This window comes from Paenibacillus sp. Aloe-11 (genome assembly GCF_000245715.1).
GTDB classification, from domain to species: domain Bacteria; phylum Bacillota; class Bacilli; order Paenibacillales; family Paenibacillaceae; genus Paenibacillus; species Paenibacillus kribbensis.
On the sequence record NZ_JH601054.1, the window covers coordinates 104,890 to 162,560 of the forward strand.

A 57,671-nucleotide genomic window follows, 5' to 3' on the forward strand; every position below is an offset into this window, starting at 1 on the left:
CTCCCCTCGACCAGAAACGATCGTCCACACTTTCAGCCCACTGCCATGACAATGGCCGTTTAAGCGATGATCTGGGAGTACGGTCAAACGTATGGCAAGAATATCGTTCACACTCCGATGATCAAATTCGTCCAGTACCCGGTAGCTGCCCCAGGAGGTTTCACCATGCATGGGACGTAGCTGAAGTGTCCCCAGCTTCTCCTTGATCGCGTGGGCATGACTTTTGGCGGCAATGAGGATGCCATCAGGGCTGGCAGCAGCAATAATACCCTCCACGCCAATGACATGGAGTGGAAAGGGCAGCTCATTGACAATATGCGTGTCATGAGCGGGACCGCTGATCTGTCCGCGCCCAATCACTCGGTTGGCGAGCTGGTTCGTTAATGTCTGCCAGCTGCCGATGTCGAGCCATTCACCCTCGTAGGGGAGGACGACGGCGTGTTCGGCACGCTCCGCAATCTCCTCGTCGAAGCTGCGAACAGGGAGTCCGTCATACATCGAGCATAATGCCTTGTCGTTCAGGGGCAAATCACTACGCTCCATGCAGGCCAGCATATACCGTAGCTTAAAGGCGTAAATGCCACAGTTCCAGAGTGCACCTTGGCTTATAAGCTGTTGCGCCCCTATGCGATCCGGCTTTTCTGTGAAGCGGGCAACTGACGCATAGGAGGCTTTCCCTTTCCTTCCTGTTTGCTGCCCTGGAACGATATAACCGTATTGGTCAGAGGGATGTGTAGGCCTTGTCCCAAGCATGGCCAGATCAGCTCCACTATCAAGCAACAGATCGGAAAGTGCCGCTACACTATGGAAAAAATCCTCGCCCGCAAACATATCCGCAGGAGCGATACAAACAATTTCGTCCAATCCCACGCCTCTGGCATGGAAATAAGCAGCAGCGAGCGCAGCAGCGGTGAAGGTTCCCCGTTTGGCAGGCTCGCCGAGAACGGGCAGACGACCTTCCGTATGTCGCAAGGCCAGATTCACCTGACTCCGATGAGCCAGCAGCAGGGCAGAGGAATCCAGCCTGGCTGCAGCAAGTTGTCGATACACCCGACTGAGCATGGATTCCATTTGCCCGTCAGGGGCAGGCAACAGTCGAAGAAACAGCTTCGAGCGGATATCGTTGGACAATGGCCACAGCCTTTTTCCAGCCCCACCGCATAACAATACGAGTTGCACAGACGCTTCCTCCTTCGATACAGCTCCATGTCGGAGCGTATCATTTTACGGAATTTTTTTGATTTTAAACGATTTCACCAATGATTTGAGCTTGGATATTGGAGCTCGCTGATACACCTTGCGTTGATGGAAGGATAAAGAACGATGGTTTTTAGCCAAGCTATCCAATTGTTTTTGCGACAGGGATGAAGCCTGGCTATGAAGCGCTTTATTAAGGGACTTGCGTAAAATCATCCGAGCGGGCTGCTTGCTGTACAGATAGTTGGCATATGTTTCATATTCGGAGAAACCAAACTGTTTTTTCCGGTTTATGCTTTGGATAATCGCATTGTACCAGGGTTTTCCATGACGGGTTTCTATGACCTTCTTAAGCCGGGTAAGCTGCGCTTTCTCAAACAGCATATAGTGAGTAACAAAGGACTTGGGTGAGGGAGCTTTCACGCCCATCAGCTTGCGGTAGGTGCGGAAATACTCGGGCTGGCTCCAGCTCCGATAATAAAATATCGTTTTGCCATCCTTTCGAAACATATGGGGACGAATCAAAATTGTATCCGCATCAATGACGAGAAAGAAAGGCGCTTTGCTAATTTTATCACCGTTCATTTTGAGCAATTGCTGATACAGCCAGCCAGAGCGGTCCCAGCGCGCTGTACCGTAACGAATGTGTTTTTTAGTGATAGGCAGCACCGTCTTTTCATCTACAAATGTACAGTTCTTGCTTGCACATAGTCGACGAATGCGATCGCTTTTCGGTGAAACGATGTAAATCGTCCCAATTCGGTGCTGCACGTAACGGCGCAGACTGTCAATCACCAGCGGCAATGTGCCCATATCTTTATCAATTGCAGGAATCAGAACATCCATTGTAAGAGAACCCTTCTGTAACCCATCCGATTGCGCTGACAAAGTTATTCACTCCCTATACATGGAAATGTACGTGCCCGTATCTTACATTATCGTATGCCTGGACAGGCAATTTCGACCGGGCAGGCCAGTTGAATATTTCTAAGCAGGCCGGGCTAATGCAGCTTTCGGACGGGGAACTGGCGCATATGATGGATTGATCTTTATAACAGGAGCGTTCTACCTTGAAAGAGAGAGGAGAAGGGGAAATGAAAACTTCACGAGCACAGGCTATACGCAGCAAGTGGCGTAAAACTCAACTACTGCTCCGTCATCAGGGGATCAGGCCTTTAATACCGGAGACCCGAAAATATAACAAAGTCAGTTTGACGTCCATGCTGGAGAAGTACAAGATGGTCTATGTAAAACCCGATGGAGGTACATTCGGTAAAGGCGTAATGAAAGTAGAGCAGGATGGAAGTCAGCCTTTTGCCTATCAACACGGGGAAAAGCGCTGGGAGTTCAAAAATGTAGAGGCACTTTATAAGAGCATGTCGAAGCGAGTGGGGGATCAAAGCTATCTCATTCAAAAGGGAGTTCATTTGCTGCGTCACCAAAAGCGTTATTTTGATATCCGGGTCATGGTGCAGCGCAATGCCAAAGGGACATGGGAGACTACCGGAATTATTGGCCGACTTGGTCATCCTCGTAAAATCGTAACCAATTATCATAGCGGCGGCAAGCCGATGCCATTGGAGGAGCTGCTAAAATCCCATTTACCCCCAAGCAAGCAGGCCGAACTGATCAAGAATCTGAATGCGCTGGGCCTTACCATAGCTGCACAACTGCAAAAAACATACCCGAATTTCCGGCAAATTGGATTGGATATCGGATTGGACCGGAGCTTTACCCCATGGGTTCTTGAAGTGAATACAAGACCTGATCCCTTTATTTTTAATCAGCTAAAAGATAAATCGATGTATCGCAAAGTATTAAGCTATTGGCGACTGGCCAAAGCAAAAAGGAAAATGACAGTTCAGGATAAAGACAAGGATAAAGTTAAAGAAAAAGTTAAAGTTTCTAAAAAAGCAAAAAGTTCATGAGCCAGGGATCGCAGAAGTTATGGAAGCTCTGAACGAGAGAAATCAAAGGATGAATATTGTCGATTCATCCTTATTACATACTTGATTTTCCTGTTCTATGTCGCTGCTCGAATCTCTGATTGCACAAGTCATACAGGGGAATTACTTTTTAAACACACCAAGTGCCAAGTTGTTTACGTATAAGTACGATTTGCCCGCTATGATATGCATCGTGCAGCATCCACCTCGATAATTCCGCACCTAGCGTTTCGGAGCCAAAGGGCTTATCCAGATCATCATCAGTCAGAGCAGCAATCGTGGTAAGCAGTTGGTTAGCGAGGGCTTCCGTTTTCTTCAGCGTTTCCTGCCAGCCCTCATGGTCCTCAGCATCTCCCGGTTGGCCAAAGGTCTCTTCATTATCCATTTGAGTTGAGCTGACAGGCTGGTGGGTTAATCGGTTTAAAATACGCTCATTGTAATAATTTATATGACGAACCGTTTGCCAAATCGTGTTTCCGCCACCCGTTGGTGTCCAAGCAGCCTCATGCGTTTTTACATCTTGCAGGGCAGCGGCAAGCGGAACAATCCATTCCTCCTTGTTCCAAGAATTTTCCTTTTGTAATAATAGCAAATTCACTCGGTCCCGGTTCATCTTCTACATCTCCTTTAATTGAGTTGTAACTAGCTAAATTCAAAATGAATCATTACAATCATAAATGTAGCATGACAAAAAATGGTTTGCAACCAGCTATTTTAATTTTAGTGGTTACATAACTATCTGGTAGGAGGAACTTTTTTGGATACACTCTGGACTGATTTTGTAAATAGTGAATGGCACGACTGGAAGGGCAGCGGACGATCAGAGGATCGTATGCTGAAGCAGGAATGGCAAAAAGACTTTCTGATGCGATGGCAATTCAACGCTCCGGTTCCGGCTAATGCGCAAGATATCGAAGAAATGCAGTTTTTTCGGCAGCAATTACGCAGCTTCACCGAGCATTTGACTTCTGGCGGACAGATGACATCCGACATGATACATCTGATCAACCGGATGATGACAGAAGGACCTGTCACTCGTGTGTTGAAGGAGCAGGATGGTCATTTCACGCTCGGGCTGAGACCATCAAAAAACAGCTGGAGACAAGTATTAGCCGAGGTAGCTGCTGATTTTGCCCAGGCATTTGTGAATAGCGGAAGCTCCCGAATTCGCATCTGCGAGAATACTGATTGTCGCTGGATATTTTATGATGATACCCGGAACCGTTCGAAGCGGTTTTGTGATGATAAATTGTGCGGTAATTTGATCAAAGTGCGTCGTTTCCGTGAGCGTAAAAAAACAGATTCACATTCCTGAACGAAAGTGGGAGAAACCGAAAGGCAAAGCATTGCCTTCTTTGCAAAGAATGTAATGAAAAAAAATGAAGTTGGAAAAACTACAAGAAAACAATCAGAACTGAGGTCTTGGTATATGGAATTATTGGAAACGATGTTAAGGTCAATATCTGCATTTACCCTTATGATGCTTATAGCACGTATATTGGGCAAATCGACTATTGCGCAAATGACCTACCATGATTTTGTAGCTGTCATTACATTGGGGGCTATTACTGCGAATCTTGCCTTTAATAACACAATAAGTATAGGGATTTTACTAACATCCTTACTTACATTTACTGGGATTGCTTACTTGCTGATGTTTTTTTCCATGAAGAACCGGAAACTGCGAAGCTGGTTTTCGGGAAAACCAACCGTGTTAATTCAGGAAGGAAAAATTATGGAGAGCAATATGAGAAAACTTAAGATTACACTGGATACTCTGAATCAGGAGCTAAGAGGAAAGAATATTTTTAATATTCAAGATGTTCAGTATGCCGTACTTGAACTGAATGGAAGCATTTCCGTATTGCCAAAGCCGGAGAGTCAGCCTGTAACCAGAAAGGATTTACATTTGAAAAATCAATCTGAGCCGGCTTTTCCCATAGAATTGATTATGGATGGAGACATCATTGACGCGAATTTACAACAGAATCACATAACGAGAGAGTGGCTGCATTCACAGATCAAAAAGAAGGGGCTCTCTATTGAAAATGTCAATTATGCCGTAATCAGTTCTAATGGAAATCTATATTTTGATGAGTATAAGGATCAAATTGAGCATCCGATTGATAAAGAATAGGGCATACAGCGAATTTAAAATTGAACAACCTGCAACCCTGTGCTATTCTTATACGAAAGTGAAAATTAACATAGTAAAAATAATAGTTTTACTGCACTTATAAACATCAGATGATATGATCAATGGGGGAACAATTATGAACCGTGTCATTGAGCTTAACAATGTAAGCTGGAAAAGAGACAATCGCACCATACTGGATCAGATCAACTGGCAGGTAGCCGAGGGGGAGCACTGGGCTGTACTTGGATTGAATGGGTCGGGTAAAACAACGATGCTGAATATGATCAATGGTTACATATGGCCAACTACAGGCAGTGTCAGTGTGCTGGGGCATACGTTCGGGGACGTGGATCTGAGGGAGTTGCGCAAATCTATCGGCTGGGTCAGCTCTTCTTTACAGGAAAGAATTAATGGCAGTCAGCGCACTCAGGATGTTGTCATTAGCGGCAAATTTGCCTCTATTGGACTGTATGACCAAACAACAGCTACGGATTATGAGCAGGCTGTACACCTCATGACCCAACTGGGCTGTGCTCACCTCGTAGACCGTTTGTATCAGGGGTGCTCACAGGGTGAAAAGCAAAAAGTGCTTATTGCCCGCGCGCTAATGGCCTCGCCCAAGCTGCTGATTTTGGACGAGGCGTGTAACGGTCTGGATTTCTTTTCCCGGGAATCGTTGCTAACCAGCATTCATCAGCTGTCCGAATCGCCAGGTTCGCCGAATTTATTGTATGTTACACATCATATCGAGGAAATTTTACCGATGTACACGCATACGATTTTGATCCGCCGGGGCACTGTTTTTGCCAAAGGTAAAACGACAGATATTCTAAGCAGTGAAACGCTTAGTGCTTTTTTTGAAACACCTGTGCAAGTAGATTGGAGGCAGGAACGTGCATGGCTCTCTATGGTATAGAGAGTCAATGCGGTTTATTCTTTTCCAATCCTGACTACAATGGCATAATAGAACCATTGTGGAGAGGTGATTGGAATGTCAGAGCATCCATTACAATCTTTTGTAAACACGGCGAAAGATCACTTAAAGGACATGGTGAACGTCAATACGGCCATTGGAGAACCGGTTGCCTTGTCTGATGGAACCATGATCATACCGGTTTGTAAGGTAAGCTATGGCTTTGCGGCAGGTGGAAGCGATTTGGACAGGCACAATCAGGAATCCGCATGGGTGATGCCGTCATTCGGCGGAGGTATGGGCGGAGGTGTGTCCGTAACACCCCTCGCAATTTTAATTATCGGCAAAATGGGCGTTCAAACGATCTACCTCGATAACTCTCCTACTGTATACGACAAAATTTTGGATATGGCCCCACATCTTTTGGATAAATTGCACAATCTTATGAAGCAATACCAAACAGGAGATGATAACAGTCAGTGAATCAGGTCTGGCCCATTTGTGTATGCGGAGGCTGTTAACGGGGTTATGCAGTCGTTTTGAATAGGCAAAGAATTGTTTTTCTTTATTACTAGATTTTTGGCCTCTATCTGGCTACAGCAGGGTGGCTGTTCATTGTGCGCCATGACATATCGTCCATCGGGAAGCAGCTGTCGGGCTTTCATATTATCATTTAGCAGCAGCAATAAATATTGGATGACAACAGATTGATGTTCTTCATTTAATAGCGGACACATCAATTCAATCCGCTTGTCCATATTTCTGGTCATCCAGTCCGCACTGGATAGCCACAATTGGGGCGTGCCGGCATTCTCAAAATAAAAAATCCGGGAATGTTCCAAAAATCGGCCGACAATGCTGCGAACGGTAATATTGTCGCTCAGTCCGGGAATTCCTGGACGCAAACAGCAGATGCCACGAACGATCAGATCAATTCGGACGCCTGCCTGGGATGCAGCGTATAGTTCGTCGACCAACTGTTTATTCGACAGCGAATTCATTTTGGCTATAATCCTTGCAGGTTTACCGATCAAGGCATTTTCCACTTCGCGCTGAATGCAATCCAACAACCGTTGTTTCAAATGCGCCGGAGCTACGCTGAGGTAATGCCACTGGCTCGGGGCGGAAAACCCCGTAATTTTATTGAATAAATTGGAGACATCTTCGCCGATCTCCGGATAGGAAGAGAACAGCCCGATATCTGTAAATATTTGCGCCGACACCTCATTGTAATTTCCGGTGGCGACATGAATGTAACGTCTAAGAGAATCCGCTTCTTTACGTACAACCAAAATCATTTTGGCATGAATTTTCAACCCGGACAGTCCGTAGACGACATGGCATCCTGCTTTTTCCAATTCTTTTGCCCATTCGATATTTCGGGCTTCATCGAACCGTGCTTTCAATTCGACGACTACAGTGACCTGCTTTCCTGCTTCGGCAGCTCGATTCAAAGATCGGATAATCCGTGAATTGCCGTTTACGCGATACAAGGTCATTTTAATAGCCATAACGGATGGATCGGCAGCAGCATGTTCAACAAAATCATTAACAACATCAAACGATTCATACGGATGAAATAAAAGAACATCTCTTTTTCGCAGCACTGAAAAAAAATCGTCCGTCTTCGTAAATTCCCGTGGACAAAGAGGATCAAATCTCGAATGCTTGAGGTGCTCATAACCCTCGACCGAATTGGCGAATGACATGAAGTAGCTCAAGTCAATAGGTCCATCATTCGTAATTAAAAACCGGCTTTCTATTTCCAGTTCTTTTTCTAGCAATTCCAGCGCAAATGGATCAAATCCCTTTTCTATTTCCAAACGAACCGGAGTACCCCATTTTCTTGCGCGTAATACTTTTTCCACTTCATCAAGAATATCTTCGGCTTCTTCTTCGTTTAAATCAAGGTCTGCATTTCGAGTTAAACGGAATGTATGGAAAGTTGCAGGCGTATACGTAGTGAACAAAGTGTGTATATGCTGCTTAATCAAATCCTCGAGCAAAATAAACTGCCAATGATCATGATCGGATAGAGACGGAACTTTAATATAGCGAGGCAGATTGGACGGAATTTCAACCAAGGCAATATAAACCTCTTTGCCCGATTCATCGGAAGGCGGCTTTAAACCGACGGCCAAATATACACTTTTCGAACGAATCAGTGGAAAAGGGCGGCTTTTATCGATAGCTAGAGGAGTTAGCACGGGAAATACCTTTTCAAGATAATAGGTTTCCATTTCTTTCTTCTGTGCAGGACTAAGCTCGCCAAAATCAGTAAAAACAAGGCCTTCTTCCTTTAACAGCCGAAGAATCCGCGCGTGGGTTGCATACTGTTCTGCTACTAATTGCTCAATCATGACGATTACTTTATCTTGTAACTGCTGCGGAGTAAAGCCCGTAAAATCGACCTCTTGATTGCCCGTTCTAATTTTATCCATAAGTCCTGCGACCCTGACGCTGACAAACTCATCCAGATTGGTGGAAACAATCGATAAGAATTTTGTTCGCTCCAACAGAGGAGTACTTTCGTCCTGCGCTTCCTCAAGAACACGTCTGTTAAATTGAAGCCAGCTTATTTCACGATTAATATAGTTCACAGCGCACACCTCCATCTGCCTATTCTTTTTTTCTAAATAATAAATACCGTATTTTTTGGAACAATTGCCATGTGGCGCTGAGGCGAATCGTGATCGTATCGGGAATATTCTCATCGTTTTTAGTCATGGTTGTCAGGTTCCTCTCGTTATTAAAATAGGGAAAACTCGCTAAACGAAGTTAGCGAGTTATATGGATATTTTGTTATTTATTCGTGAGATGCTGTCGTCTTCATTGCATCCACGACCGGGCCCGTTATTGACTCGGTTACTTTCGATGCGGATTGTGTCATGTTGCTGAGCAAACGGTTGTTAAGAAGCACACTGCCTGCTTGCATTCCGACTGTTTGGCCCACACTGTTCCCTAACAACCCACCAACAACAGACCCAAGGACCGTCCCTACTCCTGGCAGCAACGAGGTTCCGAGGATAGCCCCATACTCAATACCGGCCATGACGCCGAGTGCTCCTGTCAAATTCCCCGAAGTATGAACCATATAGTCTTTGTTATCCATTTGTCCTTTCGTCAAGCTAATGGTATCCTGCAATTGGGTTATACCTCCGGAGATAAGACCTCCCCATAATGAACCGCCTTGAAGCATTCTGATCTCTCCTTTGCTTGATTTTTTTACTCCACGATAGTAGTTCCCCAATATGCATTTTTTTAATTATTTTACATTTGCCAATTGTTACGGAAGCAAAACCTTTTCTGTATTTTTTTCTTCAATTGATACTGCTTCTGTGGACCGTAGCTCTCTAGTGCTGTCTTTGACTTGATCCGCGAGCTCAAGCATCATTGCTGCTCCTTTAACGGCAAGTTTGCGTGCGGCTTTTCGGGCTTCGGGGGACACAGCAAGTGCTATGGCCGCAGCAGTGAAAATAATACTAAGCGGTGATTTGACCACAATACCCTCTCCTTAAAAAGTTGTTAATAAAATAATTCCATTAAATGAAATTTTTATACTGGTTTACATACAGAAAACAAAATGCATATTTTGCTAACTATTGTTAATCATAAGTGAAGTTGAATTTTAATTATGGAAAAGGGAGGTTAGATATGGTATCGCTGCGAAACAAAAACAGGTTCCTTCATGTTTTACCAGGAAGGATACGTATGGAAATTCACGGCTTGAAAGGGAGCAAAGCTGCCGCAGAGCTTTTAGCCAAAAGCCTGTCCGCTTGTAGTGGAATTTACAGAGCGGAACCCTGTACAGTGACGGGCAGAGTGCTGCTCCTTTACGATGTAAAGCTTGTGTCTGAGCAGGACATTTTCCATATACTCCGTGAAACAGAAGATCGGATCTGTTCGGCCAATCTAACAGCCCGCCCGGATATCCACAACGAGGTTAGCGGAGCGAAGGAAGCGAAGCGAGAAGCTGCCGCTGCTCAGGCTGAATTGGATATTCCTTGTGATCAGCCGATTATCTCTACGACGCCTAAGACCAATACGGGCGAGCCAAGGGAAAAAGTCCCGATTCCGTTGGCTATTTCCATGGGCGGTTTAGCCGTGCTGGGAATCAAGCAGGTCTTTTTCGGACGTTCAGCCCTGGCAAGAAGTCCGGCGCCGTTCTATTTATCGGCGCTCGTATCTGTCGTAACCGGCTATCCTTTTCTCAAACGAGGAATTCGGACCTATTCGGACAAGAGAAAAATAAACTCGGATCTCATTTTAGGTACAAGCGCTCTCGCTCTTGCGCTTATGCGCGAAAATCTTGTAGTGCTTGCCGGACTCAGCATTTTGCAATATGTCAACTGGAAGCGAAGTCGTTCTGTATTAAATGGACAGCAAGAGGCTCCCTTGTCACCGGAAATTCAAGCATATAGCGATAAAGCAGGTAAATTAGGTCTCATTGCAGCCGGAATGACCTGGGCCGTTACCCGGAATCCGTTTCGTGCAATTGCCGTACTTCTGGCAGCAAATCCGCGGGTAATAACTGTACCTGCCCAGTATGCCTGGAAACAGGCCGAGCTCGTTTCAGGAGAAAGAAAATACGTAGTTCCGGAAAAAGGATCATTATCTCAACTCGCTCGAACGAAAACGATTTTATTCGAAGATTCGTCACTCCTGTTTAATCGTCCAGAGATTGAAGAAATTCAATGCATGGCGGAGAAGGAACAAGATACGGATAAAGTGATATGTTTGGCGGCTTCATTAATGGAGAAAACAGAACATCCATGGAAAGAAGAGGTGTTCAGCCAGGCGAAACGAACTTGCCGGACGATCCGCACTGCTTTTCATGTGGAAGAAGAGGCGGAGGGGATAAAAGGAAAAGTCAATGATAGACAGATTATCATTGGCAGCTACAAATACATGGAGGATCACGGTATTGATTGCAGTGCCTTCGAGCTTAAATCAAAGAGGCTTGCAAGAAATGAATACGATGTTCTTTTGGTTGGAAGCCAGGGGAATGGCAAAGGCGAATGTCTTGGGTTAATTGCCAGACATCGGCAATCAACGTTCAACGAGTACGGCTCTGCTGCATTTTCATTCAGTGAAAAAGGCTGGAGGCTTGGACTGTTGCATAACAGCCTGCATATCAGTACTGACGAGCTTTCGCAATACGGCATGGATACAAGCTGGTCCTCTTTTGAACAAGGCGAAGTGATTGAACGGATCGCTGTGCTGAAGCAGCATGGCGAAGAGGTTTTATTTGTCTCAGGTCTGGAACAAAATCCGCTCAATGAGTTCTATAAAGAAGCCGGAATCCAGACGATTTCCATTCATGAGCTGCGGCCTATTCAGGAAAGCGCTTTGTACGCCGAGAAAACAGAGCAGATCGTAAACGAGCATACTTTAATTGCTAAAAAATGGAACATTCTTGGCTCTGCTTTTGCCACATTAGGCATGATCAGTGCTCCAGTGGTCAATTTGATCGGTGATGCTTTATCGCTTGTGTTTATGTCCAGAACGAAAAACAGGAGTGAAGCTTTGACAGCTCCACCGGAAATGACGTATGAGAACGAGGCCGCGGTCGCTTCCGAAGCTTTTGCCTGGCATCAACTGCCTAACGAACAGATTTTCACGAAGTTTCAAACAAACCTGCAAAACGGGTTGACGTCTGATCAGGTTCTTTCTATGAGAACCCAATATGGCTCAAATCAGCTTGAAAGTAAAAAACCTACTCCTTGGCTCATTGCATATTTGGGCCAATTCAAGGAATTCACAACTCTGATTCTCCTTGGCACAAGTGCACTCGCTTTTCTTACGGGGGGATTATTTGATGGACTTGCAATGGGGGCAATCCTGCTCGCGAATGCCGCAATTGGTACGATTCAGGAATGCAAAGCGGAAAAAGTTGTGGACAAGCTGAATCAATTTCAACCCCCGGCATGTAAAGTCATCAGACAAGGCCAGCACGTAGAGCTAAACGCTGTGGAATTGGTGCCTGGAGATATCGTTTCCCTGGAAGCAGGGGATCGCGTTCCAGCCGATATTCGGTTGATCAACTCATGGAACATCAGCGTCAACGAGTCGGCCCTGACTGGGGAATCTCTTCCCGTCGAAAAGAATGAGTCCTCTCTCTCAGAGGATTGTGCTTTATCTGAGCGAACCAACATGCTCTTCATGGGAACCGACGTGTGCGGAGGCAAGGGAATTGGTATTGTTGTCCAAACCGGGATGAATACTGAGATGGGGCATTTAATGTCGCTTTTAAAGCAGGATGAAAAAGAAGTAACCCCTTTACAGGAAAAAGTAACGTCAATTAGCAAAAAATTTGTGAAAGGCGCTCTCATCGTGGGAGGAATCGTATTTGCAATTGGTATGCTCCGTGGCATCCCTTTTCCACAAATCATTTCGACTTCGATCACGCTGGCGGCTTCTGCCATCCCTGAAGGGCTTCCGGTTACCATCACCATTGCTCTCAGCGCAGGCATATTCCGTATGGCGAAGAAAAACGCGCTGATCCGAAAACTTTCCTCATTGGAAACACTAGGAAGGACCACGGTTATTTGCACAGACAAGACTGGTACATTAACCAAAAATGAAATGACGGTAAAAGCGCTCTCTACTGCGGATCGCGCGTGGACTGTAACAGGCGATGGCTACGAACCGACAGGAGCATTGGAGGAGCTTGCTTCCGAGGCTGCTGCAGCTGCAGAGCTCAATAATGTAGAAAGTTGTGAAGACCCCTCAACCCATCCTGATTTGACTCGCTTGCTGCAAATCTGCTTGCTATGCAATAACAGCAAGCTAGAGCAACAGGAAGGACAGTGGCTGACCAAAGGGGATCCGACTGAGGGCGCGCTTTTGACGCTTGCAGCCAAAAACGGACTGTGGCTTAACGATATGACCCACTGGCATCGTGGGCATGAAATTCCATTTGACTCTAAAACCGCGAAAATGAGCGTGGTTTGCAAGGATGTTCAGGCGGAGCAGGAATGCTATCTCTTTTCCAAAGGAGCCGTTGAGACGATTCTCCGCCATTGCAATCGATATCAAAAAAACGGGGAGATATTGCCTCTATCCGAAGAACAGAAACAGCACATTGTACAGCAAAATGAAAAGTTTTCAGCCGCAGCACTTCGTGTGCTTGCTTTCGCATATCGACCTCTCGATGAGAGCGCCGACGACGAGTCCATTGATGACGAACATGAGTTAATTTATGTCGGTTTGGCTGGCATGATGGACCCGCCCAAGCCTGAAGTAGAACAAAATATTCAGGAGGCATTTGCACTCGGGCTAAAACCTGTGATGATCACAGGCGACCACCCGATTACTGCCATTGCCATCGCGAAGCAGCTCGGAATTAACAGTGATGCGCAGAGTGTTGTAACCGGACATGAGCTTGACCGTTTATCAGACGAAGAGTTGAGCCAAATTGTGGAGCAAGTATCCATTTTTGCCCGGGTCACGCCTGAGCACAAGCTTCGCATTGTAACAGCGCTGCAAAAAAGAGGGCAAATCGTTGCCATGACTGGTGATGGCGTCAACGATACGCCTGCTATCAAGCAAGCCAACGTTGGTATCGCAATGGGAAGAACAGGAACGGAAGTAACGAAGGAAACTGCGGATATGGTGCTAACGGAAGATCATTTCGGCACGATTCTGGAGGGGGTTAAAGAAGGCCGAACAATTATTGGAAATATTCGTAAGGCACTCGGCTGTTTATTAACCGGAAACCTGGCCGAGATCATCGTTACCAGCGTCGCCGTGATGGTCGGATTGCCGATTCCTTTGGTTCCTATTCAAATTCTGCTGATGAATTTGTTGACCGATGCTTTACCGGCAATGGTTCTTGCTGTAAATCCAGGCCAGAAAACAAAGCAGCAGAAACGAACGGATTTCATCGATAAAGACCTGTACCGGAAAGTGATTACAAGAGGGGTTCTGCTGGGATTGGGATCGCTCGGCCTATTTGCCGCAAGCCTTGCAGTTGGTGCTCCGATGCCTGTGGCTCAAAGCGTTGCTTTTGCAACATTGGTCGCGGGGCAATTGATACAAACCTTTTCGTGGCGACAGGAAGGCTCTGAAGAAACAGTGCGCGATTGGACAAAAGATCGCTTTCTGATCGGGGCTCTCTGCATTTCCTGGCTGGCTCTACTAGGAGCCTTGTATATCCCGCCATTGACCGGGTTTTTCCACACCGCCCGTCTGCCGCTGAAATATTGGATTCCTATCCTTGGCGTAGCCGGATCGGTATCTCTTTTGTCCAAACCGATTTTGACTTTGATTACAAAAAATCAGACAAGTGAGGATGACTCTGCAAACCACATCTACGCTGCGGCTTAATCAGCCGCAGTAATACTTAATTACAAGGAGAATCACGATGGTGCAAAATAGCCTTGAAAAAATGATTATCGGTACTGCGCTCGCCTTTGCGGCTTCCGCTTTGCTTCCCATTGCTAAAACTACTTTCCGCCCTCTTGCCGAAGCTGGCATGCAAGGCGGAGCCGACTTGATCAATCGGGGCAAATCTTACATTCAATTAGCGCGGCAAGAAGTGGAAGATATCATTGCCGAAGCCCAATTTGAAAGAATGAAAAAACAGCTCGACCAAGAAATTTCATTGCTTGACGATACCCAAAAGTGAGGAGAACGGATAGATGAACGAACAAAATATAGATAATCATTTACGCGAAGCCTTAACGCATCTGGAATCGGCCTTAAACCAAAGCGTAAGATGCGTGCTTGAAAACGATAGCACGAAAAAAGAAATAGGTTTAAAGTGGGAACAATTTCTCGGGGAATTTATGGGACAAATCCGGGAAAAGGGAAAAAAATCAAGATTAAATCTGCTGGGCTGGATCAGTTTTCCACGAATACGATAATGGATTGTATGCAGCCTGAAGTCCACAGCAGGCTGCATACTGGATTCTCTACACGATAGAGAGTCTTTTTTTTCTAGCTATCCTGTTACGATCATAATGAGAATAGGCAAAATCAGGAATGAGGCAATCGTGCTCCACAGGATGCAGGTGGATACCAGTTTGGGCGATGCATTAAATTTTTCTGCTAAGATGACAGCATTCACGGCAACCGGCATGGAGGCCAGAATAAAGAGCACGGAGAACAAAAGGTCTGATATTCCCAGTATCAGCATGGCAAGATAGGCCGTAAGCGGAGAGAGCAAAAGCCGGATGATGAGTCCTGCGTAGCTGGCTTTTTTAATAGACGGCTCCAGCTTGAATATTTTCACATAAGCCATCTGGGTGCCAAGGATCGCCAGCACGACCGGAGAATAGGCCGTAGCAATCATTGAGACGCCCGATTGAACGCCGGAGGGCAAATGCCAATCCAGCAGACGAAGCCCCAGGGCAAGTATAGCTGCATAGATCGCAGGCAGTGAGAATACCGACTTGACTGCGCTTTGAACGGAAAATTCAGAGCGGGCTGCAAAATAAACTCCAAGGGTATTGACCAAAATCATCTGAATGACCACATACACAGAGGCTTTATCCAATCCAAGCTGCCCAAAGGCAAGTAAAATGAGCGGCAACCCATAATTTGCACTATTGGTCAGTGTGGAAATCAAGGTAAGTCCAGCCGTTTCCGGGGCGCTTAACTTGAACATTTTCCCTGCCAATTGAGCAATCCCCCATAACAGCAGCAGATTCAATATCGAAAAGGCAGCAGTCTGCGCTACATCATGCAGAGAAAGCTGTGCCTTGAGCAGCGTGTCCAGAATCATCGCAGGACTTAAAAAGTATAAGTATAACGTCGACAGCGGTTTGGTTTCCAGCTTCATGAATTTGCCGAGCAAAAACCCGGAAATCACCGGTATGGACAGCGGAACGATAACGGATAATAGCGTTGAAAGTACGATTTGAATCATGAAATCCACCCATCCTTTTTCTGTAATGACATTTTCATTATAAAATACAGCTTTCGAGTCCGTCCAAGATGTAAATTCGATCAAGCTTATAGGTATATACTATGAATCTTGCGTCAGTTATTCTAAGCATGCACAGAGTGAAATATTGACTTCACAATCAAGGAAACGTTATACTCCATTTATTAAATGAGTTATAAAAAGTATTAATTAAAGGGGGTGAGAACATGCAGCCTGTTACACACAATACGATTCAACTCAAAAAAATGAACGTAGAGCTAGTAAAAAATGTGTTAAAAGCGCAGGGGATCGGAACCAAAGCGTCGATTGCAAACCTGACCAGGCTAAGCGTAGCGACATGCGGTACCATATTAAACGAACTTGTCGCTGTTGGCGAAGTTATTGAGATGGAGTCAGATGGACCAAGTGGCGGCAGACCTGCCAAACAGTATAAGTATAACGCCGATTTTGGCTGCGTCGTTTGTTTGCTTGTCAAGACGGAAGGAGGCATTCACTCCATCAGTTACAGTATCGTGAATCTGGTCGGCGAAACCGTCAAAGAGACAACGATAGAACTGCAACATATCGACGTCGATGTGATTGATGGGCTGATCGAAAAACTTGTAGGCGAAAACGGTAATGTACAGGCAATCGGCATTGGAATACCTGGCGTCGTCCATCGCGGAGTAATCGGCGTTTGCGATGTTCCAGACCTTGCAGGCAAACCGGTAGGACCCTATTTTGAGGAAAAATATGAAGTGTCAGTCACCATTGAAAACGACATGAATATGACGGTTTATGGTTTTTATCATTTACAAAATTTCGAAGAAGAAAAGACGTTTGCCGTCGTTACGTTTCCCAAAAACCATTTTCCCGGTGCCGGTTTTATCGTTGACGGGCACATATTATCAGGTAACACGAAATTTGGTGGTGAGGTTTCCTTTTTGCCCTTTGGAATAACACGCGAGGAGCAGCTGCGGCAACTGCATACCGATGAAGGCTTTGTACGATTGGCTGTAAATACGCTAACCTCGATCATTGCCATTATTAACCCGGTGACTATTGCGATTACAGGTGAGCTTCCCCGTGAGGATCAACTAGACGAACTTTATAGGGGCTGTATAAAGGATATTCCGGAAGAGCATATGCCTCAGCTTTTCATTCAAAATGATACGTACCGGGAATACATGAAAGGCATGGTGACGACAACCTTGGAGAGCTTAACCTACCGATTACAAGTCATTGAAAAAAGATAACGAATAAGGAGAAGGCAAAGAGTGCAGAAGCGTCTAAGCAAATTCAACAAGATTTACGCCATGCAATTGGCTACCATATTTTTAGGCTTTGTCATTTTCGGGTTTTCGGAAAACATTAAAGGACCGGCTATTCCGCGCATACAATTTGATTTTATGCTGAATGAATCACAGCTCGGCACCTTATTGTCCCTGAACGCCCTTGGTTATTTGATTGCTTGCTCGTTTACGGCTTATTTAACCAGAAAATGGGGAATTAAGCTGGTAACGATTACAGCACTTGCGGCAATGGCTGTCTCAGGAATATTCATTTTCTTCTCGCGTTACTATCCCATGTTTTCAGCTTCTTACTTCCTGATGTACATCGGAAACGGGATGCTGGAGATCGGATTGGCCATTCTTGGTGCGCGTATCTTTGTGAAAAACACGGGAACGATGATGAATTTGACCCATGGTTTCTACGGCCTTAGCTCGACAGTTGCTCCGCTCATCGCGACAGGTCTGATGGAAGTTACGGTCAATGGTTCTACGCTGGACTGGCGCGGAATGTATCTCGTTATGCTTTTATTGTCCATATTGCCGATCCTTTTTGCATTGTTCAGCACTTTTCCGGGAGATGATATTCAGCATGAGGAACGTGTTCCTTTAAAAGTCTTGCTGGCAGACCCGATTCTATGGTTCATGGTCCTTATTCTTTCATTTGGTGTCGTATCGGAACTGGCGGTCGGTGGCTGGCTTGTTAACTTTTTAGAAAAGGCTTACAACTGGGACACGGTTACGGCTTCAGGGATACTATCTGCCTTTTTCTTATGCTTTGCGCTGGCACGACTTTTGCTAGGCCCGTTAACCGATAAAATCGGGTTTACATTATCACTGATTATATTTTCGGGATTTTCATCCATATGCACGTTTGCCGCAATTTTGGGTGGAGAACGCTTAGCCTTTCTATTTGCTGCCGCTGGTATAGGTATTGCAATGATCTATCCGACAGTTATGGCTTTTATAGCCAGAAGATACCCGAAGGAAAGCGATACGGCTATTACAATTACAGTTACACTTATGGGATTAGGCAGCGTTATCGGTAATTATCTGATCGGGGGAGTAATCGAAGTCGTTAAGAGGCTTTTCGGTGAAGATTCACAGATTGGACTGCTTCGCGGACTTCAGGCTGGATACGGAGTTATAGGTTTATGTGCGGCGCTGTGCGCGGTTACCGGTCTTATATTATATATTTATTTGTCCAAGCGGAAAGAAATCATTTAGACAAGACTTTTTTACGAGAGGAATAATTCATATGCAAACAAAAACGGAAAAAGAAAAGATGCTAAGTGGTGAACTTTATTATGGGTCTGATCCAGAGCTGGTGAAGGAACGCTTGAACGCCCGGAGATTGACACGATTGTTCAATCAGTCAATTGAAACCGATGATGAGCAGAGAATAGAGCTTCTAACGGAGCTGTTCGGATCAACGGGCAAGAATCTTTATATTGAGCCGTCGTTCCACTGTGATTATGGTTATAATATTCATATTGGTGAGAATTTCTATGCGAATTTTGACTGCGTGTTTCTTGACGTGTGTGAAATCCATATAGGCGACAATTGCTTTATGGCTCCGGGCGTACATATCTATACCGCAGCTCACCCCTTGGAGGCTCAGGAAAGAAATACCGGAGCGGAATTTGGCAAGCCGGTTACGATCGGTCATAACGTATGGATCGGTGGGCGGTCAGTTATCAACCCCGGTGTAAAAATAGGCAATAATGTGGTTGTTGCTTCTGGAGCGGTTGTTACCAAGGATGTTCCTGATAATGTGGTTGTAGGCGGCAGCCCAGCTAGGATTATCAAGCAAATTGACAATGGCTAGTTAACAGAGAGATGAGTCAGTACAACCTCTTGTTAAGTTGACAGAACACGATAGCATAGTAAAACAGCGGCGTACCAAGGACATTATTTTTCAAGTCCTGGTACGCCGCTGTTTCATTTTCAGGGCCAGTCTAATCCTTAATTTACAAAGGCTGACGATATTTTTTCCTTAAAGCCCTAGATATCAGGCAGTTGAACCTAATACTTTATTTTTCGAGGAGGCTTTGGTCCGGCACTCGTCAGAGCAATAGTGCTGATGCTGCTCTTCGCAGTCTGGGCATACGATATGCTGGAGATTGCACACTGGGCAGTTGATATAATGATCGTTTGGTGTTTCGCAATGGAAGCACTTGCCGACAACAACGTCTTCATCAGTATGGTTGATTGGAATCGAAATCCGTTCGTCAAACACATAGCATTTGCCGTCAAACAAACGTCCTTGTACTTCCGGGTCCTTGCTGTAAGTCACAATGCCGCCATCCAGTTGGGCTACATCGTTAAAGCCTTCTTTGATCAGAAGACCGGACAGCTTTTCGCAACGAATACCTCCGGTGCAATACGTCAGGATTTTCTTATCCTTAAACTGACTCATATTATCGCGAATCCACTGCGGAAATTCACGGAACGACTCAACTTCCGGGCGAATAGCTCCGCGGAAATGACCGATGTCATATTCATAGTCGTTACGACCATCCAGTACAACTACGTCCTCACCTTGAAGCTGCCCATAAAACTCCTTTGGTGACAAACGCTTGCCGCTAATTTCATTAGGGTCGAGCTCATCCTCATGGCGCAGCGTAACAAGCTCCTGACGATGACGTACAAATATTTTCTTGAACGCATGACCATCAGATTCATCTATTTTAAAAACGATATCGTGGAATTTCGGATTGGCGCGCAAATCACGAATATACTGCTCCGTTTGCTCTACCGTACCAGACAATGTTCCGTTAATACCTTCCCCGGCAATCAAGATTCTTCCCTTGACGCCCAGTTCCTTGCAGTAAGCCAGATGCTCTGCCGTAAAGGTGGCAGGATCCTCAATATTTACATATTTGTAAAACAACAAAATTCGATAAGCATGCTCACACATGTAAAATCACCCTCTGATTCAAGTCAAAGTTTTTTTAACAACCAATTTTAAATGTACCACATTCTTTAACTTAGTCAACATAAATGTATAAAAAGTGGAAATGAAATAAGTAAAGAAGCTGATAAGCGACAAAAGTAAGGGGTTACATTATAATAGAGTCGTAGTGATAGGTGAATATAGGTAGCTGAATGAGTTCAATGAGACAGAGTTTTAAGAGATAGATTCTATGAGAAGAAAGGATGAATGGGAGATGCAACATCATTTGGTAGCGCATACACCGCCTATGGGGTGGAATAGCTGGGATTGCTATGGTGCGGCGGTACGGGAAGAGGAAGTACGTGGGAACGCTCAATATATGGCGGAGCATCTGAAGAAATATGGTTGGGAATATGTCGTGGTGGATATTCAGTGGTATGAGCCGGGAGCTGTATCTTCGCAGTATCGCCCGTTTGTTCCGTTGGAAATGGATTCATATTCACGTCTGATTCCTGCCGTCAATCGTTTTCCTTCAGCAGCAGATGGACGTGGCTTTCAGGCCCTGGCGGAATATGTACACAGTCTCGGCTTGAAGTTTGGCATACATATAATGAGAGGGATTCCCCGACAAGCGGTGCATCAGGATACACCGATCCTGGGAACTACGGCAACGGCCAGACAGATTGCGCATACCAACTCTATTTGTCCCTGGAATACAGATATGTATGGGGTGGATGCATCCAAGGAAGGTGCACAGGAGTACTATAACTCGTTGTTTGACCTGTATGCGGAATGGGGAGTTGATTTTGTCAAAGTTGATGACATTGCTGCGTCCCGTCTCTACGGTATTCATTTGGCAGAGATTGAATTGATCAGACGGGCTATTGCCGGGTGCGGACGTCCGATGGTATTGAGTCTGTCTCCTGGTCCTGCACCGCTGGAGCATGCATCAGAGCTCATTGCAAACGCTAATATGTGGCGCATGACTGACGATTTTTGGGATGTGTGGCCTTTATTGCATGGTATGTTTGAGCGCTGTGAGAAATGGGCAGAACATGTGGGACCGGGTCACTGGCCGGATTGCGACATGCTCCCGTTGGGTCATCTGGGTATTCGTTCCGTAGATTCGGTAGAGTCCGGCAGTCATGATCGCTGGACACGATTTACAAAAGATGAGCAGCTGACCATGATGACCTTGTGGAGCATTTTCCAATCCCCGCTGATGTTTGGGGGGGAAATGCGGGATAATGATACATGGACACTTTCTTTGCTGACTAATGAAGAAGTACTGGATGCTCATCGCAACGGTGTGGATGCGCGGCAGGTTTATAGAAAAGATGATCATATCGTTTGGACTTCGCATAACGAGGAAGGTTATGTATATGCTGCTTTGTTTAATGCTGGAGATGAAGTTTCGAAGGTCCGTGTATCGTTAGAAGACCTTGGTATTGAAGGGCAGGCAAGTGCCAGAGATTTATGGAATCATGTGGATTTAGGCGCGTTGGATCAAGAATTGTCCGCAGATATACCACCTCATGGAGCCGCACTGTTTATTTTAAAATAGTATACCGTAACGAAGGATATAACGAAGGAAATAATCAGTAGTTCACTTAAATCATTCTATCGTAATGGATGGCTTTTACGATAGGGTGATTTTTTGTTGTGGAGAGTAGATGCATTTTCATTTCAGGATATTTTAAGGTATTCGACATAGTTCTTGGGAATTCGACATTTGGAACGTGTTAATTTTAGTAAGTACCTATTTTCTATAAAATCTAATTCATTGCTTTACAAATTAAAAACAACCAGCGCGAGCAGACTCGCGAAAGGGGTCAAATGATGAAATTAAAACTAAGCCGCAAAAATGAACTGGACGAGCCTTGGCCCACTAAACAACAAATACTATGCATCGGGGGAGCCAATTTAGACCGCAAAATTAAGGTTAAAGGTGCATTTCAGCTTCACACCTCCAATCCGAGCAATGCCAGGCGGCAATCCTGTGGTGGAGTGGCTCGCAATGTAGCCGAAAATTTGGGGAGGCTCAGCCAGCAGGTCAGTCTGTTAACCGCAGTTGGCGATGATGCAGAGGGTGAATTTATAGTCGAGCAGTCCAGACTTTACATGAATGTGATTCCTTTGCAGGTCAAGGGAGAACCGTCGACCGGGGTTTACACTGCTGTGCTGGACGAGCATGGTGAGCTGGTTGTAGCGACAGCGGAGATGGAGATTTATGATCAGATTCGTCCTTCAGCCATCCTTGGGAATATCCCCTTAATCACCGCATCCCGACTGGTGTTTTTGGACACTAATTTCCCTATGAGTGTAATTGCTTCCACCATACGAATATGCCATGAACATCGAGTCCCGCTTGTCATTTCTTCGGTATCAGCCTCCAAAATGAGCAGACTTCCCCGAAATTTGCACGGAGTGGATTGGATGGTATGCAATCATATGGAAGCTGAAGCCTATTTGGGGATGCAATTTACGGATGATCAGCAACTAATGGACGCAGCCCGAATTTTTCATCAACTTGGAGTTCAAAATGTAATTCTTTTCCATGGAGTGGACAGTGTTTTATTTGCCTCTCAGGATGGAACTCATGCACAAATTTCCATACAATACATTTCGGAAGTTATTGATGTAACGGGTGGAGAAGATGCCTTTATTGCCGGCATGATATATGGAATTATCCAAGGATACCCTATGGAGCAGGTGTGCCAATTCGGAATCAGTTGTGCCGCCTTAACTATTCAAACGGATCGGACGGTTTCAGAGACTCTATCTCTGAATAAGCTGCATTCCATGTTTAAACAGTTGTACGGCATACATTCGCAAAAGTTTATGTTTTTTAAATGTGTGTATTTTAAGGAGAAAGATACATAAATAAAAAGAGAATCGAACCTACTTTGGGTGCTGAAACTGTAAAAGGAGCAGGTCGCTTGATGAATAATATGAAATATGCCATCGTTTTTTTGCCGCTGTTCCTCCTGTATTTGTTTTTAAAGGGAGGTTCGTTCGCGGCAGGTTTGTTTTATCGAATGATGTACCCAATGCTGCGCCTGCATCGGAGGCTGGATGACGAAATTCTTGCTGTGCGGCACGCCAAACGTATTATCGTGATCGGTTCGCCAGGGAGCGGCAAAACCTTTTTGGCCAAACGTCTTTCCAAACGGACTCATTTGCCGTACATCTCTCTGGATGATTTGTATTGGGGACCAGAGTGGCAGCGGAGCACGGACAAACAATTTCTCAAACAGCTGGAAGAAGTGGTCGAAAAGGAAGAATGGATCATTGAAGGGAATTATCATGATTATTATTTTACCGAGCGGCTTCAGCGCTCTGACACGATCATTGTAATGGATGTTAGTACGATTGAGGCGATAACAGGAGTAATTACACGATCGCTTAATCGCTTTCTTTTCTCCAAGGAGCTGCCCGAAGAAATAGAGCAGGAGGCGGTCCGTATATGGGACATTTCGCCTCGGTTTGTCCGCTTTGTTTTGGGGTTTCGCAGACGTGTAAGACCTAAAATTTGGCCGTCCATTATGCAATATGGCAGCCAACGCAGTTTGATTATTTTGAAATCCAAATATCGTTCATCTCTCTGGGTGCAACAGGGAGACGCTTCACATTAGAGAAGCAAGCAGACGGATTAAGGCTATTCAAGCATCAGTGTCTCGTAAAATATGACCTTCACCAAGTGTAATCTCGTAGAAGCCAGCCATTTGACGTGTCTGAAATCGGATCGGTTTGTGTCGGCCGATGATGATAATATTTTGAATATCAGCAGCACCTTCCGAGGGTAGTGAAAAAGCAGCAACATAAGCGAACTCTTCACGCAATGTCGTATGAATGGCATTTATCATGTGATCGTGTTCACTTTTGCCCATTAAGTTCATGATGATAGAGCCCTCGGTATCCAGCTTTGCTTTGACCAGTTTAAAAAATTCTCTGGATACCAAATGCAGTGGCGTTCCCTGCTCCGTGAAGGCATCCAAAATAATATAGTCATAAGCTTCCGATGCCTCATGCTCCAAAATGCGACGTCCATCCCCAATCGTCACATTGTCTTTATCGTATTCAAAGAAGAGCTGGCTTAACTTCACGACCAGGGCGTCCAGCTCTGCAATGCTAAAGTTTTTTTCTGTAAAATGGCGAGCAATCGTTCCAATTCCATGCCCGATCACAAATACGTCCTCGAACGAAGGATCGTTCAGCTCCATCAGGTGGATGATCGCTTTGGGGTATTCGAACAGAATACGCTGCGGGTCATTCAAATCTAACGCACCTTGAATCGCTGCATTTGAAAATTGCATGACACGGAATGAACCCTTTTCACCGTATAGTTCCGAGGTGTCGTACACCGTGATTTCATGGTTATTACTGCGTTTGCTATACAATACATCCAAGTGATTAATCTCCCTCAAGTCATACTTCACCCTCATATTAGACATTTATGAGCCTGATGTCCATATATTAAGCGGCGGGGCCGTTCTACTCTTGCCGAGCAAATCCAAGTCGTATAATTGTTCAATCATGCGCAGCATGGAAAAATGATTGCTTTTTTCATTATAGGGGCCATTTTTCAAATGAGCGCCTATGATTACAGTCGGAATTTTGTTTTTGCTGCTCATATCATCTTCATCCCATGTTAACACCAAAAGGCTGTTATGCTGCGGTGCCCAACGGGCATAAGAGGATAAGTGGGCCTGTAGCCATTGATCTGCTTCTCGGATCGTGCCGTCGTGCATATCGTGGTTCAGATTGGGAATGACAAAAGAAACCGTCGGCAGCTGATTAAAGTTTTGTGGAAAGCTGGTTAAAGGCATATTGATTGAAGCAGGCAGATTGGTGAAATTCACCCACGGGTTATGTTTACGCGCATACAGGGTTTTCAGATCATATGGACCGGTAAATCCGGTTCGAGACAGCCCCTCCGAGTAACCCCCAAATGTATATCCATGTTGTATAAGCTCCGAAGCCAGATTGCTGGTGTTCATTTTCTTTGGAGTCAAATCATTGTGGACGCCCTGATTAGAACCGGAAAATAGATCCAGGTAGTTTGGTTGACTTGGATGTTCAATCGCATAATGATTCATCAGATGGACACCTTTTTTCATCAAGTCGTTCATAAATGGGGCGGAGGGATTGCCCGAGATTTTTTTCGACGAATGATTTTCTTCTACCACAATGACGATATGGTCAATACGTTGCGGGGATTTGACAGCACTGGCCTGAGATGCTTTAACCTTTACAGAGGAGTCAGCCCAGGCTGTGGATTGAACGGCCTTAGCATCAGAGCGGACAGCATACCAGCCGACGTGAGACAACATACAGAAAGCTGTCGATAGAGTGATGGCGGTTATCAGTGTTTTCATTTTCAAGAATTACAACCTTCTTTCATGATGAATGGCTAACAGGGCCATGTTCATAGAGTCATGATCCAGCTTACACAGGACACATTAAAATATCATGAGAAAAATAAATTGAAAAGATCATTATTTTTTAATGTACATAGAGTAAACTGATTTCTATATCAAGCGTTTGGAAAAAGACGCTCTTGCGTCTGGAAAGGAAAGCTATGAAAAAGATACTCCTGATTGAGGATGAGAAAAATTTGGCCCGTTTCATTGAGCTTGAACTAAAGCATGAATCTTACGAGGTGACTGTCGAGTATGAGGGGCGGAAAGGGTTGGAGTCTGCGTTAAGCGAGGAATGGGACATCATTCTGCTGGATTTGATGCTACCAGGCATCAATGGCATTGAAGTGTGCCGACGGATTCGCAAAACAAAGCAAACTCCGATCATTATGCTAACTGCAAGGGACGGTGTGATGGACAAAGTGATGGGACTGGACAGTGGAGCCGATGATTATATCCCAAAGCCTTTTGCCATTGAGGAACTTCTGGCCCGGATGCGTTCTTTGCTCCGGCGCAGTGGATTTGTTGAAGGTTCCAAGCAAATTGCTTACAACGGGCTGGTGCTGGATAGCGAGGCGCGTATTTTGACAAAAGACCAACAGATTATTGAATTGACGAAGCGTGAATTTGATCTGCTGTCCATATTAATGCATAACATCGGACGCGTCATGACTCGGGAGAGACTGCTGGAGCTTATATGGGGCTATGATTCAGAGGTCGAAACGAATGTCGTCGACGTGTATATTCGTTACTTGCGCAGCAAAATCGACGAGCCCGGAGAACCAAGCTTTATACAGACATTACGCGGATTAGGGTATGTGATTCGATAATGGCAACGCTAAAATCCCTATTTTCTCGGCTACCCATCCGTTGGAAATTGGCGGTGTGGTCTTCGTTGCTGTTATGTATCTTGTTTGTTTTGTACAATGGTGTCCAATATTTTACGATTAACCAGTGGATGGTCAGTGAGGGAAAAGTGAGTATCCGCAAAAGCATGAACGAACTCCAAACCCTTTTGCAGGAAAAACACTTGTCTGCTCAGGAAATAGTGAACAGTCGACGTTTTGTTGAGAATTTGAATGATCGGCATCAAATGATCCGCATTTTGAATCAGCAGGGAGTTCCACTGCTCAGCGTCAGCAACGAGCTGCCTGAGGATTGGTTCCTGCCGCAAGCAGCACGTAGCACCCAGATTATGACTGCCTGGCATCTGGAGGATCAGGTCTTGATTATGCGAAGTCCGTTGGCTTCAGATCACTTTACCGGAACCATCGAAATTATAAACAACATGGAAAATATAGAGAAGATTAGTGACAAAATAAAAGGTGTCATGATTGCAGGCGGTATAGGAGCGATTATATTAAGCGCCTTGGGAGGGATTTTTCTTTCACGCCAATTGATGCGGCCCATTCAGTCCATGACGGATACGATGATCAGAATTCGCAAAAAAGGGTTGCATGAGGAACGTGTGCAAGTATCCGATAACAATGACGAGCTGTCGAATCTGGGGAAAGTATTTAATGAGTTGATTGATCAGTTGGAGCGTTCTTTCCTTCAACAAAAACAGTTTGTTGAGGATGCCTCCCATGAATTGCGCACCCCAATTTCGATTATTGAAGGTCATATCTCCTTATTGAACCGTTGGGGCAAGCACGATCCGGCCATATTGGACGAGTCGCTTCGTGTTTCTGTTCAGGAGCTTGAGCGATTGAAGGGGATTGTAAACGATCTTCTGGAGTTGACGCGAGCTGAATCCAAAAATTTGGAACAGGATGTGCCTGCGATAGATATCAGTCACACCATTCAATATACGCTCACCAATTTTAATATGCTGCATCCTGATATGGTATTCCGGAGTGAGCTAACTCTCCTCGAACAGGTACAGGTCCATATCACGCCGCAGCATCTGGAACAGTTATTGCTGATCGTGCTGGATAACGCCGTTAAATATTCTGACTCTTCAAAAGAAATCCTTGTAACCGGAACGCTGGAACAAAACGAGGTTTTTATTCATATTACGGATTACGGAATCGGGATTCCTGCAGAGGACTTGCCTTATTTATTCGACCGATTTTATCGGGTGGATAAGGCCAGAAGTCGTGAGCAGGGGGGGACAGGCCTGGGCCTTGCTATAGCCAAGCAACTGGTCAAGCGATATAACGGTAATATCAGAGTGAGCAGTAATGAACATATAGGGACCACCGTAACGCTTTGTTTTCCGGCGTACAGGGTCTAAACATATTGGATAAATCAATGGAGCCCCAAAACCATAACCATGGCTTATGGGGCCTCATCACACTCAAGCATCCTCAGATTGAGGCTTTGTTGATTTGTTCCAAATTTTATGTTCTGCTTTTTCGTACAGCTCCAGGCACAAGTCTGCCAATTGCTGAGGACGCTTGAAACGCAGAAGCATAAACCGGGTACTAACTGCGCAAAAGGCACCGACCAGCGCACCAGCAGCAACATCTGACGGATAATGGACGCCTGCCCAGATACGGGAAAAACCGATAAGCAGAGCAGCGGCGAGCCAGAATATTCTAAACCTCTTACCGTACAGCCAAAACGTGACCGCCAGTGCAAAAGCTCCAATGGCGTGGTCGCTCGGAAAGGAGGCATTGGCCGGGTGTTTAATGAGCTGAATAACGGTGTGTGTGACGAATGGACGGTCCCGGTACATGAGATGTCCGATGATAAAGCTGATCCCCATGCCCAGGCTTGCAGATACTGCAGCAGACAAGACCATTTTCCGGTTAAGCGTATTTCTTGAAAACCAGTATAGCAACAAGGCAAGGGCGAACACATATTGGGCATCTTCAGCGAAACAACGCATCAGTCCATTCAAAGCAGAAAAGCTGTTCGCTTGTTCATTGATGAGATGAAAAATCTGATAGTCCAGGTTGGATAACATACAGGAATACTCCTTTTCTAATGTGATTCGAAAAGTAGTATGATCTTAACTCTTTAACATGGGAGCATCTTTAGATGAAAATTAGAATTTCATGAGAAAACGTTTTCATATTTGGCGAAATGGTTTGAACTTGTCCATATGTCCTTTAAAAGATATAATGTATAAGGATATCATAAAGTTCGTTGTGTATATTTATATAGGAAGAGAGCGGGATATTATGGGACGTAAGTGGAATAACATTAAAGAAAAGAAGGCATCGAAGGATGCTAATACGAGTCGCATATATGCTAAATTCGGCGTAGAAATCTATGTAGCAGCCAAGCAGGGCGAGCCTGATCCAGAATCCAATCGGCAGCTGAAAGTCGTACTGGAACGTGCAAAAACGTACAATGTACCGAAAGCGATCATTGACCGCGCTATTGAAAAAGCAAAAGGGGCCGGCGATGAAAACTACGTAGAGCTTCGTTATGAAGGCTTCGGACCCAACGGTTCCATGGTTATTGTAGATGCACTGACGAATAACGTAAATCGCACAGCATCGGATGTGCGTTCTGCTTTTACCAAAAATGGCGGCAGCCTGGGGGTAAGCGGATCAGTAGCCTACATGTTTGATTCAACAGCAGTTATTGGTTTGGTAGGCAAAACTGCTGATGAAGTGCTGGAGCTGCTGATGGAGGCAGATGTAGAGGTACGTGACATCATCGAAGAAGATGAAGCCATTATCGTATATGCAGAGCCTGACCAATTCCATGCTGTACAGGAAGCTTTCAAACAGGCAGGAGTGACTGAGTTTACTGTGGCCGAGCTCACCATGCTTGCCCAAAATGACATCTCACTTCCAGAGGATGCACAGGTGCAATTTGATAAATTGATTGATGCATTAGAAGATTTGGAGGATGTTCAACAGGTTTACCACAACGTAGATTCTGAGGAATAGTTTTTGTTATTGACAACTAAAATTGTAGGGCGTCACAAACCGATCCTGATAGCCTGGTTGCGACGCCCTTGTCAGTTGGAGACAGACACTTACATAATGCTTGATGTTACCTTCCAGTTATTGAAATCATAGGTCCGTCTCTCTCTATCATGAACCAAATCGAGTTTATCTCCATTATAATTCTGATGCATCCATGGATCATCCAGCAGAGGCCAATTCGCATAATTGACTTCTACACCCTGAATTTTACGTGAGGTGGCATATACGATTTCCATCTCTTTACCTGTTAATCCTTTGTAATAGACCCGGGGATTGGTAGTGTTAACACCGCTGAAATCCACTACGGTTTTCGTCAGTACAGCCTCAGCAAAGCAGTCGAGCTCCCTAATGCAAGTACCTCCTGCATAGTCCTTAAGAGGTGCTGTTTCAACGATGACTGCATTTTTTGCCCCGTCACTCCGCAGCGCTCTCTGATAACCTCCATATTTCCACGATTCTGTGTCATAAGGCCAAACGTAAGGTTGTGCCGTCCTGACAGCCATCAGCATTTTACCTGTGTGAAAGAATATCCAGCCGTTCCTGTTGAAGGGGTCCTGTTCGATCGTTGCTTTAATTCCGTTATATGAAACAGGGCCGTCGATCCATGTATTTGAATTTGTGATATTGTATACTGCAATGAGTGCACCGTCGTCCTGAAGCACTTCCTCCATATTCGTTCCACCCATCCAATATTCCGAGTTGGACGGATTCAAGTTTATCGGCTCACTGTAGTGTTGCTTCATGAAGAACGTATTTGGTTCGTCATTGTATGTATCCCCCACCCATTTGATGCCCCAACGATGAAGCTGGTTTTGTGCAAGCCGATTATCCTTTTGACTGAATACGGCATAATCCGGGGTGATGTAGCTTGTCTTACACGGTCTGTTACTGTTTCTGGACATTCGTTCCTTATGCGTGTAAGTTGTAGAACGGGCTGTTGCTATACGCTTGAAAATGTCTGGCAACTCGTAGCCCGCAAGCGCAAATGGGATCGTGGTAAATTTCAGATTGGTTTCATTGCCGAGATATATCGGCTTACGACTGTCACCAAACAACATCCACAGCAGTACTGCACTTTCATCAAGTGTAAATCCCGGCTCTTGCTGCGCATTATATGTTCTGGCCTGACTGGTCACCCAGTACCCATGCAGCCATTCTCCTACGATACTGGCAAAATACCACTCCAACGTCAGTTTGGCCATATTCCGCAATGTCGCATCTTTCAAGTGTTCGGTAATGAACAATAGCGGTCCTACATGATGGATAAAATATGTTGGAGAGTCGTATTCAAAGTACCCTTGTTTTGTAATTGTGGGAAGTTCGGACAGCAGATAGTTTCTGGCGATGGTAGCATAATTCACCGGATAATCTGGCCATTCTTCCGCTCCGACGACCCCGACTGCTGCGTACATGAGCCGTTGATTTTCTGTATTTCCCGACAGAGCCGTTCCATCGGCATTCAAAATGTTAAAACTGAGCATTTTTGCTTTTACTTTATCCTTTAATTCAGGTGTGTAATACTTTTTAAACTTCATATAAGCTTCCATTACGTTAATTCCCCAGAACATGTCTTTGTTCCGATCCAAATGAATGTTGACGTAGGTAAGTCCAGTGCTGATATTTCCTTTGGAAAATTGCGCCATAGCCGCATAACCACCGACCTTTCGCCCCTGATCGTACTCATTGTAAGGATAGCCCAATGCTGCTACATCATCGATTACGATCTGTTTGCGCTCCTGTATTGAGCTTGTCAAAATCTCATTTTTAAACATAATTACAACCACTCCCTAATAATAGAATAATAACGCGAGCATAGTATGGATTTAAGAATGTGAGAGAAAGGGAAACCTAAATACAAATTTGGTTGGACAAGCTGATTATAATTGTTAAAAGAGGTTGTTTTTTGTAATTATAAGGCCTTTGTTTATTAATTTCAATAATTTACTATAAATATTGTGAAAATATTGTAGTAATACTAAAAAAGATATAGGCTCGGCTAAAGTCGAGGACCTATATCTTAATGATTAACTTGCGTTTAACTCCGGTGATTGTTTCATTTTAGAAGCATTTAGAGTAGTGTAGATAATTAAAGCTATAAGAATTGTAACCAGTACCAGCGAAGATCCCATCGTACCTAAATCCAATCCTCCCTTTGCGTGTGATTTGGTAAGAAGGTCTCCAAATGTCGCTCCAAAAGGACGTGTTAATACAAATGCTAGCCAGAAGAGAAATACTCGTGAGACATTTGTAAAATAAGTTAATAGTAGAATAATCCCCAGCAAGCTCCCTATTAAAACCGCTCCTCCTACAAATCCAAGGCCGGAACTATCCGCCAAAAAATCACCTAAAGCAGTACCCAAAGTGTTTGAGAACAAGATGGCAATCCAATAAATTACTTCAACTTTCCGTGTAGTAATATTATTGACGTTCAATGATCGCTCACTGAGATACCAAAATGAAAAAATGGCTAACAAGATACATACTAAAATGAATGATCCCGTTGCATAACCCAATCCTAGGCTACGATCCATGTAGTCTGACATGGTTGTGCCAGCAGTGCTCGTTGTAAGAATTACAGTCCAATAAAGAAATGGATGATACTTATTGGAAAAAAGTTGAAAAATAAGACTAACTAAAAATATACTAAACAGGATCATGGAACTAATGGCATAACCTACATTGAGGGTTTGTGACAATAGGTCACCTGCGGTTTCACCCAGCGTCGTAGCGCAAATCTTCATAATCCAAAAAATGGCCGTAACTTGTGCGATTTTTTGCATCTTTCATTTCTCACTCCCCGAATTTTTACAGCATTTTGTTTTTATAAAATGCCATTTGCGTAACTATATCCGGAGATCATTAAATTCACATTAGAAAGCCGTGAGAAATGAGTGAGGATATTCAGAGTTTACTCTTTCGGGTAAAAAGAATACCCCGGATACTTGACGACAGGCCATTTCTCCTTTCGCAATTTGGAGGTCACATCGGTGCCTACATGTAAATTGCTCTGAACCAGTTCTGTTGGGGTGAGAGCCATCCATTGATTCAACGAAACATCTGCAAAACGGTCACTTTTAAACATTTCTAGAAACCAAAGTGTGCTGGAGCCTGTATTTTGAATGTAATGACCATAAGCAAAAGGCACATATCCAACATCCCCGGCTCTGAAATCAAACGTACGGGCTGCACCATTACCGCCGAAGACAGTCATCCGTCCTTGCCCGGCAAGGTAGTATTGCCATTCGTCATTATTGGGATGCCAGTGCATTTCCCGCATGGCCCCGGGTTCAATTTCAACTAGGGCAGCGGCGATGGTTTTGGATATTGGAAAATTGGAGGAGTCGACGATTCGTACGCTGCCACCCGGCGTTTTAATCGGAGGCTGAGCGAGTAATTGATGCTTGAAGGACTGAGGCACCGTACCATAGGGAGAGGGAACCGCCTGACTTTGAAGAGGACCGGGAACGCAATCCTGATAGATGTATACCTGGTCTTGAGGAATCGACGCAAAATCAGCTTCTGGAACACCAAAATTGGCAGACAGTACATCTTTAGGGGTATGTGCGAACCAATCGGAGATGGATAACGTGTTTAAATCCGAGAAGTTGCCATCGTCAAAGACCAGCAAAAATTCGCACCCATGCTCAAGACCCTGTATAGAGTGCGGAATACCAGGGGGAAAGTACCAGAGATCGCCTGGGCCGACATCAGCAATAAAATTGCGTCCATTTTGGTCGACGGCGGTAATGCGGGCACTTCCCAGCAGCATATAAGACCATTCCGCTTGCTGATGCCAGTGAAGCTCACGTACGCCTCCAGGCGTCAAGCTCATATTTACACCGGCAAGGGTCTTGGCGATGGGCAATTCCCTTACCGTTATTTCTCTTGACCACCCGCCATGATTAAGCTGCATATGGGTGTCTGAAAAAGAGAATCTCATGTTTGGAATGAGTCCATTATCCGTTACAGGTGGGACTAGCATATCGGGATTTTGCAAATCCCTCATCACATCACGAGGACCCTTGTCGATGCCCCCAGTGCCATCACTTCGAATGGGCTGTGGAACTCCACCATTTTTCGAGCAGTCTTTATGCATGATTTGATCTTCCTCTCCAGGTTGAAGCTAAGGATAAGAAAAATACGCATAAAGATTTTATGAGCATGTGGAGAGTTTTATGCTGTATGGGTCAAATCTGCAAACTGTGCCTGAATAATTTGAGCCAAATCCTGTGGATTCAACTCCAGTTGGGTTCCAATTTTTCCAGCGCTTACAACGATGGTTTCCAGCTCCAATGCAGGCTGGTCGATAAAAGTGGGGTAGAGCTTTTTCATTCCAATCGGCGAGCAGCCGCCGCGAATATATCCTGTATGCTTTTGCAGATCTTTGACTGGAAGCATTTCTATTTTTTTCTCTCCCGCGGATTTGGCAGCCTGTTTAAGATCAAGCTCTTTATGTACAGGAATCACAAAAACAAACAAACTTTGTTTGCTGTGTGCAACCAAAGTTTTAAAAACCGTTTCCGGCGCTCTATCGATCTTTTCAGCTACGTTCATACCGTCTATTTTTCCATCCTGATGATCATAACTCAAAATATTGTAGTTTATGTGCTGACCGTCCAATATGCGCATAGCGTTTGTTTTACTGATACTCATCTTACTTCTTCCTCCCCTAATCAGCTTAAGCGTACTCCAGAAATGACACACTGAAAAATTAGCTCGATACGAATAGTATAGCACAATGCTTTTTCCGCCAATTGAAGAATAGCTATTTGGAGATCATAGCATGATAAGCTCAGGATGTGTGTCGCGATAATCACTGACCGCTGGAGTTGAAAAAATACTTGACATGAAACGCGTTACAATACTTAAGATTCAATTAGAAGTATTTTAGAACACATTAGCATAGAGGAGACAAATTCCTATCCTTGTTAATGAAAAAATATCAGCAAAGGCGGAGAGAACATGAGTACACAGTTTCCAAAAGATTTCCTGTGGGGCGGAGCAGTTGCTGCGAATCAGCTCGAAGGCGCTTATCAAGAAGATGGAAAAGGCTGGTCCATTCAGGATGTAACCCCTCGTGGTGGCTGGGGGCCGGTTACGGATGTGCCAACAGAAGATAATATGAAGTTAATTGGCATTGATTTTTATCACCATTATAAGGAAGATATCAAGCTTTTTGCCGAAATGGGCTTTAAAGTGTTCCGTACTTCCATTGCTTGGTCGCGTATTTTTCCTAAGGGTGACGAACTGGAGCCTAACGAAAAAGGCCTGCAATTTTATGATGATTTGTTTGACGAGCTTCATAAATACGGTATTGAACCTCTCGTTACATTGTCTCACTATGAAACACCTTTACATCTATCCAGAGAATACGATGGCTGGGTAAACCGCAAGCTGGTTGATTTTTATGAGCGCTATGCTACGACTGTATTTAAACGCTACAAAAATAAAGTGAAATACTGGTTGACCTTCAATGAAATCAACTCCATTCTTGAAGCTCCATTCATGAGTGGCGGGATCAGCACACCTAAAGACCAGCTTAGTGAGCAAGATCTGTATCAAGCCATTCACCATGAGCTTGTGGCGAGTGCAAGAGCGGTAAAAATCGGTCATCAAATCAACCCTGATTTCAAAATCGGTTGTATGGTGCTGAGCATGCCTACTTATCCGCTGACACCTAATCCAGACGATGTGATTGCTGCAATGGAGTTTGATCACAGAAACATGGCTTTTGCGGACATTCATGCAAGAGGTCAATACCCCGGCTACATGAAACGTTTCTTTAAAGAAGAAGGAATCACGATTCATTTTGAACCGGGTGATGCCGAAGATTTGAAGCATACCGTTGATTTTATCTCGTTCAGCTATTACATGAGTACTTGTGAGACGGCTGACGAAGCTAAAAAAGTCAAAGGTGAAGGCAACATCCTCGGTGGTGTCAACAATCCGCATCTTGAGGCTAGTGAGTGGGGCTGGCAAATTGACCCGCAAGGTCTGCGTTATGTGCTGAATACGTTCTATGATCGCTTCCAAAAACCACTTTTCATCGTTGAAAATGGTTTGGGCGCCGTTGACGAGCTGATCACCAATGAAAAAGGTGAAAAAACAGTAGAAGATGACTACCGGATCAACTACCTGAACGATCATTTGGTTCAAGTTGGGGAAGCAATTGAGGATGGAGTAGAGGTTATGGGCTATACGTCTTGGGGCTGTATCGACCTTGTCAGTGCTTCAACCGCTCAGCTTAAAAAGCGTTACGGCTACATTTATGTAGACCGTCATGATGATGGCAGCGGTACACTTGAAAGATACCGGAAAAAATCATTCAATTGGTACAAAGAGGTTATTGCCACAAACGGCCAAAGCCTTAAACGTTAATTTATAAATAAACCAGTGATTTTGTTTTAAATAACAATAAAGGCTTTACGTAGCGACCGCTTCTGCTTTTTATGGGGAAGCGGTCGCTAATTTTTTGGGCATTAGCATTTTTGCACAGATTTGTTCAGGGAATCATGTAATAATGGACGTAAGAGGAATATCTTTTAAATGAAAATGGCCTATTCAGAAAGGAATGAAAAATCATGAAATTGATGTGTATATCAGATATTCACGGCTCGCTGCACTGGTTGCAATTGGCGCTGGAAAAGTTCAGGGAGGAGAAAGCCGACCGTCTAGTCCTGCTCGGAGATTATATGTACCATGGACCGCGCAATCAGCTGCCGGAGGGATATAACCCAGCAGAAGTAGCTGCTTTGCTGAATCAGTACAAGCCGCATATTGCGGTGTCTGTCCGTGGGAATTGCGATGCAGAAGTGGATCAAATGCTGCTTGAATTTCCGATGATGGGCGATTATGCCCTGTTATACGATGAAGGGCGGCGTATTTATGTCACCCACGGACATGGCTACAGTATCGGGAATTTACCTCCACTGGAAGCGGGGGATGTATTCATTCAGGGGCATACCCATATTCCGGTGGCAGACGTGGAAAATGGGGTATTTGTACTAAATCCGGGCTCCATCTCGTTGCCGAAGGAAAATTATCCGCCATCTTACGCTTTATTGGAGGGAACACAATTTACAGTCAAGGATTTTGATGGCAATACGATAAAAGCCATCACATTTTCGAAGTAACTACTCCATATGGATGTAAAACATTCAAAACTTTCAGGCTCTGATTGAGACAAAGATCATATTATTGTATGATAGGAGCGGAGTCTTCAGGCTCCATATTATGAAAAAGAAAGAGAGCTTCAATCCATGCAAATTAAGGATTCACATTATAAGATGCCGCCTGAATGGGCGCCGCATGAACGCACGTATATTTCCTGGCCGGTACAGTCTTCCATGGTTTACCCGGATATGCATGCCGATGTATGCAAGGGCTACGCTGGAATTGTACGCGCTATGGCAGAGTTTGAACCGGTTACCGTGGTCGTAAATCCGGCTGATCTGGAGAGCGTTCGGGCGCTTGAACTCGGGGAAAGGGTGGAGCTGCTGCCAATTGAGCATAGCGATGCGTGGCTGCGTGATAACGGTCCCACCTTTCTCACGAACGAGCATGGCCAGCTGGCTGGTGTGAACTGGAAGTTCAACGCCTGGGGCGGCAAATACGCTCCTTGGGACCTGGATGATCAGGTTGCGCCACAAATTTTGGACAAGCTTGGGGTTCCGCGATTTGATGCACCGCTTGTGATGGAAGGCGGCTCATTGCACGTAGATGGCGAGGGCACACTGATAACAACGGAAGAGTGTCTGTTAAATCCGAACCGCAATCCGGAGCTAAGCAGAGAAGATATTGAACGGTACGTGCGCGAGTACACAGGTGCCGAGAAAATCATCTGGCTAAAGCGTGGACTGAGTGGTGACGAAACGGACGGCCATGTGGACAATATTGCTTGCTTCGCTGCTCCGGGCAAGGTTATTATGCAAGTATGCGATGATCCTGAGGATGAAAATTACGAAATTACACAGGAAAATCTGCGCATTCTGGAGCAAGCAACGGATGCCAAAGGTCGCAAGCTGGAAGTGATTCGGATCGGTCAGCCGCCGCGTGTGGATTATGAAGACAGCCGATTGACACTCAGCTATATTAACTTCTACTTTGTGAATGGCGGTATTATTTTGCCGGTGTTTGGCGGCGCTGCCGCGGAGAGCGATCTTGCAGCCCAGCAGGTGCTGACCAAAGTATTCCCGGATCGTACGATCCGTACTGTAGATGGTATGGCGGTGATCCGTGAAGGCGGCAACGTGCATTGCACGACTCAGCAGATGCCTGCTGTAAAGCGCTAACGATACAACATCAAAGAGGAGGACTACAGTGAGAAAAGTAAAAGTGGCGGCAACGCAAATGAGCTGCTCTACTAATATCGAAGAAAATATAAGCAGAGCAGAGAAGCTTGTACGTGAAGCGGCGGCGCAAGGCGCGCAAATTATTTTGCTGCAGGAATTGTTCGAGACTCCGTACTTCTGCCAGAAGGAAAAGTCTGATTATTATGTATATGCAACCGAGCTGGAGCACAACAAGGCGATTAACCATTTCAAAAAGATCGCCAAGGAATTACAGGTGGTGCTGCCCATCAGTTTTTATGAGAAGAAAAACTACGCGCGCTACAACAGCCTGGCTGTAATTGATGCTGATGGTGAGGTGTTGGGTAAATACCGCAAAAGTCACATCCCGGACGGTCCGGGGTATGAGGAAAAATTTTATTTTAATCCGGGCGATACCGGTTTTAAAGTCTGGAATACACGTTATGCCAAAATTGGAGTAGGCGTGTGCTGGGACCAATGGTATCCTGAGGCGGCCCGTTGTATGGCGCTGATGGGCGCAGAAATTTTGTTCTATCCGACAGCTATTGGTTCAGAACCGCAGGATTCTTCCATTGACTCCAAGGATCACTGGCAGACTTGCATGCTGGGGCATGCTGCTTCCAATTTGATTCCCGTCATTGCCTCCAATCGTATTGGAACTGAAACAGATGAGGATTCCAGTATCAACTTCTACGGCTCGTCCTTTATTGCCGGGCCTCAAGGCAACAAGATAGCAGAAGCTGGCCGTACTGATGAGGAAGTGCTTACTGCCGAATTTGATTTGGATGAGCTGGAAGTAGGACGGATTGAATGGGGGATTTTCCGCGACCGTCGTCCAGAGCTGTACAAGATGATTGCTACCTATGATGGTGAATTGAAATTGTAGTGGAATAGAATTAGAACAGAAATTGAATAGAAGTATAATCTTTGTCTGCACAAAAGGAACATTCCTCATCGGTTTGTTCCTTTTTTGTGTCTAGTTCCAATTATCTATAGATAAAAACTATAGTTTTGTACATAAAATAGCATTAGAATTTATGGATCGCATGATATAAAATCAAGTCATAAGGAAGGATCGTACTCAACAAAAGCTCGATATTCTTTAAAGTGAAAAAAATCACATATAAGAATCCTTTAATGAAAACCTGAAAATGAAATTTGCAAACTTGCAAGGAGGAAGAACAATGAACCACTATCCTGCTATCTTTGAACCTCTGACCATACGGCGTATGACGTTGAAAAACCGGATTGTAATGCCCCCCATGGGAACGAACTTTGCTGCCATGGACGGAAGCTTTGTTCAGGATCATATTGATTATTACGTGCAACGGGCCAAAGGGGGGACCGGCCTGATCACAGTAGAAAATGTTTGTCTGGATTTCCCAATGGGCACAAACGGAACAACTCAGCTGCGTATGGATAATGATCAGTTTATTCCCGGGCTGTTTAGATTAACTGAAGCATTACACTCTTATGGAGCTTGTGTTTCCGTACAAATTAACCATGCAGGTGCTTCCGCTTATGCAGGACGGTTGAACGGAGCTCAGCCTGTATCCTCCTCTAATATCCCATCGAAAAAGGGAGGAGCGATTCCTAGACCTTTGCAAAAAGAAGAAATTTACGCCATTGTACGCAAATATGGTGAGGCAGCAGGAAGAGCGCAACGAGCCGGGTTTGACTGTGTTGAAATTCATGCGGGACATTCCTATCTGCTAAGCCAGTTCCTGTCCCCGATGTATAACAAGCGTACGGATGAATTTGGCGGCAGCGCAGAAAACCGGGCACGTTTTGCCAGATTAGTTATTGATGAAATTCGTTCGGTGGTTGGCCCATTCTTCCCTATATGCTTGCGCTTTAGTGCGGAGGAGTTTACAGAAGGCGGCAACACGTTAGAAGACACATTGGAGTTGTTGGAGTATCTGAATGATGAGGTCGATATTTTGAACGTGTCTGCCGCTTTGAATGATTCCATCCAGTTCCAGATTGATGGAATGAATTTGCCGGATGGCTGGCGCTCTTATATGGCCAAAGCTGTAAAAGAAAAGTTCGGAAAGGTCACGATGACCTCAGGTAATATTCGGAGCCCGCAGGTTGCCCAGGAAATTTTGAAGAGAGGCGACGCTGATCTTCTGGCGATGGGTAGAGGACTGATCGCAGAACCCAACTGGGTGGTTAAAGTACAGAACGGCTACGAGCATTTGCTTAGAAAATGTATTTCCTGCAACATCGGTTGTGCTGACCACCGTATTTCCAAAAGCAAACCGATCTGCTGTACAGTAAATCCGGATCTGTTCAAAGAAGCTGAGTACCGTAAACAACGCGTTAAGAACAATATCCAGGTTGTTGTTATTGGTGGGGGCACTGCAGGGATGGAAGCGGCATGTACGGCGGCTGAAGTAGGCTGCAAAGTAACTCTTTTTGAAGAAAAAGTGGAGCTGGGTGGTCTGGCTCGTGATATTGCCCGTCTGCCGGACAAAACACGTATCAATGACTTCCCTGATTATTTGATCCAGCGCACCAAGCAGTTAACTAATCTGAACATCGTCACTGGGACCCGGGCTGATCTGGCGATGATTACTGCTTTGAATCCTGATATTATTGTCAATGCCACGGGGGCTACACCGCTGCTTCCACCCATTGCAGGTCTGCATGAGCAACTGGGCAAGCCAGGTACCAAAGTGTTCTCCATCTTTGATCTTTTGCACAATATAGAGAAGTTCCGGGAGTTTGAAGGTAAACGTATTGCTGTAGTCGGTGGCGGAGCTGTAGGGTTGGATGTCGTCGAATATTATGCAGAACGTGGAGCAGAAGAAGTTTCGATTATTGAGATGATGCCGTTACTGGGCAAGGACCTGGATATGATTACACGGATTTCCATGATGAAAATGGTAGAGGAGCGGAAAGTGAACGTCCATACAGAAACGGCTTTAACAGAAGTATGCAGCGACCGCTTCAAAGTAAAGCATGGCGAACAGGAGTTTGAGATTCCATTTGACCTTGGGTTCGTATGCTTGGGCATGCGTCCACATAGTCCGCTGATGGACAGCTTGCTCGAATATGGTAAAGAACATCAAGTGGAAGTTGTTAACATCGGGGATAGCAAACAAGCTCGTCGTATTATTGATGGCACCCGCGAAGGACGCAATATTCTGAAAACCATTCAACGGGTAGACGCATTCAAAAATGAGTTTTCGTTTTCTTATTAAATTGGCGTTATTAAGTATTTAGTATGATTATGGCAGCTCACTTGCTAATGAGGTTGAAGAGACAGCACTGTCTTTTCAACCTTTTTTCTTGGGCGCACACGGCTACAGGACATATTGATTTCCTTGTCAATCAAAAGGTAAACTATGGAAGGAAAAGGGAGAGACCGTGGGAGGTGCCGCATGAATCAAATCTTTAGTGGAATACCGGACTTTAGCAAGTGGAGCAACGTTGAAGAAATTCATAAAGGCTGGTAAACTCCCACACAGCTTGATTCCCTGAATAACGACCACGGTTTTCAGTAACCAAGGTTGCCTGCTGAAACGTAACGACATACGTTGACGCTGCCGAAGCGGCGAGCGCATACGTTCCATTGAATAACAGGGATGCCACTAATAATAGAATAGCTTTTCTTATACATCTGATAAAGAATCTCAAAATTTAGCCTGAATTTCTTTTAAAAACAAATCGGCAGCAGCCGAAAAGACCTGATGCTTTTTCCAAACAATATTTAAGCCAGATTCAAGTCTTGGCTTTAGCGGTTTAAAACAAAGGTTACTATCACTAGACGTATTCACTATTTTATCAAGTGTCAATGCGTAACCAATGCCTTCTTCAACCATAATAGCAGCATTATATGCAAGATTGTATGTAGTGACGACGTTTAATTTATCAAAATCTTCACCAAACCAATCCGCAAATTCATTTTTAGAAAATGTTTGCTTCATTGCTTGTCGTGAACAGATTAGCGGAACATTTATTAAATCTGTTGTTTGAATGGTATCTTTGAAAGCAAGAGGACTGTCTTTTCTCATAACAACGCCCCAAACATCCTTGGCGGGGATATTGATATAATTGTATTTTGATACATCGGCAGGTTGAATTAAAATACCAAAGTCAAGCAATCCCTTGTCAAGCCGTTCAGTTACATCATCTTCGTTTCCGCTGTAAAGGTGATACCGTATATTTGGATAACTTAACTGTAAATCTTTTACTACCCGTGCAATCTGTTTCATGGCGTCTGTTTCTCCACCACCTATGTAAACATCGCCACTTATTGTTTCTTCCATGGAACTAAATTCTGCCTCTAATTTATCGATCATATCAACGATTTCTTCTGCTCTCTTTCGCAGGAGCATTCCTTCATCTGTGAGAATGATACTGTGGCTACTGCGAATAAATAGCTTTTTCCCTAACTCTTGTTCAAGTTCTTTTAATTGTCTTGACAAGGTTGGCTGTGTAACATGCAAAAAATTAGCAGCACCCGTCATGCTTCCTTCTCTGGCAACAGTAAGAAAATATCGCAAAACTCTAAATTCCATATACCGCTCCTCCTTTATAATGTTTTAGTATATCCTTTTCAGAAATGCCCATCAAGCATATCTTGATATAAGATATGAGTATTTGTTATATGCAAAAAGCACGCTAAAATAAATAACAGAGGAGGTAATATGGTTGCTTATCCTAAAAATTAAGAAAGGGTGTTATTTTAAAATGAAAAAAAAATCTATTATCATGCGTGTACTCACAGTGATAGCACTGTGCTTGGTTTTATCCGCGACCGGCGTTGACGCTGCATACACGCCAGACATGTCCAATGGAGCAGATAACTTTTACAAGAGCGACAAGGTAACTGTGCAGAAGGTTACGTTTAAAAATCAATACAACATGAAGGTTGCAGGGAATCTTTTTATTCCCAAAGGTTTGAATCAGAAAACCAAAAATCCTGCGATCATTGTCGGGCATCCTATGGGCGCAGTAAAAGAACAAAGTGCGAATCTGTATGCCACTAAAATGGCAGAACAGGGATTCGTTACTTTGTCCTTGGATTTGTCTTTCTGGGGAGAGAGTGAGGGTCAGCCTCGCAACGCTGTTTCGCCGGATATCTATGCCGAGGATTTTAGTGCTGCGGTGGATTTCCTGGGCACCCGGCCGTTTGTTGACAGGGATCGGATTGGTGTTATCGGGATTTGTGGCAGCGGGAGCTTTGCCATTAGCGCAGCCAAGATCGACCCGCGTATGAAAGCCATTGCGACAGTCAGTATGTACGACATGGGTACCGCCAACCGTAACGGGCTTAAACACTCGCAGACTCTCGAGCAGAGAAAGAAGATTTTTGAAGAGGCAGCGGAGCAACGCTATGTGGAGTTCACAGGCGGTAAAACTAAATACACCAGTGGGACAGTACATGAACTGAATGAAAATTCTACCGCCATTGAGCGTGAGTTTTATGACTTCTACCGCACGCCAAGAGGTGAATTCACTCCCAAGGGCTCGTCACCTGAACTCACGACACACCCGACGCTTACTAGTAACGTCAAATTCATGAATTTTTACCCGTTCGCAGACATAGAGACGATTTCTCCTCGTCCGATGCTTTTCATTACGGGTGAAAACGCTCATTCCAGAGAGTTCAGCGAAGACGCCTACAAGCTGGCGGCCGAACCGAAGGAACTCTACATTGTTCCGGGCGCAGGTCATGTGGATCTGTACGACCGGGTGAATTTAATTCCTTTTGACAAGCTCACATCCTTCTTCAAAGAAAATTTGAAGAAAAAATAAGGCTTGTGTTGAAAATTGTAGAGAGCTTTGCGTGCCAATGGTACTTTGAGTGAAACCGCTGTGTGAATCCTGCATATCTTGTCGGGGTTCACACTTTTTTGACTGAATAGAATTTCATACACTATGTAAATTTGAATGATATTGTTAATAATCACAATATACTGGAGTTTTTATGAGTGTCCGTTGTTACTTGTAAAGTCACGTGTATCGAACAGACTGAGGAGTCTTGAAGATAGGAGTTGTTTTTTTGACTAAACGAAATAAATTGTTGGTTTTCATATTGACCATAGGGGTCTTCGGCATTTTAAATACCGAAATGGGGGTTATTGGGTTATTGCCTTCCATTGCTGATCACTTTCATGTCAGCATACCAAAAGCAGGATGGCTGGTTAGTCTTTTTGCCCTTGGTGTTGCAATATCTGGTCCTATTATGCCATTATTGTTTTCGGGTATAAATCGAAAGAAGGTTATGTTACTTGTACTTGGTATTTTCGTGTTGGGGAACATAGTCTCCCTATTTACATCTAGCTTTACCATTACATTAGTTGTTCGTGTAATATTGGCCTTTTTTCATCCTATTTATTGTTCATTGGCATTTACCGTAGCTGCTTCCTCAGCAAGTAAAGAAGAAGCTCCAAAAGCAGTTGCTAAAGTATTTATAGGAGTATCAGCTGGTATGGTAGCCGGCGTACCGATCGCAAGTTTTATTAATAGTGCCGTTTCGTATGAAATGGCGATGGCATTCTTTGCTATTGTTAATGTCATTGTATTTATTGCTACATTGATTTTTGTACCATCTATGCCTGTTGAAGAAAGACTTTCTTATGGTACACAATTTTCCGTATTAAAAAAAACTATTATATGGCTTTCCATTGTGACTGTCATTTTATTAAACTCAGCCGTATTTGGAGTTTATAGTTATCTTGCCGAATATCTGAAAACAGTAACGAATATGTCTCCGAATACCATAAGTTTAACGTTATTCATCTTCGGTGGAGCCAATATTATTGGAAACATTGTCGCAGGAAAGTCACTTACTCATAATGCCACCAAATCTATAGTAACTTTTCCTTTGTTATTGGGTGCTGTTTACATCATTTTATTCTTCACAGGACAGTTCACCGCATCTATGGCAATTATAACTTTCATTTGGGGAATATTGGCTGGAGGGATAATGGCAAATATTAATCAATATTTGATTGCGTCTTCAGCTCCCGAAGCGCCTGATTTTGCCAATGGATTATTTATATCATCCTGTAACGTAGGAACAACATTGGGTGCAGCTGTAGGCGGGTTATTTATATCAGAAATGGGTACACAATACGTCGTATTAGTTGGGGTTTTATCGTTACTATTGAGTTTGGTATTTATTTTAATGAGGAACTACATGGGTAGTAGTAGTGTACAAAACAACCTTTTAGATAAGAAATCAATTTAACTTTTTTAGGGCTTGCTAAGGCGTGTCTTCAAACTCGAGCAAGCCAGATCATAATGGAAGCCAGTGTCAAAAGGAATTTCGCTTCTTGTTGCAACACTTTTGTGCGGGAGTGATATTTAAAGGGCATACGATGAATGAAAATGACGCTAACCCACGTGAAGCTTGAAGAGGGTTAACGTCTTTTTTATTTTTCTTAGGCCGATTCTCCACTGTCATGACTTAATTGCCATTCAATTCCGAATTGATCCTTGAGGCTCCCGTAGCATTTGCTCCAAAATGTTTCTTGAAGCTCCATTTTTACGGTCCCGCCTTCTTTTAACTTATGAAAGACCGATCTGATTTTCTCCTCATCCTTATTGACGAAGGCGAGGCTGATATTATTTCCAGCAACAAAAGGCATACCGGGAAAAACGTCTGAAAACATCACGTTACTTCCATCAATGTTGAGCCGTGTGTGCATGACCAAGTTTTTCGCATCTTCCGGTAGAGGGTACTCGGGGTTAGGTGGTGCTTCACCGAACGTCATGATTTTTGGTTTCTCTGTACCAAAAACCTCTGCGTAAAACTCCGCTGCTTCACGACAGTTACCATTAAAGTTAAGATAAACATCAACAGACATCTGCTACACTCCTTTATGGCTGATTTCTGTATAGGCTAAATTCCCATCTATCATTATTAACCTGTGTGCAAGCAAAAATACCACGTGTGTATGGACATTCTTACGTGTAGCCGTTAAAGGGGATGGTTAGCGTCTTTTTAAGATTGGAAATTAAAATACCCCGCAAAAAGGCTGCTTGTCATTAAGCAAACTATTTTGCGGGATATGATTATGGATTGACTAGAGGGAAATCAGGTTAGGAGTGGCTGGGTGATAGAGCATATGACGTGAAATATCGCCAGGATGCTGTACGAAAAGTGGCCCCCAAGCAGGATTGGTGTCGTGCATCAGCTTTAACAGCGACAGCATCCGATTAAATATAACTTGCAGATCCGCTTCGCGGGAAAGTCCCTCAGTAATAGCGGCAGCTACCACATGGGCAGCGTAGAAGCCGGAGCGGTGTTCGTCGGTAAGCGAACCGGTGGTTTGCAGCAAGGTACGTAATAGTGCGGCGACGCTCTCATCCTCGTTTCTCCAGTTTTGGATTTCATCCAGACTGTGATTTTCAAGGCTTGCAAGTTTAGTCTTCATAATGGCTTCGGCCACAATTTGTGCAGAACGTTTTGCTGTGTTAGCGTCAATAGCTCTGCCGTCAAGTTTAATGTTTGACAAATCCTTGTCGGTTTCCGATTCGATGATTTTCGCCCATGCTTCAGCTTGGTCAAATTCCAACAGTGCAGTGGCGTAGGCTCCCAGGTATCCCCGTAAAATATCTGCGGCGTGCGGATCACGGGCAGGTCCTTCATTTCGAAGTTGAGCTCTTCCCGAAAAAGCGGCATTCATACCCCGGAAATAACCGATTAAACCAATAGCAGCTGCTGGCCCCAGATTGAGGACACCCAATACATCCGATGCTGTTTCGTCGATGCGAGAAGCCCAGTAGTCCGGTAGTCCTTGTCCGATATTTTCGCTGTTTAATCGGTTTCTGACGACATTGGCCAATTCTTGAAGCAGGCCCAGATCAGCATGCAAAATGTCATGGCCACATACTTCATGCGGGATACTGGACCAAGCCAGCAGTCCGTTTGTCGCATGCGCAGGAGGAAGACTGACAATCGCTGCTTGCACTTTAAATACGGCTGTGGCGTCAGCGGGCCATGTGTACGGGCCATTTTCCGGCGCTCCCCATTTTACAAGTGCTGGAATAATACTGAGATCAGGTTCTTTTATTCCTTCGCGATCTTCTGCGCTAAGAAAACCGTCATACAGGTCACTCACAATCTCCTGAAAAGCATCGGTTGCAAGTGCATTGTAACCTTCTCCGTTTTGCAAAATGCTCTGAGCGATATCCAGCATGAGTCCGGCAGTTCTAGTCCGGCTTGGGTCCTGAATCAAAATTTCAGTGAAGCCCTGTTGTCCAAGCGTGTCCAATTCCTTAATAAACGGAATCGCGACCGTTTCCTGATATATTTTCGGCAGCTTGGCTTTTGCCGCGTGGAGTCTTCCCATCAATTGGTGATAATCCGTAGGGGCTGGCGGCCCCTGAAGATTGGAGAGAACGGCCTTCTTCACATTTTCGATACAAACAGACATGTTGGATACATCGGGTTTGGTAACAGTGGTGATGCGATTTCTTTCGAGCATTCCTTGCATAATTAAATACCTCCCAGGTTTTTGGATTAAACTACAACAGGCTGCTTCGTATTCCACAAACGCTTCACTTGACATTTTCCATCATGGAACGTTAAAAGATAGAGATCCGGATTTGTTATTTCCTCCAGAACAAAGTTCGGAGCATAGTGATGCAACAGAAGTGTTAGGATCAAGCGATGGGTGACTAACAGGCCACAAACAGCCTTACGTCATTATTCATCCTGTATCCTTCTTTACTAGAAAAATTAGCCGTATCAGCAGGGAAAAGAAAGCTTTTTTGCAGCCTAAACTAACATGTGTGAGCTCTCGCATAATTATGCTCTCCTTTATTTGGCATCGCTCATGCTTCTATTTTCAAAACAAACAGGCATTATGCCTAAAGTAATGGTATGATAGCGTAGTTACATCTAAACGACGACTATTGGAGTGATCATATGGGTGCAAAAAGCAAGGGCGGCGGAACCGGCAGAGGTACAGGCAGTAAGGGCTGGACACGCTGGAATAAAACAGCGAAGCCTGCCAGAAGAAAAAGCGCTTCTACAAGCGCACCGGGAAGTACGGCAGCAGGAGCTGCAAAAGGCAGCGTTGCCAAACCAAGCGGGAACAAAGGCGGCGGCAGAAGTAAATAAGCCGAGTATGTATAAGGATTGTCTTCAAGAGGTGAAGCATGCGAATTAACAAGTACATAAGTGAAACGGGATTCTGCTCTCGTCGGGAAACGAACAGGTTGATAACCGCCGGGCGAATTACGATTAATGGCAAGGTTTGTGAAGCAGGGGCTCATGTAGAGCCACAGGATATCGTGCTGATCGATGGGGAAGCTATTCCGATTAACCGTAGTGAACCCGTATACTTGGCGCTAAATAAGCCTGTCGGCATTGTATGTACGGCAGCGGAGCAGGTGGCTGGCAATATTATTAGTTATGTCAATTATCCTTCACGCATTTTTGCCATTGGCAGGCTGGATAAAGCATCAGAGGGGCTCATTTTATTAACGAACGATGGAAGCATTGTCAACCAAATGATGCGTTCCGAGCATGGTCATGAGAAGGAATATGTGGTGACTGTAGACAAGCCTGTTACAGATGAATTTACGCAGGCCATGTCTCGCGGTGTTGAAATATTGAACGTCATTACCAAACCGTGCAAGGTTGATCGTACGAACGAATACGAGTTCCGCATCATTTTGACGCAGGGGCTGAATCTGCAAATTCGCAGAATGTGCAAGGCTCTGGGATACAGAGTGCTAAAGCTGGAGCGTGTTCGAATTATGAATATCACCTTGGATCATCTGGAACGGGGGCAATGGAGACATTTGGACAGGGAGGAACTGGAGTTGCTTCTTTCTAAATTGAAATGATGGATGCAACAAAAGCGCATTCCCGGTTGAATTCAGAGACTCATTCCAACTCTCACGGTTTTATTATCGTATGATGTACTGGTAGCATAACCGAAAAAAGGGAGATGAACATTATCCATATTTCTCGATTGGATCATTTGGTTTTGACGGTTAGAAATGTGAATACAACCTGTGATTTTTATAGCCGAGTATTAGGGATGGAAGTTATCACTTTTGGGGAGGGAAGAAAGGCACTTCACTTTGGACAACAAAAAATAAACCTGCATGAAGTGGGTAAAGAGTTTGAACCCAAAGCAAAAGCCCCCATGTCCGGTAGTGCTGATCTATGTTTTATAACAGATGTCCCACTATCAGAAGTAATTGTACATTTGGATGGCTGTGGAATACCTGTTGAAGAAGGTCCAGTACAGAGAACTGGAGCGTTAGCCCCTATAACATCTGTGTATATAAGAGATCCTGATGGTAACCTGATCGAAATTTCGAACTATTAAATTGAACCCAGCCTACGGGCAGATTAGCATTAAATAGATCGGAAAATAAATTAAGCAATAAGTTTGAGGGTAATTTCCAAGTGTTGACATAGAAATTTACTATGTGATAGGATTGATTTAATTGATAAGGACGGAGGGGTTACGTGTGCTAATCTAATTCTTCGATATTCTTTGCACAATGAATTAAATAGTGGATTAAGGCTATTGGTGTGCATAGTAATCGAAGAACGGTTTGCCTTCACGGTAACCTGGTTTAGTTTTTTGCGAATGGAGACAGGGGTAACCCTATCCTCATTTGGTATAAACTAAATGTAAAGAAAATGAAATGAACCTTATTTTGTGTTCATTTCCAAATTCTTTTTTCGATTACTGTAAACACAGGCTAATATCCTGTGTTTTTTTGTTTTATATAGCATTAGAGGAGGAATTCTATATGAGCGAACAACTAATAAAAATCGATGGAATAGAAATATGTACAGACAGTTTCGGAAAGCGAGATAACCCGGCAATATTACTCATTATGGGTGCCCAATCCTCACTGGTTTGGTGGGAAGAAGAATTCTGCCAGCGTTTAGCAGATACAGGGCGTTTTGTCATTCGTTATGATAACCGAGATGTTGGACGTTCTACAACTTGCGGACCTGATCAACCGGACTATACTTTCGAAGACATGGCAGATGATGCCGTTCGAGTATTGGATGCATATAAGATTGAGCAAGCGCATATCGTAGGCATGTCCATGGGCGGAATGCTGGCTCAAATGATAGCTCTACGGCATCCAGAGAGAGTTCTAACCGTTACGCTCGTATCAACGTCCAATTTTGCTCCCGATCTTCCACCGATGGAGGAAAGGATTATGGATTATTTCTCGAATGTGGGAGCAATAGATTGGACGAACGAACAATCGGTAGTCGAATTTGTGATAGGCAGATCAAGAATTCTAGTAGGTTCAAAGCATCCTTTTGATGAAAATAAAATTTTAAAATTGGCAAAAGAAGATTTGAAAAGAAGTATCAATATGGCCAGCATGAATAATCACGGCCTGCTGTCAGGTGGAGAATCCTATCTCGCTAGGACGGGTGAAATAAACGTCCCCGCTCTGGTTATACACGGTACTGAAGATCCGATTATCCCTTATGAACACGGAAAAAATCTTGCAAATGAAATTCCGGGTGCGCTTTTACTGACGTTGGATGGTACCGGGCATGAGCTTCACTATGACGACTGGGATTTAATAATCGGTTCTATCTCAAATCACACTTCGATACCAAATCAGTTTAGCTAAAGTGCACAATAGTTCAATAAAACAGCGGGAGTACTTCAATTTCCCATCCATGGCTGCCGCTGTTTCTATTACTTGGGTCAGTCTAATGTAGTATCGTTTTACTCTTTGGGGTTATACAAAATAATGCTTGTTTTCATTAACCCATTGAGTAAATGTTCTGGCTGGCTTGGCTGTAACTTGTTCTACTGTCGTTAGAACTGTGTAAGCTTCTTTAGGAGGGTTTTTCCCCATTTCTATAATAAAGTATTCAATAAATTCATTGTCATAGCCTTTGCCTTTCCACTCTTGTTTTACTTGTTCTTCTGTAATTTCAACAAGATCAATGTATTTATCTGTAACTGCAGAAATTTGTTTAACCATACTTCTTGGAGATAATGCTTCTGGTCCTGTCAAATCGTATGTTTGTTTATCATGGCCTTCTTCTGTCAGTGCCCTTACTGCGACATCAGCGATATCAGCTTCATGAATTCTAGCGCTTAAACTATCAGGGAAAGCCGTACGAATAATTCCTTCTTTTTGGATTGATTCTGCCCAACCACTGTAAAGTGCATTTTTCATAAATTCCACTGGCTTTAATAAAGTCCATTCCATTCCGCTATTTTTAATAACGTCCTCAATTGGGTTCCCTTCAAAATCGATCAGAGCTACTATTCTTGCAACATTAGCTTCTTTTGCCATCTGAATAATTCTTTTGTTTTTTATAAATTTTTCGTCCGATTGTTCACTCTGAGTGATCAGAAACAAGCTGTCTATAGTATGGAGATGTGCTTTTATAGTTTCGGGAATATCAAGATCACCTAGAACTACTTGTGCTCCTTTAGGCAAGTTGCCTTCCTTCCTTGACAATGCCTTTACTTCTATATCTTTTGCAAGTAGTTGTTCAACAATATAACTTCCTACACTTCCTGTTGCTCCTGTAACTAGAACTTTCATTCCTTATATCCTCCCGAGATTAATGATTTAGGCATTACTAAATTTCCAAGTAGCCTTCTTTGGTTATAATAAAGTGTGGTGTAACACCATAGTCAAGGAGGGATTTCATGGAGAATAATGTTCAAACTCATTTAACTTCAGGGCAATTTGCAAAAGTGATGGGTATTAGCAAGGATACTTTATTTCACTATGATCGACTTGGAATTCTTTCTCCTGAATTTCAAGCTGAAAATGGGTATAGATATTATTCAATTAATCAAATTGATGTTTTTAAAGTGATTTCAATACTTAAAGAATTAGAAATGCCATTAAAAGAGATAAAAGAATATTTAAATAAAAGGTCACCTCATGAGCTCATTGTCCTACTTGAAAATGAAGAGGCAATGCTGAATTCAAAAATAAAACAACTGCAAAAAATGAAAAGTATAATTTCAGAGAAGAAACGAATTACCCAAGCAGCAACTGAGATCATTTCAACTGATATTATTATTGAGGAAAATAACGATGAGTTTTTGGTAATAACAGAGGCTGATCCTTATACAAATGATAAAAGTATTTACGATTCTATGATAAAACACGAAAAGTACTTGAACATTTATAGTATTGATGCTTCCCATACAGTAGGTTGGATGAGAGATACAAAAAGAGTTTTAGCAAATGAAGCATTTAATTATGATTATCTTTTTACTAGAGTTAGTAAAAAATCAAATTATTCAAATTTCAAGCGAGAAAAAGGAACATATTTAATCGCGTACCATACAGAGGGATACTCGAGTGTATGTGACACTTATGATCGAATAATAAATTATGCTAATGATAAGAGCATAGAACTACAGGGATTTTTTTATGAGGATGTCTTGTTAGATGATCTTTCGGTTAGAGGTTATGAAGAGTATTTAATTAAGATCTCTGTTCAAATTTTAAAGATGTAGATTAGAAAACAAAGTGTTGAAAATAGTACCATATCGAACTATAATATTAGTACGGTATGGTACTTTTTTTGAGAAAATGGAGGTGCACATGGGAATTATAAAAGGAAGATCTGTTTTTTTATCAGCATCCATAGATGCATTACTGGCTAGAATAGTCTCAAGAAAACACAGGGAATCTGAGGTTGATACTTTAACAGCAACACAAGCAAGGATTTTGTTTTATCTTTGGGCAAAAGACGAAATACCTATCCATGAAATCTCAAGGATTACCAATCTTCAAAAGTCAACTTTAACGAGTATATTAAGTAAGTTGGAAAAAGCAGGACATATCAGTTTTATGCCTTGCCAAACAGACAAACGGAAAACAATAGTTAAAGTAGTGAATAGAAATGAAAATCTAGTGAAATTGAACAAAAAGATTATTGATGAAGTCGGAGAGATTTTTTACAAGGGATTTAGCGAGGATGAAATAGCATTGTACCAAAGTTTCTTAATAAGAACTTTAGATAACCTGATAGAATGCGAGAATGAAAAAAAATAATTTATTCAAGGAGAGAGAGTATGAATAAAAAACTAAGAATGGTATCCTTCGCACTTTTAGCAACATTGGCTTTTGCCACACAAAAGGAAAGTTTCGCAACAGCTGAAAGTCCTCCTACAGATGTTATTCGTATGGCTCCTACCTATAAAGATGTGGTGTATGCAACCGTAACTAATGATGATGGAAAGAAAAAAGAGTTAAAAATGAACATCTTCAAGCCGGAGGGTGTAACCGAAGCAACTCCTGTCTTGGTGTATGTTCATGGAGGAGGATGGATTATAGGGGACTATCAGGGCGATGATGCTCCTAAAGATGCAAAAAAGGAAACAGCCGCACCACCAAATCGATCAGCACAAATGACAGGTAGAGCCACAGATCAAGTGGCTACAGATTCAGCATACCAGGTTTTCAAAAAAGTATTAGAGGATAAAATTACTTTCGTTTCTATAGATTATCGGCTAAGTGGCGAAGCTATTTTCCCGGCTCCAATATATGATGTTAAGGGCAGTATCAGATATCTGCGTGCACATGCCAAGGAATACGGTATTGATCCAGAAAAAATTGCAGTAGCAGGAAATTCTGCTGGTGGACATCTGGCTACCGAACTCGCTGTTACTGGTGATATAAAAGAGCTTGAAGGTGATGTTGGGGGCAATCTTGAGTATTCAAGCAAAGTAATGGCTGCAGTTGATTTTTACGGTCCAACAGATATGTTTACCATGGGACCTGAGATGGACCCAACCCTGCAATCTCCTGAGGAGGCAGCCGAAACACATGACTCTCCACGAGCAGCTGAAGCCCAACTTCTTGGATTTGATAAAGAAGGACAAGGTGTGGCAGTCCTGAGAGATATTCGGGATAAACAACAAACCAATTCTCCTTATTGGGAAAAAGTAAAGTTGGCAGAATTGGCAAGTCCTATAAATTATGTATCTTCAGATGATCCACCCATGTTTATTGCCCATGGAGGACGTGACAGTTTAGTATCTATTCAACAAAGTTGGAGACTTAGAGATGCTCTTAACCATGCTGGAGTAGAAAATATTTTTATGTCTAACTCTAAAGCTCCTCACGGAGGCCAGGGTGAAGATGTCAATAATGCAGCTATAACCTGGGTAGCAAAAAAATTGCTTAATAAGTGAGATGTTTTAAATATCTGATGTTATTTCATTAAAAAAAGGGAGCCTCATTTATGGAGGTTCCCTTACCCATTGGATATCAGGATGAAATTGTTGCTTGAACGGAAGATGCCGACCGAACAATAGGATCAGATCATTTTGTAGCGGAAAATGCTCATATGTGAGATGTTATGATGATTTTAGAACTCTATCCTGAGGGGTAGGGCTTTTTTTGGTTTGTTCTATTTAATAAATAGTCTGTGCTTGTTTGGTGGAAATTGGCCAGTCTAATTAAAATCTCCGTTGGAATGTCTATATCACCGCGTTCATAGTTGCTGTATATCCGCTGGCTACAATTGAGATACTCGGCCATTTGAGTTTGAGTTAAATCTTTATCTTCGCGCAAATCTCGAATCCGTTGATACATCTTGTTCACCTCTAAACAAGAATATATTAGCGAAATAATCGCTATTGATTTTTAGCGAATATTTCGCTAAAATTAGTCAGAGGGTTAATAATACATATCAAGAAGGAGTAGATCATGAGTATCTTGGAGAACTTTTATTACGGAAAATGTAACCCAAGTGAACGAATTAATTCGAAAGACACTGAGTTCGAACTGGTCTCTCAGAGAATAGCCGATGCTGAGGAAGTCCTCAAAACAAAATTGTTAGAACAGGATTACAAATTAATTGAAGAACTTTCGGATTTACAAGATGTTTTAATTTCCTTATTGTCCGCTTCCGCTTATATAGAGGGTTATAAAATGGGAGCACTAATGATGATTGAAGTATTTGACGGGAAAGAAGGCATAATATAGGCACAATACAGAAGAATAAAAGAATAAACTAGAAAAATCTTTGAAAGGTAGCTCCTTTATATGGAGTTACCTTTTTCATTGCTAAAAGGGCTATTCTGCAGGATAAGGCTTTTTTTGCTTCGTTCTGTTTAACAAGTAGTCTATGCTTGTATTATGGAAATCAGCCAGTTTGATTAGAATCCTCGTGGGAATGTCGACGTCACCACGTTCGTAATTGCTATATATTCGCTGACTGCAATTCAAATATTCAGCCATTTTTGTTTGAGTCAAATCTCTATCTTCACGCAAATCTCGGATTCTTTGGTACATTTTACTCACCTCCAAACCAAGAATATCCCAGCGAAATAATCGCTATTTATTTTTAGCGATTATTTCGCTAATTATTCGGGAGGTTTTTCATTTAGATGAGAGGGAGAAGAAAATAAGTATTTTTGAAATAGTACCATTACAAAAAATATTTACGAATGTGGACAAATTAAATATTGGAAGCGAATCAGATAGATTTGAGAAACTCTAGAGAAATTTCCAGAAGTTTTTATCGGTTTTTAGCACGGTGTAATATAATGATTATATTGATAGTTTTATTCTTAAACGGTTTAGTGTAGGCATTAGGGGGGATAGTATGCCATTTGAAAAAGGTGGACGAGCTGATAAGTTGGGAAATAGGTATGAAGGTCGGTGGATTGTAAAACAATTAATAAGATTGCTAAACGAAGAAATAAGTTCTGTTATTATTGAGCCAATTGGTAACGAAGAACAAGGCGTTGATCTTAGAATAAAAAATAAAGACGGTAGTCGAGAATATCATCAGTGTAAAGCGAGAAATGCAAGTAAAGAGTTTTGGGATCTAAGTGATTTGGCTGCAAGAGGAATTTTTAAAACGGTAAAGAAACAGTTGGAGGCTTACGAGAACAGCTCTTATCAATTTGTTTCAGCAGTTAGTTGTATGATGATGAATGATCTAACCATCAGAGCTAAGAACTCAAATGGTACTTCAGAAGATTTTTATAAATATCAAATAAATAACAGTGATAGTGGAAAAGAAGTGAAAAAATCTTTTACCAGTTTTGTCGGATATTTAGGTTTAAATATTCAAGAAATTAGTGAACGAAGCGCAGCGTTCGAATTATTGAAGAGAATTGAATTTATACAATTTCCTGATGATACTTATACAAAAAAAAATCTTATGGATAGTCTGAAATTTCTTTATGTTGGAGACCATGAAGCTATCTATAGTTTGCTCATAAAGTATGCTGAAGAAAACGATAAGCTAGGTTCTGAAATTACTGGCTACATGTTAAATAACTATTTAACTTGTAGACCTGATATTACAATAAGAAAGTTATATAAAGATAATAGAATTCTTCCTAGGATAGAGGAATTGAACAAAGAGTTTAGAGCATCTTTTTTGCCAATAAATAATTCGCTTATTTACAGAAGAGAAAGTGAAATTTGTATAGAAGAGATATTGAGCAATAAATCAATTATGTTGCATGGAAAAGCAGGTATCGGTAAAAGTGGCTGTATCTCAGAAATTATCAATAATCTTAAGAAAAAAAATATAATCCATTTAGCAATAAAGTTGGATAGGAAGGTTTTATTCAATAATGCTGAGCAATTTGGGGAAGGATTAGGTTTACCGGCATCACCTATACTTTGTTTGGATGCTATTGCAAAAGATAACGAGGCTGTTTTGATCTTAGATCAACTAGATGCAATACGTTGGACAAATAATCATTCAGGCGCAGCTCTAGATGTGTGCAAAGAAATGATCAGAGAAACTGAGCTCATAAATGAAAATAGACAAAAAAAAATTAAATTATTACTTGTATGCCGTACATTTGATTTCCAAAATGATAGGGGAATAAAATCTTTATTTTTAAACACTGAAAATATAAAAACAGTATGGAAAGAGTTAGAGCTTAAAGAAATTTATAAGGATCAAGCAAAACAAATAATCGGAAATGAATATGATAATTTTCCGAGTAAGCTAAAGGTCTTATTAACAACTCCAAGTAATCTGTATATATGGAGTAATTTGGATGAAGAAAGAAAAAGAAATATGTATACATCTTCCAGTGAACTAATTAAACAGTGGTGGGACCAGTTAAGAGAACTTTGCGAATCAAAGAATGTTACCACCGAAGAATTGAATAGGCTAAAGGATACAATAGTTAATCATATTGAAACAACGGGGAGTCTAACTGTTCCAGATTATTTACTAAGTAATTGTTCAATGTTGGCTAAAGACTTATTACTTTCAAACGGAATGCTACTTCTAAATGGAAGAATGGTAGGGTTTGTTCATCAAAGTTTCTACGACTACTTTTCTATGGAAAAAATGCTATATAAAGTATATGACGGCGAAACAGTATTGAATGTAATTGGGCAAAAACCTAGGCAAACCCCGATGAAAAGATATCAAGTACAGATGCTTTTTGAAAATTTACTGGATGATGATATTGATAAATTTATAAATTTTGGTGAACAAATGCTTGAGAATGAAGATATTCGTTTTTATATCAAGTATGTCTTTTTGGAAGTTTTAGGACAAGCAAAAGAAGTTAACAGTGCTATTCAATCATTTATACTTAAGTTTCTGGAGAATGATTACTGGAAAAATCATATCTTTGATGCTGTTCTTATAGGTCATTCCATATATATTAAGTTTCTAATTAAAAATGGTTATATAAAAAAAATGATTGGTTCTACCGAAAGTAGAGATTCTGCTTTTTTGTTACTTCGTTCAGTAAATAGAGAATTACAGGATGAGCTTACAGAGTTAGTTTTACCACTAGCGTTTGAAAATTTGGAATTAGATCAAAAAATATATTCTTGTTTATGCTGGGATATTGAAGATGATTCAGATGCAAT

The 57,671-nt window shown here is 43.2% G+C and carries 54 protein-coding genes (1 of these 54 running past the window's edge); 33 read left to right on the plus strand and 21 right to left on the minus strand.

Annotated features, from left to right (window positions below):
• Together WG8_RS11630 and WG8_RS11635 are read right to left on the minus strand one after the other, a co-directional pair.
• Positions 1 to 1,179 (minus strand): sugar phosphate nucleotidyltransferase (locus WG8_RS11630; RefSeq protein WP_007430381.1); only part of this gene is annotated, 1,179 nt, incomplete at its 3' end.
• A gap of 45 nt (positions 1,180 to 1,224) precedes the next feature.
• Positions 1,225 to 2,085, minus strand: coding sequence for a DUF6492 family protein (locus WG8_RS11635; protein ID WP_043890990.1), 861 nt, complete (start codon positions 2,083 to 2,085; stop codon positions 1,225 to 1,227).
• Positions 2,086 to 2,291: 206 nt separating this feature from the next.
• Here WG8_RS11635 and WG8_RS11640 point away from each other — a divergent pair, with 206 nt between their 5' ends.
• On the plus strand, positions 2,292 to 3,125 hold the full coding sequence (locus WG8_RS11640) for a YheC/YheD family protein (RefSeq protein WP_007430383.1): 834 nt from the start codon (positions 2,292 to 2,294) through the stop codon (positions 3,123 to 3,125).
• Positions 3,126 to 3,273: 148 nt separating this feature from the next.
• Here WG8_RS11640 and WG8_RS11645 read toward each other — a convergent pair whose 3' ends face one another.
• A complete protein-coding gene (locus WG8_RS11645; RefSeq protein WP_007430384.1) occupies positions 3,274 to 3,756 on the minus strand; it encodes a DinB family protein in 483 nt (160 codons plus the stop codon).
• A gap of 144 nt (positions 3,757 to 3,900) precedes the next feature.
• Between WG8_RS11645 and WG8_RS11650 the strand changes: the two genes are divergently transcribed.
• The 4 genes from WG8_RS11650 (at position 3,901) to ytfJ (ending at position 6,676) form a co-directional block, all read left to right on the plus strand.
• Positions 3,901 to 4,458 (plus strand): CGNR zinc finger domain-containing protein, encoded by a 558-nt coding sequence (locus tag WG8_RS11650; protein WP_007430385.1) that lies wholly within the window; start codon positions 3,901 to 3,903, stop codon positions 4,456 to 4,458.
• Between the two features lie 114 nt (positions 4,459 to 4,572).
• Positions 4,573 to 5,280, plus strand: coding sequence for a DUF421 domain-containing protein (locus WG8_RS11655; protein ID WP_043890991.1), 708 nt, complete (start codon positions 4,573 to 4,575; stop codon positions 5,278 to 5,280).
• Between the two features lie 136 nt (positions 5,281 to 5,416).
• The gene (locus tag WG8_RS11660) at positions 5,417 to 6,196 is read left to right on the plus strand and encodes an ABC transporter ATP-binding protein (RefSeq protein ID WP_007430387.1); all 780 of its coding nucleotides are present in this window, start codon (positions 5,417 to 5,419) and stop codon (positions 6,194 to 6,196) included.
• 75 nt (positions 6,197 to 6,271) lie between these two features.
• Positions 6,272 to 6,676, plus strand: coding sequence for a GerW family sporulation protein (gene ytfJ / locus WG8_RS11665; protein WP_007430388.1), 405 nt, complete (start codon positions 6,272 to 6,274; stop codon positions 6,674 to 6,676).
• On the opposite strand, the gene ppk1 is transcribed toward ytfJ, so the two are convergent.
• The 3 genes from ppk1 to WG8_RS11680 form a co-directional block, all read right to left on the minus strand.
• A complete protein-coding gene (gene ppk1 / locus WG8_RS11670) occupies positions 6,670 to 8,808 on the minus strand; it encodes a polyphosphate kinase 1 (protein WP_043890992.1) in 2,139 nt (712 codons plus the stop codon). The genes ytfJ and ppk1 overlap by 7 nt on opposite strands.
• A 191-nt stretch (positions 8,809 to 8,999) precedes the next feature.
• Positions 9,000 to 9,392, minus strand: coding sequence for a hypothetical protein (locus tag WG8_RS11675; protein WP_007430390.1), 393 nt, complete (start codon positions 9,390 to 9,392; stop codon positions 9,000 to 9,002).
• 87 nt (positions 9,393 to 9,479) lie between these two features.
• Positions 9,480 to 9,695 (minus strand): hypothetical protein, encoded by a 216-nt coding sequence (locus WG8_RS11680; protein WP_007430391.1) that lies wholly within the window; start codon positions 9,693 to 9,695, stop codon positions 9,480 to 9,482.
• 152 nt (positions 9,696 to 9,847) lie between these two features.
• Here WG8_RS11680 and WG8_RS11685 point away from each other — a divergent pair, with 152 nt between their 5' ends.
• From WG8_RS11685 to WG8_RS11695, 3 genes are read left to right on the plus strand one after another with little or no spacing between them, the layout of a single operon-like run.
• Positions 9,848 to 14,521 (plus strand): cation-translocating P-type ATPase, encoded by a 4,674-nt coding sequence (locus WG8_RS11685; RefSeq protein ID WP_043890993.1) that lies wholly within the window; start codon positions 9,848 to 9,850, stop codon positions 14,519 to 14,521.
• A 37-nt stretch (positions 14,522 to 14,558) separates the two neighbouring features.
• Entirely contained in the window at positions 14,559 to 14,822 is a 264-nt protein-coding gene (locus WG8_RS11690; RefSeq protein ID WP_007430393.1) for a hypothetical protein, read from the plus strand.
• Between the two features lie 13 nt (positions 14,823 to 14,835).
• A complete protein-coding gene (locus WG8_RS11695) occupies positions 14,836 to 15,060 on the plus strand; it encodes a hypothetical protein (protein ID WP_043890994.1) in 225 nt (74 codons plus the stop codon).
• A 77-nt stretch (positions 15,061 to 15,137) separates the two neighbouring features.
• On the opposite strand, the gene WG8_RS11700 is transcribed toward WG8_RS11695, so the two are convergent.
• Positions 15,138 to 16,064, minus strand: coding sequence for an AEC family transporter (locus tag WG8_RS11700; RefSeq protein WP_007430394.1), 927 nt, complete (start codon positions 16,062 to 16,064; stop codon positions 15,138 to 15,140).
• 224 nt (positions 16,065 to 16,288) lie between these two features.
• Here WG8_RS11700 and WG8_RS11705 point away from each other — a divergent pair, with 224 nt between their 5' ends.
• The 3 genes from WG8_RS11705 to WG8_RS11715 are packed head-to-tail and all read left to right on the plus strand — an operon-like array spanning position 16,289 to position 19,178.
• The gene (locus tag WG8_RS11705) at positions 16,289 to 17,317 is read left to right on the plus strand and encodes an ROK family protein (protein ID WP_007430395.1); all 1,029 of its coding nucleotides are present in this window, start codon (positions 16,289 to 16,291) and stop codon (positions 17,315 to 17,317) included.
• Between the two features lie 60 nt (positions 17,318 to 17,377).
• Positions 17,378 to 18,577: an MFS transporter gene (locus tag WG8_RS11710; RefSeq protein WP_043891028.1), complete on the plus strand. Its 1,200-nt coding sequence runs from the start codon at positions 17,378 to 17,380 to the stop codon at positions 18,575 to 18,577.
• 31 nt (positions 18,578 to 18,608) lie between these two features.
• A complete protein-coding gene (locus WG8_RS11715; RefSeq protein WP_007430397.1) occupies positions 18,609 to 19,178 on the plus strand; it encodes a maltose acetyltransferase domain-containing protein in 570 nt (189 codons plus the stop codon).
• A 183-nt stretch (positions 19,179 to 19,361) separates the two neighbouring features.
• Here WG8_RS11715 and trhO read toward each other — a convergent pair whose 3' ends face one another.
• Complete coding sequence (gene trhO, locus WG8_RS11720) at positions 19,362 to 20,270, minus strand: oxygen-dependent tRNA uridine(34) hydroxylase TrhO (RefSeq protein WP_007430398.1); 909 nt, start codon at positions 20,268 to 20,270, stop codon at positions 19,362 to 19,364.
• Positions 20,271 to 20,520: 250 nt separating this feature from the next.
• Between trhO and WG8_RS11725 the strand changes: the two genes are divergently transcribed.
• From WG8_RS11725 to WG8_RS11735, 3 genes are all read left to right on the plus strand, one after another.
• Complete coding sequence (locus WG8_RS11725; protein WP_007430399.1) at positions 20,521 to 21,810, plus strand: glycoside hydrolase family 27 protein; 1,290 nt, start codon at positions 20,521 to 20,523, stop codon at positions 21,808 to 21,810.
• A 275-nt stretch (positions 21,811 to 22,085) separates the two neighbouring features.
• On the plus strand, positions 22,086 to 23,129 hold the full coding sequence (locus WG8_RS11730) for a carbohydrate kinase family protein (protein WP_007430400.1): 1,044 nt from the start codon (positions 22,086 to 22,088) through the stop codon (positions 23,127 to 23,129).
• A gap of 59 nt (positions 23,130 to 23,188) precedes the next feature.
• Positions 23,189 to 23,881, plus strand: coding sequence for a hypothetical protein (locus WG8_RS11735; RefSeq protein WP_007430401.1), 693 nt, complete (start codon positions 23,189 to 23,191; stop codon positions 23,879 to 23,881).
• A 27-nt stretch (positions 23,882 to 23,908) separates the two neighbouring features.
• On the opposite strand, the gene WG8_RS11740 is transcribed toward WG8_RS11735, so the two are convergent.
• Entirely contained in the window at positions 23,909 to 24,673 is a 765-nt protein-coding gene (locus WG8_RS11740) for a spermidine synthase (protein WP_083837572.1), read from the minus strand.
• Between the two features lie 27 nt (positions 24,674 to 24,700).
• Positions 24,701 to 25,624: an alkaline phosphatase family protein gene (locus tag WG8_RS11745; protein WP_232289101.1), complete on the minus strand. Its 924-nt coding sequence runs from the start codon at positions 25,622 to 25,624 to the stop codon at positions 24,701 to 24,703.
• A gap of 203 nt (positions 25,625 to 25,827) precedes the next feature.
• Here WG8_RS11745 and WG8_RS11750 point away from each other — a divergent pair, with 203 nt between their 5' ends.
• Together WG8_RS11750 and WG8_RS11755 are read left to right on the plus strand one after the other, a co-directional pair.
• Complete coding sequence (locus WG8_RS11750) at positions 25,828 to 26,496, plus strand: response regulator transcription factor (RefSeq protein WP_043890995.1); 669 nt, start codon at positions 25,828 to 25,830, stop codon at positions 26,494 to 26,496.
• Positions 26,496 to 27,902 carry a HAMP domain-containing sensor histidine kinase gene (locus tag WG8_RS11755; protein ID WP_007430405.1) on the plus strand — a complete coding sequence of 469 codons (1,407 nt, stop codon included), beginning with the start codon at positions 26,496 to 26,498 and terminating at the stop codon, positions 27,900 to 27,902. Before WG8_RS11750 ends, WG8_RS11755 begins: the two co-directional genes overlap by 1 nt.
• A gap of 63 nt (positions 27,903 to 27,965) precedes the next feature.
• Here WG8_RS11755 and WG8_RS11760 read toward each other — a convergent pair whose 3' ends face one another.
• On the minus strand, positions 27,966 to 28,577 hold the full coding sequence (locus tag WG8_RS11760) for an undecaprenyl-diphosphatase (protein WP_007430406.1): 612 nt from the start codon (positions 28,575 to 28,577) through the stop codon (positions 27,966 to 27,968).
• A 217-nt stretch (positions 28,578 to 28,794) separates the two neighbouring features.
• Between WG8_RS11760 and WG8_RS11765 the strand changes: the two genes are divergently transcribed.
• Positions 28,795 to 29,514 (plus strand): YebC/PmpR family DNA-binding transcriptional regulator, encoded by a 720-nt coding sequence (locus WG8_RS11765; protein ID WP_007430407.1) that lies wholly within the window; start codon positions 28,795 to 28,797, stop codon positions 29,512 to 29,514.
• Positions 29,515 to 29,603: 89 nt separating this feature from the next.
• Here the strand turns inward: WG8_RS11765 and WG8_RS11770 are convergent, their stop codons facing one another.
• The 4 genes from WG8_RS11770 to ybaK form a co-directional block, all read right to left on the minus strand.
• A complete protein-coding gene (locus WG8_RS11770) occupies positions 29,604 to 31,325 on the minus strand; it encodes a hypothetical protein (protein ID WP_007430408.1) in 1,722 nt (573 codons plus the stop codon).
• Between the two features lie 252 nt (positions 31,326 to 31,577).
• A complete protein-coding gene (locus tag WG8_RS11775; protein WP_043890996.1) occupies positions 31,578 to 32,333 on the minus strand; it encodes a COG4705 family protein in 756 nt (251 codons plus the stop codon).
• Between the two features lie 128 nt (positions 32,334 to 32,461).
• Positions 32,462 to 33,649: an oxalate decarboxylase family bicupin gene (locus WG8_RS11780; RefSeq protein WP_007430409.1), complete on the minus strand. Its 1,188-nt coding sequence runs from the start codon at positions 33,647 to 33,649 to the stop codon at positions 32,462 to 32,464.
• Positions 33,650 to 33,726: 77 nt separating this feature from the next.
• On the minus strand, positions 33,727 to 34,206 hold the full coding sequence (gene ybaK / locus WG8_RS11785) for a Cys-tRNA(Pro) deacylase (RefSeq protein WP_007430410.1): 480 nt from the start codon (positions 34,204 to 34,206) through the stop codon (positions 33,727 to 33,729).
• 309 nt (positions 34,207 to 34,515) lie between these two features.
• Here ybaK and WG8_RS11790 point away from each other — a divergent pair, with 309 nt between their 5' ends.
• The 5 genes from WG8_RS11790 to WG8_RS11810 all read left to right on the plus strand — a co-directional run bounded on the left by WG8_RS11790 (position 34,516) and on the right by WG8_RS11810 (position 41,068).
• Positions 34,516 to 35,931 carry a glycoside hydrolase family 1 protein gene (locus WG8_RS11790; protein WP_007430411.1) on the plus strand — a complete coding sequence of 472 codons (1,416 nt, stop codon included), beginning with the start codon at positions 34,516 to 34,518 and terminating at the stop codon, positions 35,929 to 35,931.
• Positions 35,932 to 36,134: 203 nt separating this feature from the next.
• Positions 36,135 to 36,686 (plus strand): phosphodiesterase, encoded by a 552-nt coding sequence (yfcE, locus tag WG8_RS11795; RefSeq protein ID WP_007430412.1) that lies wholly within the window; start codon positions 36,135 to 36,137, stop codon positions 36,684 to 36,686.
• A 126-nt stretch (positions 36,687 to 36,812) separates the two neighbouring features.
• The gene (locus WG8_RS11800; RefSeq protein WP_007430413.1) at positions 36,813 to 37,844 is read left to right on the plus strand and encodes an agmatine deiminase family protein; all 1,032 of its coding nucleotides are present in this window, start codon (positions 36,813 to 36,815) and stop codon (positions 37,842 to 37,844) included.
• A gap of 28 nt (positions 37,845 to 37,872) precedes the next feature.
• Entirely contained in the window at positions 37,873 to 38,748 is an 876-nt protein-coding gene (gene aguB, locus WG8_RS11805) for an N-carbamoylputrescine amidase (protein WP_007430414.1), read from the plus strand.
• Between the two features lie 298 nt (positions 38,749 to 39,046).
• Positions 39,047 to 41,068, plus strand: a complete 2,022-nt coding sequence (locus WG8_RS11810) for an NAD(P)/FAD-dependent oxidoreductase (protein ID WP_007430415.1) — start codon at positions 39,047 to 39,049, stop codon at positions 41,066 to 41,068.
• 432 nt (positions 41,069 to 41,500) lie between these two features.
• On the opposite strand, the gene WG8_RS11815 is transcribed toward WG8_RS11810, so the two are convergent.
• Complete coding sequence (locus WG8_RS11815; protein WP_007430416.1) at positions 41,501 to 42,388, minus strand: LysR family transcriptional regulator; 888 nt, start codon at positions 42,386 to 42,388, stop codon at positions 41,501 to 41,503.
• Between the two features lie 172 nt (positions 42,389 to 42,560).
• Here WG8_RS11815 and WG8_RS11820 point away from each other — a divergent pair, with 172 nt between their 5' ends.
• Both WG8_RS11820 and WG8_RS11825 read left to right on the plus strand, forming a co-directional pair.
• Positions 42,561 to 43,628: an alpha/beta hydrolase gene (locus WG8_RS11820; RefSeq protein WP_007430417.1), complete on the plus strand. Its 1,068-nt coding sequence runs from the start codon at positions 42,561 to 42,563 to the stop codon at positions 43,626 to 43,628.
• A 247-nt stretch (positions 43,629 to 43,875) separates the two neighbouring features.
• Entirely contained in the window at positions 43,876 to 45,066 is a 1,191-nt protein-coding gene (locus WG8_RS11825; RefSeq protein WP_043890997.1) for an MFS transporter, read from the plus strand.
• A gap of 193 nt (positions 45,067 to 45,259) precedes the next feature.
• Here the strand turns inward: WG8_RS11825 and WG8_RS11830 are convergent, their stop codons facing one another.
• Together WG8_RS11830 and WG8_RS11835 are read right to left on the minus strand one after the other, a co-directional pair.
• Positions 45,260 to 45,685 (minus strand): VOC family protein, encoded by a 426-nt coding sequence (locus WG8_RS11830; RefSeq protein ID WP_007430419.1) that lies wholly within the window; start codon positions 45,683 to 45,685, stop codon positions 45,260 to 45,262.
• A 219-nt stretch (positions 45,686 to 45,904) separates the two neighbouring features.
• Complete coding sequence (locus tag WG8_RS11835; protein ID WP_007430420.1) at positions 45,905 to 47,317, minus strand: hypothetical protein; 1,413 nt, start codon at positions 47,315 to 47,317, stop codon at positions 45,905 to 45,907.
• Between the two features lie 434 nt (positions 47,318 to 47,751).
• Between WG8_RS11835 and WG8_RS11840 the strand changes: the two genes are divergently transcribed.
• From WG8_RS11840 to WG8_RS11855, 4 genes are all read left to right on the plus strand, one after another.
• Positions 47,752 to 47,946 carry a DUF3934 family protein gene (locus tag WG8_RS11840; protein ID WP_007430421.1) on the plus strand — a complete coding sequence of 65 codons (195 nt, stop codon included), beginning with the start codon at positions 47,752 to 47,754 and terminating at the stop codon, positions 47,944 to 47,946.
• A 38-nt stretch (positions 47,947 to 47,984) separates the two neighbouring features.
• Positions 47,985 to 48,677 (plus strand): pseudouridine synthase, encoded by a 693-nt coding sequence (locus tag WG8_RS11845; protein WP_007430422.1) that lies wholly within the window; start codon positions 47,985 to 47,987, stop codon positions 48,675 to 48,677.
• 104 nt (positions 48,678 to 48,781) lie between these two features.
• Positions 48,782 to 49,168, plus strand: coding sequence for a VOC family protein (locus WG8_RS11850; protein WP_198286452.1), 387 nt, complete (start codon positions 48,782 to 48,784; stop codon positions 49,166 to 49,168).
• A gap of 433 nt (positions 49,169 to 49,601) precedes the next feature.
• Complete coding sequence (locus WG8_RS11855) at positions 49,602 to 50,453, plus strand: alpha/beta fold hydrolase (RefSeq protein ID WP_007430423.1); 852 nt, start codon at positions 49,602 to 49,604, stop codon at positions 50,451 to 50,453.
• 111 nt (positions 50,454 to 50,564) lie between these two features.
• Here WG8_RS11855 and WG8_RS11860 read toward each other — a convergent pair whose 3' ends face one another.
• A complete protein-coding gene (locus WG8_RS11860; RefSeq protein ID WP_007430424.1) occupies positions 50,565 to 51,386 on the minus strand; it encodes an SDR family oxidoreductase in 822 nt (273 codons plus the stop codon).
• A gap of 107 nt (positions 51,387 to 51,493) precedes the next feature.
• On the opposite strand from WG8_RS11860, the gene WG8_RS11865 reads away from it, so the two are divergent.
• The 3 genes from WG8_RS11865 (at position 51,494) to WG8_RS11875 (ending at position 54,001) form a co-directional block, all read left to right on the plus strand.
• Positions 51,494 to 52,318: a MerR family transcriptional regulator gene (locus WG8_RS11865; RefSeq protein WP_043890998.1), complete on the plus strand. Its 825-nt coding sequence runs from the start codon at positions 51,494 to 51,496 to the stop codon at positions 52,316 to 52,318.
• A gap of 88 nt (positions 52,319 to 52,406) precedes the next feature.
• A complete protein-coding gene (locus tag WG8_RS11870; protein WP_043890999.1) occupies positions 52,407 to 52,859 on the plus strand; it encodes a MarR family winged helix-turn-helix transcriptional regulator in 453 nt (150 codons plus the stop codon).
• A 20-nt stretch (positions 52,860 to 52,879) separates the two neighbouring features.
• Complete coding sequence (locus WG8_RS11875) at positions 52,880 to 54,001, plus strand: alpha/beta hydrolase (RefSeq protein ID WP_007430425.1); 1,122 nt, start codon at positions 52,880 to 52,882, stop codon at positions 53,999 to 54,001.
• 184 nt (positions 54,002 to 54,185) lie between these two features.
• Here WG8_RS11875 and WG8_RS11880 read toward each other — a convergent pair whose 3' ends face one another.
• Positions 54,186 to 54,404, minus strand: coding sequence for a helix-turn-helix domain-containing protein (locus tag WG8_RS11880; RefSeq protein WP_025718959.1), 219 nt, complete (start codon positions 54,402 to 54,404; stop codon positions 54,186 to 54,188).
• 114 nt (positions 54,405 to 54,518) lie between these two features.
• On the opposite strand from WG8_RS11880, the gene WG8_RS11885 reads away from it, so the two are divergent.
• On the plus strand, positions 54,519 to 54,797 hold the full coding sequence (locus WG8_RS11885; RefSeq protein WP_043891000.1) for a DUF6809 family protein: 279 nt from the start codon (positions 54,519 to 54,521) through the stop codon (positions 54,795 to 54,797).
• A gap of 90 nt (positions 54,798 to 54,887) precedes the next feature.
• Here the strand turns inward: WG8_RS11885 and WG8_RS11890 are convergent, their stop codons facing one another.
• On the minus strand, positions 54,888 to 55,106 hold the full coding sequence (locus tag WG8_RS11890) for a helix-turn-helix domain-containing protein (protein ID WP_043891001.1): 219 nt from the start codon (positions 55,104 to 55,106) through the stop codon (positions 54,888 to 54,890).
• Between the two features lie 313 nt (positions 55,107 to 55,419).
• Between WG8_RS11890 and WG8_RS11895 the strand changes: the two genes are divergently transcribed.
• A protein-coding gene (locus WG8_RS11895) for a hypothetical protein (protein ID WP_043891002.1) crosses the window boundary here: on the plus strand, positions 55,420 to 57,671 show its start. 2,353 nt of this gene lie beyond the right edge of the window; 2,252 of the gene's 4,605 nt are visible here — the first part of the coding sequence; its start codon is at positions 55,420 to 55,422; its stop codon lies off the right edge, out of view.

Coding starts and splice junctions, on each gene's coding strand:
- WG8_RS11640 (WP_007430383.1), top strand. CDS start 2,292: ATGAAAACTTCACGAGCACAGGCTATACGCAGCAAGTGGCGTAAAACT.
- WG8_RS11645 (WP_007430384.1), bottom strand. CDS start 3,756: ATGAACCGGGACCGAGTGAATTTGCTATTATTACAAAAGGAAAATTCT.
- WG8_RS11655 (WP_043890991.1), top strand. CDS start 4,573: ATGGAATTATTGGAAACGATGTTAAGGTCAATATCTGCATTTACCCTT.
- WG8_RS11660 (WP_007430387.1), top strand. CDS start 5,417: ATGAACCGTGTCATTGAGCTTAACAATGTAAGCTGGAAAAGAGACAAT.
- ytfJ (WP_007430388.1), top strand. CDS start 6,272: ATGTCAGAGCATCCATTACAATCTTTTGTAAACACGGCGAAAGATCAC.
- ppk1 (WP_043890992.1), bottom strand. CDS start 8,808: ATGGAGGTGTGCGCTGTGAACTATATTAATCGTGAAATAAGCTGGCTT.
- WG8_RS11675 (WP_007430390.1), bottom strand. CDS start 9,392: ATGCTTCAAGGCGGTTCATTATGGGGAGGTCTTATCTCCGGAGGTATA.
- WG8_RS11685 (WP_043890993.1), top strand. CDS start 9,848: ATGGTATCGCTGCGAAACAAAAACAGGTTCCTTCATGTTTTACCAGGA.
- WG8_RS11690 (WP_007430393.1), top strand. CDS start 14,559: ATGGTGCAAAATAGCCTTGAAAAAATGATTATCGGTACTGCGCTCGCC.
- WG8_RS11695 (WP_043890994.1), top strand. CDS start 14,836: ATGAACGAACAAAATATAGATAATCATTTACGCGAAGCCTTAACGCAT.
- WG8_RS11700 (WP_007430394.1), bottom strand. CDS start 16,064: ATGATTCAAATCGTACTTTCAACGCTATTATCCGTTATCGTTCCGCTG.
- WG8_RS11705 (WP_007430395.1), top strand. CDS start 16,289: ATGCAGCCTGTTACACACAATACGATTCAACTCAAAAAAATGAACGTA.
- WG8_RS11710 (WP_043891028.1), top strand. CDS start 17,378: ATGCAATTGGCTACCATATTTTTAGGCTTTGTCATTTTCGGGTTTTCG.
- WG8_RS11715 (WP_007430397.1), top strand. CDS start 18,609: ATGCAAACAAAAACGGAAAAAGAAAAGATGCTAAGTGGTGAACTTTAT.
- trhO (WP_007430398.1), bottom strand. CDS start 20,270: ATGTGTGAGCATGCTTATCGAATTTTGTTGTTTTACAAATATGTAAAT.
- WG8_RS11725 (WP_007430399.1), top strand. CDS start 20,521: ATGCAACATCATTTGGTAGCGCATACACCGCCTATGGGGTGGAATAGC.
- WG8_RS11730 (WP_007430400.1), top strand. CDS start 22,086: ATGAAATTAAAACTAAGCCGCAAAAATGAACTGGACGAGCCTTGGCCC.
- WG8_RS11735 (WP_007430401.1), top strand. CDS start 23,189: ATGAATAATATGAAATATGCCATCGTTTTTTTGCCGCTGTTCCTCCTG.
- WG8_RS11745 (WP_232289101.1), bottom strand. CDS start 25,624: ATGAAAACACTGATAACCGCCATCACTCTATCGACAGCTTTCTGTATG.
- WG8_RS11750 (WP_043890995.1), top strand. CDS start 25,828: ATGAAAAAGATACTCCTGATTGAGGATGAGAAAAATTTGGCCCGTTTC.
- WG8_RS11755 (WP_007430405.1), top strand. CDS start 26,496: ATGGCAACGCTAAAATCCCTATTTTCTCGGCTACCCATCCGTTGGAAA.
- WG8_RS11760 (WP_007430406.1), bottom strand. CDS start 28,577: ATGTTATCCAACCTGGACTATCAGATTTTTCATCTCATCAATGAACAA.
- WG8_RS11765 (WP_007430407.1), top strand. CDS start 28,795: ATGGGACGTAAGTGGAATAACATTAAAGAAAAGAAGGCATCGAAGGAT.
- WG8_RS11770 (WP_007430408.1), bottom strand. CDS start 31,325: ATGTTTAAAAATGAGATTTTGACAAGCTCAATACAGGAGCGCAAACAG.
- WG8_RS11775 (WP_043890996.1), bottom strand. CDS start 32,333: ATGCAAAAAATCGCACAAGTTACGGCCATTTTTTGGATTATGAAGATT.
- WG8_RS11780 (WP_007430409.1), bottom strand. CDS start 33,649: ATGCATAAAGACTGCTCGAAAAATGGTGGAGTTCCACAGCCCATTCGA.
- ybaK (WP_007430410.1), bottom strand. CDS start 34,206: ATGAGTATCAGTAAAACAAACGCTATGCGCATATTGGACGGTCAGCAC.
- WG8_RS11790 (WP_007430411.1), top strand. CDS start 34,516: ATGAGTACACAGTTTCCAAAAGATTTCCTGTGGGGCGGAGCAGTTGCT.
- yfcE (WP_007430412.1), top strand. CDS start 36,135: ATGAAATTGATGTGTATATCAGATATTCACGGCTCGCTGCACTGGTTG.
- WG8_RS11800 (WP_007430413.1), top strand. CDS start 36,813: ATGCAAATTAAGGATTCACATTATAAGATGCCGCCTGAATGGGCGCCG.
- WG8_RS11810 (WP_007430415.1), top strand. CDS start 39,047: ATGAACCACTATCCTGCTATCTTTGAACCTCTGACCATACGGCGTATG.
- WG8_RS11815 (WP_007430416.1), bottom strand. CDS start 42,388: ATGGAATTTAGAGTTTTGCGATATTTTCTTACTGTTGCCAGAGAAGGA.
- WG8_RS11820 (WP_007430417.1), top strand. CDS start 42,561: ATGAAAAAAAAATCTATTATCATGCGTGTACTCACAGTGATAGCACTG.
- WG8_RS11830 (WP_007430419.1), bottom strand. CDS start 45,685: ATGTCTGTTGATGTTTATCTTAACTTTAATGGTAACTGTCGTGAAGCA.
- WG8_RS11835 (WP_007430420.1), bottom strand. CDS start 47,317: ATGCAAGGAATGCTCGAAAGAAATCGCATCACCACTGTTACCAAACCC.
- WG8_RS11840 (WP_007430421.1), top strand. CDS start 47,752: ATGGGTGCAAAAAGCAAGGGCGGCGGAACCGGCAGAGGTACAGGCAGT.
- WG8_RS11845 (WP_007430422.1), top strand. CDS start 47,985: ATGCGAATTAACAAGTACATAAGTGAAACGGGATTCTGCTCTCGTCGG.
- WG8_RS11850 (WP_198286452.1), top strand. CDS start 48,782: ATGAACATTATCCATATTTCTCGATTGGATCATTTGGTTTTGACGGTT.
- WG8_RS11855 (WP_007430423.1), top strand. CDS start 49,602: ATGAGCGAACAACTAATAAAAATCGATGGAATAGAAATATGTACAGAC.
- WG8_RS11860 (WP_007430424.1), bottom strand. CDS start 51,386: ATGAAAGTTCTAGTTACAGGAGCAACAGGAAGTGTAGGAAGTTATATT.
- WG8_RS11865 (WP_043890998.1), top strand. CDS start 51,494: ATGGAGAATAATGTTCAAACTCATTTAACTTCAGGGCAATTTGCAAAA.
- WG8_RS11870 (WP_043890999.1), top strand. CDS start 52,407: ATGGGAATTATAAAAGGAAGATCTGTTTTTTTATCAGCATCCATAGAT.
- WG8_RS11875 (WP_007430425.1), top strand. CDS start 52,880: ATGAATAAAAAACTAAGAATGGTATCCTTCGCACTTTTAGCAACATTG.
- WG8_RS11880 (WP_025718959.1), bottom strand. CDS start 54,404: ATGTATCAACGGATTCGAGATTTGCGCGAAGATAAAGATTTAACTCAA.
- WG8_RS11885 (WP_043891000.1), top strand. CDS start 54,519: ATGAGTATCTTGGAGAACTTTTATTACGGAAAATGTAACCCAAGTGAA.
- WG8_RS11890 (WP_043891001.1), bottom strand. CDS start 55,106: ATGTACCAAAGAATCCGAGATTTGCGTGAAGATAGAGATTTGACTCAA.